The organism is Pseudomonas sp. EMN2 (genome assembly GCF_009650555.1).
Lineage (GTDB): Bacteria > Pseudomonadota > Gammaproteobacteria > Pseudomonadales > Pseudomonadaceae > Aquipseudomonas > Aquipseudomonas sichuanensis.
Map to the genome: position 1 here is coordinate 1 of NZ_VZZR01000103.1, position 40,543 is coordinate 40,543.

General features: G+C 67.7%; 27 protein-coding genes. 12 read left to right on the forward strand and 15 right to left on the reverse strand.

Annotated features, from left to right (window positions below; all coding sequences use genetic code 11):
• Positions 1–133: 133 nt before the first annotated feature.
• The gene (locus F6X61_RS24500; protein ID WP_153788924.1) at positions 134–1,003 is read right to left on the reverse strand and encodes a LysR substrate-binding domain-containing protein; all 870 of its coding nucleotides are present in this window, start codon (positions 1,001–1,003) and stop codon (positions 134–136) included.
• Positions 1,004–1,267: 264 nt separating this feature from the next.
• On the opposite strand from F6X61_RS24500, the gene F6X61_RS24505 reads away from it, so the two are divergent.
• The 5 genes from F6X61_RS24505 (at position 1,268) to F6X61_RS24525 (ending at position 7,489) form a co-directional block, all read left to right on the forward strand.
• Entirely contained in the window at positions 1,268–2,584 is a 1,317-nt protein-coding gene (locus tag F6X61_RS24505; protein WP_153788925.1) for an MFS transporter, read from the forward strand.
• A gap of 14 nt (positions 2,585–2,598) precedes the next feature.
• The gene (locus F6X61_RS24510) at positions 2,599–3,990 is read left to right on the forward strand and encodes an FAD-dependent oxidoreductase (RefSeq protein WP_153788926.1); all 1,392 of its coding nucleotides are present in this window, start codon (positions 2,599–2,601) and stop codon (positions 3,988–3,990) included.
• Between the two features lie 155 nt (positions 3,991–4,145).
• A complete protein-coding gene (locus tag F6X61_RS24515) occupies positions 4,146–4,856 on the forward strand; it encodes a YebC/PmpR family DNA-binding transcriptional regulator (protein ID WP_153788927.1) in 711 nt (236 codons plus the stop codon).
• Positions 4,857–4,946: 90 nt separating this feature from the next.
• Positions 4,947–5,891 (forward strand): LysR family transcriptional regulator, encoded by a 945-nt coding sequence (locus F6X61_RS24520; RefSeq protein ID WP_153788928.1) that lies wholly within the window; start codon positions 4,947–4,949, stop codon positions 5,889–5,891.
• A gap of 185 nt (positions 5,892–6,076) precedes the next feature.
• Positions 6,077–7,489, forward strand: a complete 1,413-nt coding sequence (locus F6X61_RS24525; protein WP_153788929.1) for a DOPA decarboxylase — start codon at positions 6,077–6,079, stop codon at positions 7,487–7,489.
• Positions 7,490–7,572: 83 nt separating this feature from the next.
• Here the strand turns inward: F6X61_RS24525 and F6X61_RS24530 are convergent, their stop codons facing one another.
• Together F6X61_RS24530 and F6X61_RS24535 are read right to left on the reverse strand one after the other, a co-directional pair.
• Positions 7,573–8,181 carry a hypothetical protein gene (locus F6X61_RS24530; protein ID WP_153788930.1) on the reverse strand — a complete coding sequence of 203 codons (609 nt, stop codon included), beginning with the start codon at positions 8,179–8,181 and terminating at the stop codon, positions 7,573–7,575.
• 101 nt (positions 8,182–8,282) lie between these two features.
• On the reverse strand, positions 8,283–9,191 hold the full coding sequence (locus F6X61_RS24535; RefSeq protein WP_125463671.1) for a LysR family transcriptional regulator: 909 nt from the start codon (positions 9,189–9,191) through the stop codon (positions 8,283–8,285).
• A 375-nt stretch (positions 9,192–9,566) separates the two neighbouring features.
• On the opposite strand from F6X61_RS24535, the gene katG reads away from it, so the two are divergent.
• Positions 9,567–11,795: a catalase/peroxidase HPI gene (gene katG / locus F6X61_RS24540; RefSeq protein ID WP_153788931.1), complete on the forward strand. Its 2,229-nt coding sequence runs from the start codon at positions 9,567–9,569 to the stop codon at positions 11,793–11,795.
• A gap of 126 nt (positions 11,796–11,921) precedes the next feature.
• On the opposite strand, the gene F6X61_RS24545 is transcribed toward katG, so the two are convergent.
• Entirely contained in the window at positions 11,922–13,259 is a 1,338-nt protein-coding gene (locus F6X61_RS24545; RefSeq protein WP_153788932.1) for an MFS transporter, read from the reverse strand.
• A 331-nt stretch (positions 13,260–13,590) separates the two neighbouring features.
• Here F6X61_RS24545 and F6X61_RS24550 point away from each other — a divergent pair, with 331 nt between their 5' ends.
• Positions 13,591–14,289, forward strand: a complete 699-nt coding sequence (locus F6X61_RS24550) for an EcsC family protein (RefSeq protein WP_153788933.1) — start codon at positions 13,591–13,593, stop codon at positions 14,287–14,289.
• 24 nt (positions 14,290–14,313) lie between these two features.
• On the opposite strand, the gene F6X61_RS24555 is transcribed toward F6X61_RS24550, so the two are convergent.
• On the reverse strand, positions 14,314–15,102 hold the full coding sequence (locus F6X61_RS24555) for a DNA/RNA non-specific endonuclease (RefSeq protein WP_178125884.1): 789 nt from the start codon (positions 15,100–15,102) through the stop codon (positions 14,314–14,316).
• A 135-nt stretch (positions 15,103–15,237) separates the two neighbouring features.
• Between F6X61_RS24555 and F6X61_RS24560 the strand changes: the two genes are divergently transcribed.
• Positions 15,238–15,585: a hypothetical protein gene (locus tag F6X61_RS24560; RefSeq protein ID WP_153788935.1), complete on the forward strand. Its 348-nt coding sequence runs from the start codon at positions 15,238–15,240 to the stop codon at positions 15,583–15,585.
• An 11-nt stretch (positions 15,586–15,596) separates the two neighbouring features.
• Here the strand turns inward: F6X61_RS24560 and F6X61_RS24565 are convergent, their stop codons facing one another.
• The 10 genes from F6X61_RS24565 to F6X61_RS24610 form a co-directional block, all read right to left on the reverse strand.
• On the reverse strand, positions 15,597–17,750 hold the full coding sequence (locus tag F6X61_RS24565) for a TonB-dependent siderophore receptor (protein ID WP_153788936.1): 2,154 nt from the start codon (positions 17,748–17,750) through the stop codon (positions 15,597–15,599).
• Positions 17,751–17,822: 72 nt separating this feature from the next.
• Entirely contained in the window at positions 17,823–18,230 is a 408-nt protein-coding gene (locus tag F6X61_RS24570; protein ID WP_153788937.1) for a DUF2946 domain-containing protein, read from the reverse strand.
• A 184-nt stretch (positions 18,231–18,414) separates the two neighbouring features.
• The gene (locus F6X61_RS24575) at positions 18,415–19,284 is read right to left on the reverse strand and encodes a metal ABC transporter solute-binding protein, Zn/Mn family (protein WP_153788938.1); all 870 of its coding nucleotides are present in this window, start codon (positions 19,282–19,284) and stop codon (positions 18,415–18,417) included.
• Positions 19,281–20,180, reverse strand: a complete 900-nt coding sequence (locus F6X61_RS24580; protein WP_153788939.1) for a metal ABC transporter permease — start codon at positions 20,178–20,180, stop codon at positions 19,281–19,283. The genes F6X61_RS24575 and F6X61_RS24580 overlap by 4 nt, the downstream gene beginning before the upstream one ends.
• Positions 20,177–20,923 carry a metal ABC transporter ATP-binding protein gene (locus F6X61_RS24585; RefSeq protein WP_153788940.1) on the reverse strand — a complete coding sequence of 249 codons (747 nt, stop codon included), beginning with the start codon at positions 20,921–20,923 and terminating at the stop codon, positions 20,177–20,179. The genes F6X61_RS24580 and F6X61_RS24585 overlap by 4 nt, the downstream gene beginning before the upstream one ends.
• Positions 20,920–21,831: a metal ABC transporter substrate-binding protein gene (locus F6X61_RS24590; protein WP_178125885.1), complete on the reverse strand. Its 912-nt coding sequence runs from the start codon at positions 21,829–21,831 to the stop codon at positions 20,920–20,922. The genes F6X61_RS24585 and F6X61_RS24590 overlap by 4 nt, the downstream gene beginning before the upstream one ends.
• A gap of 10 nt (positions 21,832–21,841) precedes the next feature.
• Positions 21,842–22,411: a DUF6162 family protein gene (locus F6X61_RS24595; RefSeq protein WP_153788942.1), complete on the reverse strand. Its 570-nt coding sequence runs from the start codon at positions 22,409–22,411 to the stop codon at positions 21,842–21,844.
• Positions 22,408–22,728: a hypothetical protein gene (locus tag F6X61_RS24600; protein WP_125858309.1), complete on the reverse strand. Its 321-nt coding sequence runs from the start codon at positions 22,726–22,728 to the stop codon at positions 22,408–22,410. The genes F6X61_RS24595 and F6X61_RS24600 overlap by 4 nt, the downstream gene beginning before the upstream one ends.
• The gene (locus tag F6X61_RS24605) at positions 22,725–23,264 is read right to left on the reverse strand and encodes a thiamine pyrophosphate-binding protein (protein ID WP_110995154.1); all 540 of its coding nucleotides are present in this window, start codon (positions 23,262–23,264) and stop codon (positions 22,725–22,727) included. The genes F6X61_RS24600 and F6X61_RS24605 overlap by 4 nt, the downstream gene beginning before the upstream one ends.
• Positions 23,261–24,466, reverse strand: a complete 1,206-nt coding sequence (locus F6X61_RS24610) for a PepSY domain-containing protein (RefSeq protein ID WP_153788943.1) — start codon at positions 24,464–24,466, stop codon at positions 23,261–23,263. Before F6X61_RS24610 ends, F6X61_RS24605 begins: the two co-directional genes overlap by 4 nt.
• 226 nt (positions 24,467–24,692) lie before the next feature.
• On the opposite strand from F6X61_RS24610, the gene F6X61_RS24615 reads away from it, so the two are divergent.
• The 4 genes from F6X61_RS24615 to F6X61_RS24630 all read left to right on the forward strand — a co-directional run.
• Positions 24,693–33,962 carry a non-ribosomal peptide synthetase gene (locus F6X61_RS24615; RefSeq protein ID WP_153788944.1) on the forward strand — a complete coding sequence of 3,090 codons (9,270 nt, stop codon included), beginning with the start codon at positions 24,693–24,695 and terminating at the stop codon, positions 33,960–33,962.
• 55 nt (positions 33,963–34,017) lie between these two features.
• Positions 34,018–35,094 carry a TauD/TfdA family dioxygenase gene (locus F6X61_RS24620; protein ID WP_110995179.1) on the forward strand — a complete coding sequence of 359 codons (1,077 nt, stop codon included), beginning with the start codon at positions 34,018–34,020 and terminating at the stop codon, positions 35,092–35,094.
• Positions 35,091–38,135 (forward strand): amino acid adenylation domain-containing protein, encoded by a 3,045-nt coding sequence (locus tag F6X61_RS24625; RefSeq protein WP_153788945.1) that lies wholly within the window; start codon positions 35,091–35,093, stop codon positions 38,133–38,135. The genes F6X61_RS24620 and F6X61_RS24625 overlap by 4 nt, the downstream gene beginning before the upstream one ends.
• On the forward strand, positions 38,132–40,543 hold a 2,412-nt coding region (locus tag F6X61_RS24630), incomplete at its 3' end, for a condensation domain-containing protein (protein WP_153788946.1). The genes F6X61_RS24625 and F6X61_RS24630, both read left to right, overlap by 4 nt.

Sequence of the window (40,543 nt, forward strand, 5' to 3'; positions counted from 1 at the left end):
GGCGGCTTTGCCTACTTTGGCCAAGACCAAAGTAGGCCGCCGTAAGGGCGGAAAGGTGACTATGCGTCGCCATCGCCAATGAATGCGCATACATCTATCAAAACCAACACCCTGGAAGCCGAAGCCAAAAACCTCACCCCCCCTCCCGCACCATCTCCAAAAACGTCGCCACCACCCGCCGCGTCCGCTGCTCGCTCAAACACACCAACGTCTCCGTCAAATGCCGCCGACAATCGACAATCGGCAACGCACAAACCCGCGCATCAGCCCCAAACTCCGCCGCCGAAACCACCCCAACCCCAATCCCCACCACCACCGCCTCCCGCGCCGCCTCACGCCCCTCCACCTGGATCGCCGAACGAATCCGCAACCCCGCCCGCTGCATTTCCTCCTCCAGCGTCTGCCGCGTCACCGATCCAGGTTCACGCAGCACCAATGGCGTGTCATCCAGGTCCGCCAGGCTGATCGCCCCCCGGCTGGCCCATGGGTGTTGATGCGACACGAACGCCACCATCGGGTCACGCCGCATCGGCACGCAAAACAGCCGCTCATCGTCGACATCACGCCCCAGCAAGGCCAGGTCAGCCTGGTAGCTGAACAGCCGGGCCAGCGACTCGTCGGTATTGCCCGTCTCGATCTTCACCTGGATACCCGGGTAGCGCTGGCAGAAGCGGGCGATCTGCGGCAGCACATGCACCGGCGCATCCACCGCCAGCGTCAGGCTGCCGGTGTGCAGGGCGCGCGAGTCCTGCAGCAACTCGACGGCCTCGGCCTCGCAGGCGAACAGACGCTGGGTCACCCCCAGCAGGCGCTCGCCCAGATCGGTCAGCTGCACCGAACGCTTGTTGCGCTGGAACAGCAGCACACCGTAACGCTCCTCCAGCTTACGTACCTGGTCGGAGACCGCCGGCTGGGTCAGGAACAGCTTCTGCGCCGCGCGGGTGAAACTGCCCTGTTCGGCGACCGCATGAAAGGCTTTGAGTTGAGCATGGGAAACCGACATCGAGCACTCCGCTTACAAGCTGGGCTTATGAGTGAAATACGATAAATCGATTTTATTTATCAGTCAGCAGCTGTTTCCATGTGTTTCAACCCGACGCCATCGCCACAAGCGGTGGCGTCGGGCCATGGCCTCGCGCCGGTCACGCCAGACCGCTGCCGCCATCTGACCAAGTGACGTCCCTCCGTCACGCAGTGCGCACCACAACAACAAGACAGGCGTTTCTTCACATTCTGCCGGCACACTCACGCAAGAGGTCAGAGTCAAATGAATCAATCCCTGGGCGCCATCAAGCGTTGGCGCATGCAGATCTTCGCGATCACCTGGCTGGCCTACGCCGCCTTCTACTTCACCCGCAAAGCCTTCTCGGTGGCCAAGCTCGGCATCGGCGAAGACCCGACCTTCATGCTCGACAAGGCCGCCATGGCCAACCTCGACGCCATCTACCTGGCCGCCTACGCCGTGGGCCAGTTCACCTGGGGCATGCTCGCCGACCGCTTCGGGCCGCGTGTGGTGGTGCTCGGCGGGCTGCTGATCTCGGCCGCCGCGGCGGTGGTGATGGGCAGCTACGCGACCTTCCCGATCTTCGCCACCTGCATGCTGATCCAGGGCCTGGCGCAGTCCACCGGCTGGGCCGGGCTGTGCAAGAACATCGGCAGCTTCTTCCCGGCCTCCCAGCGTGGGCGGGTGCTGGGGTTGTGGAGCTCGTGCTACGCCTTCGGCGGCCTGGTGGCTTCGCCGTTCGCCGGCTGGTGGGCCTACACCCTGGTCGGCACCTGGCATGCGGCGTTCTTCTCCAGCGCCGCGGTGGTGGCACTGGTGGCCGTGCTGTTCTTCATCTTCCAGCGCAACAAGCCCGAAGACGTCGGCCTGCCGGCGGTGGAGCCGGAGCCGCAGAGCATGGCGCCGGGGGGCAACCTGTGCAGCGTCTGGGCGCCGCTGCGCGAGATCCTGCGCAACCGCACGGTGCTCACCCTCGGCCTGGCCTACTTCATGTTGAAGCCGGCGCGCTACGCCATCCTGCTGTGGGGCCCGGTGATCGTCTTCGAGCAGATGCCCTCGGTGGGCAAGGTCGGCGCGGCGATCATCCCCACCGCCTTCGAGCTGGCCGGGTTGCTTGGCCCGATCATCATCGGCCTGGCCTCGGACAAGCTGTTCGGTGCCCGGCGCATGCCGGCCTGCGTGATCAGCCTGCTGCTGCTGACCATGGCCCTGGCCGGTTTCATGGCGGCCATGCATAGCGGCAGCGTGGTGCTGGTGGTGGCCTTGCTGTTCGTCATGGGCCTGACCCTGTATGGCCCCGACTCGATGATCAGCGGCGCGGCGGCCATCGACTTCGGTACGGCCAAGGCCGGCGCCACCGCAGCGGGCTTCGTCAACGGCTGCGGTTCGGTGGGCGCGGTGCTCGGCGGCCTGCTGCCGGGGTATTTCGACAGCGTCACGGTGTTCATCGTCTTCGCCGGCACCGCGCTGTTCTCCGCCCTGGTGTTGATCCCGCACTGGAACAGCCGCCCGGCCAGCGCCACTGCGGCCAATGACGTAGCCCCCAACACCAGCATGGCAATCAAACCACTGCGTACTTGAAGGAAAGCAAAGCGATGAGACCGTTCTGGCTGCAACAGGCGCTGGACCAGGAAGACGAGGCCCTCTGCCCACCCTTGCAGGGCGACGCACGTTGCGATGTGTGCATCGTCGGCGGCGGCTACACCGGGCTGTGGACCGCGTTGATGATCAAGGAGCAGGCGCCGCAGCTGGATGTGCTGCTGATCGAGGCGGATATCTGCGGTGCCGGGGCCAGCGGGCGCAACGGCGGTTGTGCGCTGTCCTGGTCGGCCAAGTACTTCACCCTGGAGCGTCTGTTCGGGGTGCAGGAGGCGGTGCGCCTGGTCAGCGAGTCGGAACGCAGCATCGCGGCCATCGGCGCGTTCTGCGCCGACAACGGCATCCGCTGCGATTTCCGCATGGACGGCACCCTGTACACCGCCACCAACCCGGCCCAGGTCGGTGGCACCGACGCGGTGATCGCGGCGCTGGAACGGCGCGGTATCAACTCGTTCCAGCGCCTCGAGCTTGCGCAGTTGCAGCGCCTGGCGGGCTCCGAGCGCCACCTGGAGGGCTGGTACTCACCGGCCGCCGCCACCGTGCAGCCCGGGCGACTGGTGCGCGGCCTGCGCCGGGTCGCCCTGCAGCGCGGCGTGCGCATCCACGAGGGCACGGCGATGACCGGGCTTGAGCACGGGGCTCCGGCGCAGGTGCGTACCCGCACCGGCACCATCCGTGCCGACCGCGTGGTCCTGGGCCTCAACGCCTGGATGGCGCGGGCCTTCCCGCAGTTCGAGCGCAGCGTGGCGATCGTTTCCAGTGACATGGTGATCACCGAGCCGTGCCCGGAACTGTTGCGCCAGATCGGCCTGGACAGCGGCGTCAGCGTGCTCGACTCGCGAATCTTCGTGCACTACTACCACAACACGTCCGATGGTCGGCTGATGCTCGGCAAGGGTGGCAATACCTTCGCCTATGGCGGGCGCATGTTGCCGGTGTTCGACCAGCCATCGCCTTACCAGCCGCTGTTGCGCGAGAGCCTGGCCGATTTCTTCCCGGCCCTGGCCGAGGTGCCGCTGGCGGCGAGCTGGAACGGGCCGTCGGATCGCTCGGTCACCGGCTTGCCGTTCTTTGGCCGGCTCGACGGGCAGGGCAACGTGTTCTATGGATTCGGCTATTCGGGCAGCGGGGTAGGGCCGTGCCACATGGGCGGGCAGATACTGTCGTCGCTGGCCCTGGGCCTGGACAACCCCTGGACCCGCTCGCCGCTGGTCAAAGGGCCGCTGGGGCAGTTCCCGCCGGAGCCGATTCGCTACCTGGGCTCGCTGATGGTGCGCAATGCCATCCGGCGCAAGGAGCACGCCGAGGATCGCGGCGCCAGGCCGCGGCGGCTGGATGTGCGGCTGGCCAAATTCGCCGCGGCGGCGGGCAAGGCCGACAAAGGCTAACCCAGGGCAGGGCCCTTCGCGGGCACTGTGGGAGCGGGTTTACCCGCGAAGAAGCTGATGCGATTTCTTGTCGATCCGCAGCGTTTGGGCGTATAAACTCTCCCCACTTTTGGCCGGTCGCTTCCTGAACCGGCCCTTGAAACAAGAGAGTTGAAATGGGCGCACAGTGGAAAGCCAAGCATAGAGAGACCGCGGCCAACGCCAAGGGCAAGATCATGGGCAAGCTGGCCAAGGAGATCCAGATCGCCGCCAAATCCGGCGCCGACCCGGACATGAACCCGCGCCTGCGCCTGGCCATCGTCCAGGCCAAGAAAGCCTCGATGACCCGTGAGACCCTGGAGCGCGCGATCAAGAAAGGCGCAGGCCTGGACGGCGAGGCCGTGCAGTACCATGCGGTCAGCTACGAAGGCTTCGCCCCGCACCAGGTGCCGTTGATCGTCGAGTGCCTGACCGACAACGTCAACCGTACCGTGGCGCAGATCCGCGTGCTGTTCCGCAAGGGCCAGCTGGGTGCCAGCGGCTCGGTGGCCTGGGACTTCAACCACGTAGGCCTGATCGAGGCCACCCCGGAAGGTGACGCCGATCCGGAAATGGCCGCCATCGAAGCCGGCGCCCAGGACTTCGAAGAGGGCGAGGAAGAAGGTTCGACCCTGTTCATCACCGACACCACCGACCTCGACGCCGTGCAAAAGGCCCTGCCTGAGCAAGGTTTCACCGTCACTTCGGCGAAGATCGGCTACACCCCGAAGAACCCGGTAAGCGCCGCCAGCCTGAGCGCCGAAGCGCTGGCCGAGGTAGAAGCCTTCCTCGAAGCGATCGACGAGAACGAAGACGTGCAGAACGTCTATGTCGGCCTGACTGACTGAGCCGGATGACGCCATCGCGGGGCAAGCCCGCTCCCACGGTTGATTCGTGGGAGCGGGCTTGCCCCGCGATTCTTTTCGGACAGCTAGCATATGCACCCCACCTTCGCCTCCCTGAGCCTCGCCCACCTGCGCACCCTCGACTGCCTCCTGCAGCTGAAAAACCTCAGCCACGCCGCCGAGCGCCTGGGCTGCAGCCAGCCCGCCCTAAGCCGCCAGCTGGCCCACCTGCGCGAAGCCTTCGACGACCCGCTGCTGGTGCGCCAGGGCCGTGGCTACGTGCTCAGCGAGCACGCCGAGGCGCTGGTGGAGCCGCTGCGCCAGGTGCTCGAAGAACTCAATGCCCTGCGCCAGCCGGCGGCCTTCGACCCGGCCCGCTGCGAGCGCCGCTTCTGCCTGGCAGCCTCGGACTACGTGGCCGAGCACATGCTGCCGCAGTTGGTGGCGGCGCTCGAGCTTGAGGCGCCGGGGGTGTCGCTGGAGTATCGCACCTGGCAGGCCGGGCAATACGCCTTGCTCGCCAGTGGCGAGATCGACCTGGCCACCACGCTGTTCGACGAGTCGCCGCCCAACCTTCACGGCCGACTGCTCGGCGAGGACCGCGCGGTGTGCCTGATGCGCCATGATCACCCGCTCACCCGGCAGGCCGCACTGAGCCAGGACGACTACCTGGCCTGCAAGCACGTGCGGGTCTCCGGCGGCGGCGACAAGGACAGCTTCATCGACCGCCACCTGCGCGCCCAGGGCCTGCAGCGGCGGATCAGCCTGGAAGTGCCGTTCTTCAGTGCCATGGTGCCGGTGATCGGCAATGGCCAGGCGCTGGCCACGGTGCCCGAGCACATCGCCCGCCAGCTGGCCCGCCTGCATGGGCTGGCCTGGCGACCGCTGGGCTTCGTCGAGCATACCCAGCGCTACTGGGTGGTGTGGCACCAGCGCCTGCAGGCCTCGGCCGAGCACCGCTGGCTGCGCAACCGGGTGTTCGAACTGTGGCGCCAGTCGCAGTTCGGCGTGCAGGGCGGGCATGCGCCTTTGCCATAGGAGCTATGCGCGAAGCGGGGTTATTCGGCTGGTGGCGAGCGCCTAGACTGGTTGCCACTGTGTTGCCTGTACCGGCGCCATCGCGGGGCAAGTCGCAACGGCGCACCGCCGCTCCCACGGTTGTGGGAGCGGGCTTGCCCCGCGATGAGGCCCATGGCCACACCACAGCCACCAGGAGACCGCGCGTGACCCCCGAACAATTCCGCCAACACGGCCACCAACTGATCGACCTGATCGCCGACTACCGCCAGACCGTCGCCGAACGCCCGGTGATGGCCCAGGTCGAGCCCGGCTACCTCAAAGCCGCCTTGCCAGCAAGCGCACCGCAGCAGGCTGAGCCCTTCGCCGCCATCCTCAAGGACGTCGACCAGCTGTTGATGCCCGGCCTGTCCCATTGGCAGCACCCGGACTTCTACGGCTACTTCCCCTCCAACGGCACCCTGTCGTCGGTGCTGGGTGACTTCCTCAGTACCGGCCTGGGCGTGCTCGGCCTGTCCTGGCAGTCCAGCCCGGCCCTGAGCGAGCTGGAAGAGACCACCCTGGACTGGCTGCGCCAGCTGCTGGGGCTATCCAGCCAGTGGAGCGGGGTGATCCAGGACACCGCCTCGACCAGCACCCTGGTGGCGTTGATCTGCGCCCGCGAGCGCGCCACCGACCATGCCCAGGTGCGCGGCGGCCTGCAGGCCCAGGCCAAACCGTTGATCGTCTACGTCAGCGCCCACGCCCACAGCTCGGTGGACAAGGCCGCGCTGCTGGCCGGTTTCGGCCGTGACAACATTCGCCTGATCGCCACCGACGAGCAGTTCGCCATGCGCCCTGAAGCGCTGCGCGACGCCATCGAACAGGACATAGCCGCCGGCAACCAGCCCTGCGCCGTGGTCGCCACCACCGGCACCACCACCACCACCGCGCTCGACCCGCTGCGCCCGCTCGGCGAGATCGCCCAGGCCCACGGACTGTGGCTGCACGTCGACTCGGCCATGGCCGGCTCGGCGATGATCCTCCCTGAATGCCGCTGGATGTGGGACGGTATCGAGCTGGCCGACTCGGTGGTGGTCAACGCGCACAAGTGGCTGGGCGTGGCCTTCGACTGCTCCATCTATTACGTGCGCGACCCGCAGCACCTGATCCGGGTGATGAGCACCAACCCCAGCTACCTGCAGTCGGCGGTCGATGGCGAGGTGAAGAACCTGCGCGACTGGGGTATCCCGTTGGGCCGCCGGTTCCGCGCGCTGAAGCTGTGGTTCATGCTGCGCAGCGAAGGCGTCGAGGCCCTGCAGCAACGCCTGCGCCGCGACCTGGACAATGCCCGCTGGCTGGCGGAACAGGTCGAGGCATCGGATGAGTGGGAACTGCTGGCGCCGGTGCAACTGCAGACACTGTGCATCCGCCACTGCCCGGCGGGGCTGGAGGGCGATGCACTGGATGCCCATACCCGAGGTTGGGCGGACCGGTTGAACGCATCGGGCGATGCCTATGTCACCCCGGCTACCCTGAACGGCCGCTGGATGGTGCGGGTGTCGGTGGGCGCGCTGCCGACCGAGCGCGAGCATGTGCAGCGGTTGTGGCAACGTTTACAGGCAATCGTCGCTGCCTGACCGTACGCTATCGCGGGGCAAGCCCGCTCCCACGGTCGCTTCGTGGGAGCGGGCTTGCCCCGCGATAGGGCCGCAGTGATCTATCACACCGCCCCGCGCATCAACACCTTGAGCGATGCATCGAACTGGCGCAGCGCATCGGCCTGCACCGTCTGTTCCTCATCCAGCTGACGCACCAGCTCGACCCCCTCGACCGGCTTGCGTGCCACCCCTTCGGCTCGGCCGATATAGGTCAGCTGACCATCGAAAAAGCGTGCCGCCACGCTGGCCTGGATGGCCTCGTCCCCCGCACTTGCCAGCTTGCTCCGGGCCTCCAGCAGCACGATCACATCCGGGCGATCGGCCAGCAGGGTATCGAGGTCTTCATAAAAGGTGACTTCGGCAAATTCCTGGGCCAAGGACTGCGCCAACCATGCATAAGCCTGGTTGCCGCCCAGGGTCGCCACCGGCGTGCTCCTGGCAGTGCCGGGGGCGGCCTGGTCGCGGTGGCGTTGCAGGTAGTCGAGCGTTGCGGCGGCGTTGCGCCCGAGCAGCACGGCCACATGCTGGCCGTGGCCGAGGGTGACGCTGGACAGCTCGGTGGCCGAATAGAAATGCCCGTAGGCTTGCGCGCCGGGCTGGTTGGCTGGGCTGGCACAACCGGTAAGGGTGGCGAGCAGGGCTAGCAGGGCTGCGATCATGCCGGTTTTCATGGGAGAGGCCTTGTCGATGTGCGAATGGGGCCATTCTCCCGGCGACCTGCCATCCGCGGAACTTGATGGCAGGCATGGTGGCTATCGACGACGTTGATGGTTCAGCCTGGGCGGCCCATGAACTGCAGGATCCGCTCACGCAGCCAGCGCTCGGCCGGGTCGTTGTCGTGGGCGCTGCTCCAGGCCATCGACAGTTCGGCCTCGCTGATCTCGAACGGCGCCGGGTCGGCGCGCAGCCTGCCGTCGTCGGCCAGGGCGCAGGCCGCGTAGTCTGGCACCGTGGCGATCATCTCGGTGTTGCGCAGCAGCGCGCGCAGGCTGCCGAACTGCGGTACTGCCAGCACTACCTTGCGGCAGCGGCCGATGCGCGCCAGGTCCAGGTCGATGTTGCCGCTCATGTCGCCGGAGAACGACACCATCACATGGGGGCGCGCGCAATATTCGTCCAGGGTCAGTGGGCCGGGGCGGTCGTCGGCGCGCAGCACCCGCACGCCGATATCGCGCAGTTTGCGGCGCTTGGCGTTGGCCGGCAGGTCGGTGGTGTAGCTGACCCCCACCGAAATCTCGCCCGAGGCGAGCAGGCCCGGCATCAGCAGGAAATTGGCCCGACGCACCACCACGCTGATCTGCGGCGCCTCCTCGCGCAGCGCTTCGAGCAACGCCGGGAACAGGCCGAACTCGGCATCGTCCGACAGCCCCAGGCGGAACACGTTGCAGCTGTTGGCCGGGTCGAACGCCTTGGCCCGGCTGATCGCCGCCGAGATCACGTCCATCGCCGGGCCCAGTTCATTGAAGATCTGCATGGCCCGTGGCGTGGGTTCCATGGCCCGGCCATTGCGAATCAGCAACTGATCATCGAACAGGTCGCGCAGGCGGGCGAGGGCGGCGCTGACGGTGGGCTGGGTGATGAACAGCTTTTCGCCGACACGGGTGAGGTTGCGTTCGATCATCAATGCCTCGAACACCACCAACAGGTTCATGTCGACGCGGCGCAGGTCGTTGCGATTCATTCGGAGGGCCTTGGGCGCGGGAAGATGGCAGATTCAAGCACAGTTCATGCCGCTTGGCTCGTGCCGATTGGCCCCGCCAGTGGCCCTGACAGAGCCACACTATCAGCCCTCAATAGCGCTTCTATTAGACCTCTGCCCAAGCTCGACTAGTCTTTCCCGTGGCCCCGCGAAAAGCCATCGCGGCGGGTGCCCGCGTGGCTGTCGGCAACCCCCTTGCCAGCGGCACTCAGGCACCCCGCGAGCCCATGTCGGCGCAGACCGACCACACCTGATGAGGGGTAGGCACGAGCCCTTGGCTCGGCTGATCGAACACCTGGCATTGCGTCTGGAAACGCGCCCGGAATCTGAAACGACCCGACCCAAAGGTAGAAGCAGATGTCGAACGAATCGAAATGCCCGTTCCATCAAACCGCTGGTGGTGGCACCAGCAACCGAGACTGGTGGCCTGACCAGCTCAACCTCAGGATCCTCCATCAACACTCGTCCAAGTCCAGCCCCGACCCGGACTTCGACTATGCCAAGGCGTTCAAGAGCCTCGACTTCCAGGCCCTGAAAAGGGACCTGACTGCCTTGATGACCGATTCCCAGGACTGGTGGCCAGCCGACTTCGGCCACTATGGCCCGCTGTTCATCCGTATGGCCTGGCACAGCGCCGGCACCTACCGCATCGGCGATGGCCGCGGTGGCGCCGGCTCCGGCCAGCAACGCTTCGCCCCGCTCAACAGCTGGCCGGACAACGTCAGCCTGGACAAGGCCCGGCGCCTGCTGTGGCCGATCAAGCAGAAGTACGGCAACAAGATCTCCTGGGCCGACCTGATCGTGCTCACCGGCAACGTTGCCCTGGAATCCATGGGCTTTAAAACCTTCGGCTTCTCCGGCGGGCGTGCCGATGTGTGGGAGCCGGACGAAGATGTGTACTGGGGCTCGGAAAAGGTCTGGCTGGGGGGCGATACCCGCTATGGCAAGGAACAGCTCAAGGCCCAGCCGCCAGGGCAGGGCGACCTGGTGGCCGAGCCGGCCAAGCATGGCGAGGAGCAGAATCGCGACCTGTCGGCCGAGCGCAACCTGGAGAACCCGCTGGCCGCCGTGCAGATGGGCCTGATCTACGTCAACCCGGAAGGCCCGGAAGGCGAGCCTGACCCTGTGAAGTCGGGCAAGGATATCCGCGAGACCTTCGGCCGCATGGCCATGAACGACGAAGAGACCGTGGCGCTGATCGCCGGCGGCCACGCCTTCGGCAAGACCCACGGCGCCGGCCCTGCCGACAACGTAGGGCCCGAGCCGGAAGCCGCCGGGCTGGAACTGCAAGGCCTGGGCTGGAGCAACAAGTTCGGCACCGGCAAGGGCGGCGACACCATCACCAGCGGCTTGGAAGTGACCTGGACCTCCACCCCGACCAAGTGGAGCAACGAATACCTGAACAACCTGTTCAACTTCGACTGGGAACTGACCAAGAGCCCAGCTGGCGCCCACCAATGGCGACCGAAGGATGGCAAGGGCGCCAACACGGTGCCGGATGCCCACGACCCCGGCAAAAAACGCGCCCCCTCGATGCTCACCTCCGACCTGGCGCTGCGCTTCGACCCGATCTACGAACCCATTGCCCGGCGCTTCAAGGACAACCCCGACCAGCTCGCCGATGCCTTCGCCCGCGCCTGGTACAAGCTGATCCACCGCGACATGGGCCCGCTGGCGCGTTACCTCGGCCCGGAAATGCCCAACGAAGAGCTACTGTGGCAAGACCCGCTGCCCAAGGCCGGCCCACAGCCCAGCGACGCCGATATCGCTGCGCTCAAGGCCAAGGTGCTGGCCTCGGGGCTGAGTGTCGGTGAACTGGTGTCCGCCGCCTGGGCCTCGGCCTCGACCTTCCGTGGCTCGGACAAGCGCGGCGGCGCCAACGGCGCGCGCCTGCGCCTGGCACCGCAGAAGGACTGGAAAGCCAACCAGGGCGTGGACAAGGTGCTGACGGCGCTGGAGAAGATTCGCAGCGAAGGCGGCAACAAGATCTCCCTGGCCGACCTGATCGTGCTGGCCGGCAACGCAGCCGTGGAAAAAGCCTCCGGCCTCAGCGTGCCGTTCCGCCCAGGGCGTGTGGATGCCTCCCAGGAGCAGACCGACGTCGAGTCGTTCGCCGTGCTCGAACCGCTGGCCGATGGCTTCCGCAACTTCAGCAAGGACCGCTACAGCGTCAAGGCCGAGAAACTGCTGCTGGACAAGGCCCAGCTGCTGACCCTCACCGCGCCCGAACTGACCGTGCTGATTGGCGGCCTGCGCGTGCTCGGCGCCAACCATGGCGGCAGCAAGGACGGGGTGTTCACCGACAAACCCGGGGTGTTGAGCAACGACTTCTTCCGCAACCTGCTGGACATGGGCGTGGAGTGGAAGCCGACCTCGGCCGACAACGAGCGCTTCGAGGGCCGTGATCGTAAGACCGGCGCGGTGAAGTGGACCGCCAGCCGGGTAGACCTGGTGTTCGGCTCCCACGCCCAGTTGCGCGCCTTGAGCGAGGTGTATGGCAGCAGCGATGGCAACGACAAGTTCGTCAGGGACTTTGTCGCGGCCTGGTCCAAGGTGATGGAGCTGGACCGTTTCGATCTGCGTTAAACGAAGCATTGGGGCCGCTGTACAGCCCATCGCGACATAAGGCCGTTCCTACAAAGAGCATGGAATTTCCTGTAGGAGCGGCCTTGCGCCGCGATGGGCTGCGCAGCAGCCCCTGTACCAGGCGCTTCAAGCCATCCGCTGCGAGCCCTCGCGGCTGTCGCCATCAGCCCCTTCAGCATGCAGCGAAATCCGCGAAGTCTCCGGCAACGCCAGCCCGCCAATCAACGCCAGCAAGGCAATCACCACCAGATAGAACGCTGGCGCCAACCGGCTGCCACTCTGCTCGATCAACCAGGTCGCCACCAGCGGCGCCGTACCGCCAAACAGGGTATAGGCGACGTTGTAGGTGATCGCCGAGGCGGTATAGCGGCTGCGGGTCGGGAAGCATTCGGACAGCAGCGCGGCGGTGACCACGCCGCTCATCAGCGCGCCGACCGCCAGCAGGATCACCCCCAGCAACGCCCCCGACATCGAGCCGGAACTGGCCAGCCAATAGGCCGGAAACACCGCCACCATCACCCACAGGCAGGTAACGCCGATGGTCCGGCGCCGGCCGATGCGGTCGGACAATGCCCCGGCCAGCGGGCAACCGACGGCGGCGAACAGCAAGGCGACGGTAGTCACCAGCAGCGCCTGGGCACGGCCGAGCTGACCGACGGTCTGCAGGTAAGTGGCGAAGTAGGTGGTGAACATGTAGAACGACAGCGCCGTCAGCGAGATGAACGCACCCAGGTTGCGGATGGTGCGGCCATGGTGGCGCAGGGTGTCGCCCAACGGCGAGTGACTGTGTTGCTTGCCCTCGGCCATGGCCTGGCGGAAGGCCGGGGTTTCCTCCATGCGCCAGCGCAGGTACAAGCCCACCAGCCCCAGCGGTGCGGCGATCAAGAACGGCACTCGCCAACCCCAGGCATTCATCGCCTCGGCCGACAGGCTGGCCTCCAGCCCATAGGCGATCACCGCCGCGCAGGCAAAGGCCGAGAAGGTCGAGACTGGCACGAAGCTGCCGTAGAACGCCCGCTTGTCCTGCGGCGCATGCTCCATCAGGTAGGCGCAGGCGCCTGCATATTCGCCCCCGGCGGAAAAGCCCTGCAGGCAGCGGGCAAGCGTGAGCAGGGCCGGTGCCAGCACACCGATGCTGGCGTAGGTAGGCAACAACCCGATCAACGTAGTGGAGCCGGCCATCAGCAGGATGGTCAACGACAGGATGCGCTTGCGCCCCAGCCGGTCGCCCAGGGCCCCGAACACAATGCCGCCCAGCGGGCGCAGGGCAAAGGCCACGGCGAACACGGCGAAGGTCTTGAGCAGGGCGACACTGGGGTCTTGGCTTGCGAAGAACTGGGTGGCGATCAGTGTGGCGAGAAACCCGTACACGGCAAAATCGAACCACTCGACGAAGTTGCCGATGGCCGAGGCGGCGATCACCCGGCGTAGGGTGGCGGGTGGGACCTCATGGGGGATGGACATCACTGTGCTCTCCGATGGTCTAGGCAGCCTGGGCGAGTGCGGCGCGATCCGGCGCGCCGTCGTTGTTGTCGGGCCAGTAGACAAGAGCAGGGTGGTGATCGCTTTTTCGAGGGCGACCCCGGGATATCCGTTTCGACCGCTCGCACCGGGAATGTTGGACATGCCTCGAGCAGGTGCTACCGCGCATGGATCCAGAACAGTGCTCGTCGAGGTAACCGACCAATGCTATCGGATAGTGGCTGTTTGATATTGAGTGTGGCAGTCTGCGGTACACTCAAGGGGCGTCAGCGATCGCGAACGCCAGTGACCATTGTTTGGAAGGGAGATTCAAATGGCAGAGCAAGCACAGGAAAGTGGTTCGTCATTGATGAAGGCAGTCGAGGCCATCGCAATCACGCCGCAGGATGCTCGGGAAATGGTTGAACAGTATCGAGAGCAGGTACTCAAGGCCAAGCCAAAGGCAACAGATGCTCAGGTGTTGGAGCGGGTGACCGACAAGATCATCAGCCGCTATTGCAAGCTTGCCGCCACGTCGGGTGCCGCAACGGCGATTCCGGGCGCGATTCCTGGTGTGGGTACGGCAGTTGGCATGTTGGGGGGGAGTGCGGTGGATATCCCGGTATGCATCAAGCTTCAAATTGACATGACTATGTGCTTGGGCATTGCCATCAATGGCAAAATGTCGAACGAAGATGCCAAACACATGGCGTTCATCATCGCCTTGTACGGCTCACTCGAACAGATGGGGTCTGCGGGCGCCACTCGCATGGCCAGCAAGGCAGGCGTACGAATGGTTCAGCAATACCTGACAGGCAGCACGTTGACCATCATCAAAGAGTTCTTCAAGAAGATCGGCATCACTTTCACTCAGAAGGCTGCGGCCAAGGCGATTCCTTTTGGCGTCGGGATCATCGTTGGCGGCACGGCCAACTACGCCTTGACCCGTTACGTCGGCAACACCGCTCGCGACACCTTCCTGATGCACCTGGAAATGGAAGATGAGGGGCCTGCCGATACGGCACAGGCTTAACGCTCAACCCCAATGCGGGGCCCGTCATTCCCGGTCGCACTTCGTTGTCACGGACCAGGTGCGTAACGGGCGCTGGTCCTTCAGCGTTTCAGGCACATCGATCGGCGCCTCCTCCGGCCCCAGCAGCGTCTCGATCTCATGCACGCTGCGCAGGTACGGATCCAGATCGTTGCCCAGCCCCGCCTGATGCGGGATCCACCAGGCGATCACCTGCGTGCGGCCCTGCTCGTCCTCGGTCAGCAGCACCTTCCAGAACGCTTCCGGCGTGGCGATGCCGTGGGAGGCCTGGAAGTAATCGTTGGCCAGCCCCTCGCCTTGATGATCGAACACCACCCCACCGATCACCTTCACCGGGTGCCGGTCGCGGTAGCACTCGGTGAGCAGCTCGGTCTGGTACCAGGTGCGGCTGTTGTGGCTGGCCAACTGCGGAACGATGTTGCTCATCCGATTGGAGGCGTCCATCGCCGCGCGGTCGTCGTCGAAATGGTTGTTCGCCGCCAGGTGGCCGCGGTGGAAGCCCTTGGGCGTCGAGTAGGCCTTGGTCGAGGTCTGGCCCTTGCAGCCGGGCGGCAGGTCGGGGTCGAGGCGGAAGTTGTCCTGACGCGCCAGGTGCCCGACATCCTTTTCCAGGGTGAGGGCAAAACGGTGGGGTTCGCCACGCTGGCAGTCGTACCAGAGCAGGTAGCGGCCATTGTCGAGCAGGGTGAGCGGGAGGGGCGACTGCGCCGGTTCAGGCGCGGGCGGCGAAGGCAGGCGAGGTGCGCAGGAGGTCAGCGAGAGGGCGAACAGCAGGAACGGCAGGCGGCGTATCACACGTCTTCCTTGGCGGTGTGGCAGGGCAGGTCGGCGTGCATGATACCGACCCGGCGCGAAGGCGTCCTGCTGCATTGCCTGCGGGCATGTCACTGGCCATAATCGCGCCCCCGTTCCAATGGATGTCATTTCGCCATGCAGGCGCTAAAACTCCTCAACTTTTTCAGCGTCGTCCTGTTGTGCCTGGCTGGGCTGGTGTTCTGCGTAGGCAATGTGGTGGCGCTGCTGTGGATGCCCAAGGCGGTCATGTTCATGGTGATGTGCCCCGCGGCCGTGGCTGGTGCCTTGTTGCCCGTCACCTTGCTGAGCGTGCTGCTGGCCTGGCGCACGGGCGTGATCAGCGCCAGCAACGCGCTGATCTGCTGCCTGCTACCCGTGCTGATCGGCTGCTTCTCGCTGTTCATGGGCGCCCTGGCATTCTTCGTGATTCCCTTCACCTTGCGCCGGCACATCGGTTACAGCCTGGCGGTCGCACGGGGCTAGCTAATGCGCCCTCAGAACCGCATATCCATCGCCACTTCAAACGTCCTCGGATCCCCCATGTAGTACTGGGTGTTGTACGCCTGCTTGGCATACACCTCATCCGTCAAGTTGCGCACCCGCGCGGTCAGCGTGGTGTGCGCATCCACCCGGTAGCGGGCAAAGGCCCCGTACAGGGTGTAGGCAGGCGCCTTCAGCGTGTTGGCATTGTCGGCATACACCGAGTCGACATAACGCGCATCCACCCCCGCCGACCAGTCCGGGGTAAAGCTGTAGGTCAGCCACAGGTTGCCGACGTTGGCCGGCACGTTCACCGGCGCATTGCCCTCGCGGGACACCGACTTGCCCGCCACCGCTTCGTTGAACTCGTCATAACGCGCATGCACGTAGGCATAGTTGGCCTCGGCCAACAGTTTCGGCGTGACCTGCAACCGCCCGGACAGCTCGATGCCCCGTGAGGTCTGCTGGCCGGCCTGCACCGTCTGGTTGGGGTTGTTCGAATCGGCCACGGCAAAATCCTTGCGCACGATCTGGTACACCGCCACCGTCGCCGCACCCCGGCCATCGAGGAAGTCGAACTTGCTGCCGGCTTCCCATTGCTCGCCCTTGGACAGGTCGAACAAGCCGACGTTGGAGTAGGTCGCCGCCGCCAGGGAGCCTGCCGGCAAATCGGCGGCGGTGCTGTATTGCACATAGACACTGGCCGCCGGGGTCAGCGTATAGGTCAGGCCGACACGCCCGGACAGCGGCTCCCAGCGGCGTTCGAAGAAGGCCGGCGCGGTGGGCGTGACGGCGCCGTAGTTGGTCACTTCCATGTCCAGGTAGTCGTAGCGCAGGGCGGTTAGCAAGGCCAAACGGTCGGTCAGTTGCAGGCGGTTCTCGGCGAACAGCGCGCGGTTGGTGGTCTCGTGCCGACGTTGCTTGCTCAGCCCGGTATTGACGCCGGGAATGGCGTAGAAGCTACCGGGATCGAAGTGGTCCGGGTCGACCGTGTCGCTCCAACTGCCCGATTTCGGGTACAGGCTCTGGCGCATCTTCGACCAGTCCAGCCCTGCCGACCACTGGCTGGCCAGGCCGAACAGGCTGTTGTCGTGGCGTAGCTCGATGCGGTTGCCCAGCACGCTCTGCTGGTGGCGCTGCAGGTAGGGGCTCGAGCGCGTCACATTGCCTGCGTTGTTGTAGCGGTAGCGCTCCAGGTTGCGGTAGTCGCGCTGGGCCTCGTACTGGTACAGGGTGTTGTGCAGGCTGGTGCTGTCGCTGACCTGGTAGTCGAGCATCGAACGCAGCCAGCGTACTCGCTGCTCGTAGCGGCCGTCGGCGACGTTGTAGTTCTCGAAACGCCGGTCCTTGTCGATCTTCATGGTGCTGCGCCCAGGCAGGATCGGCGAGCCCCAGTAAGGGCTGTCTTCAGTGTCCTCCTGGTACTCCACCGCCAGGGTGTGGGTCAGGTCAGGCGTAAGGTCGCTGAGCAGCGAAAAGGCCAGGCTGTCGGTCTGCCGTTCATTGCGGTCGATATAGCCGTTGCCCTGGCTGCGGCTGAAATCCAGGCGGGCGAAGTGGCGGGCGTCGGCCGGGTTGGCGGCCAGCGCCTGGTTGATGCCGAAGGCGTATTCGGCGGCGTCGTAGCTGCCGTAGCGGATACGCCCGTCGACGGTCTGCTGGTCGCGGCTGGCCAGCTTGCTGATGTAGTTGATCGAGCCGCCTACGGCACCGGCGCCATGCAGGAACGACGACGGCCCGCCGAGCAGTTCGACCCGGTCGATCACCCAGGCGTCCACCGGCCGGGTGGCGCTGCTGTAGCCCAGGTTGATGCCGTTGTAGAGCTGGGTCACCTGGTTCTGGGTGAAGCCGCGGTAGGTGACGAAGCCGCCGTAGCCGGGGTTGGCCGAGGCGTTCACGCCGGTCATGGCATTGATCACTTCCTGGGTGTCGCGGGCGTCGCGCTGCTCGATCACCCGGCGGTCCGAGACGCTTACCGAGGCCGGGGTTTCCCGCGCCGTCAGGCCCAGGCGCGAGCCCGTGGCGATCGGGGTGTCCAGTTGCACGCCGCTGGGCGCTTCACGCTCGCCATCGACGGTGGTGGCGGACAGTTCGACAGGCGCGCCTTGCGCCCAGGCACAGTGGCAGGTGGCGCTCAGCACGAGCACCAAAGAGGAGTTGCGGATCATGTTGTAAGGGTTCCACGCAAAGGTCTTGGCAGGCCCGACCCACAGGCGCGCGCACGGGCGCGCCTGCCAGGGTCAGGCGAAGTGTTCTGCTGCGGGGAACGGAGAAGGGGAGGCGCGGGGGTTGATGGCGTGGCGCAGGTAGCGCGGCGGCGGTTGCCCCCAGCTGCGGGTGACGATCGGCGCTGGCGCCTGGCCAAGCGCGGCGCTGAAGGTCCAGCCGGCGCTGCTGAGCGGCACGGCCATGGCGAACGAGGAGCACACCGGGCAGTCGAGCTGGGCCATGTGCTGGTCGCCACCGCCGCCGTCCAGGTCGATGGCCGGGCCATGGCCGCTGTCCATGCTGCAGTAGCCGCCTTCCAGGCCGGACAGGCGCAGGCCGGTCATTTGGCCATGGTGCAAACCACACAGCAACAGGCTGAACAGGACGCTGGCGTAGAGCGTCCATGCGGTCAGCGAGCGTGTCCGACGAGTGGTTTTCATGGCGGCGAATCTACCATTTGGAGGGTTTCACCGGGTTTCGGGTTGGTGTGGTGGATTGTCGCAGGCGGTGTCGTTTCCTGTACCGGCCCTATCGCCGGCAAGCCGGCTCCCACAGGTATGGCGCGACTCTTGGTTCAGCGCTGTACCTGTGGGAGCCGGCTTGCCGGCGATAGGGCCCTGAAACTCAGCTGCTGCCCAGCGCCTTCACCACCTGCTCGACACTGGCCTTGAGCCCGGCCACGGTGTCCTGCGGGTCGCTGTCGACCACCAGCAGCTTGGCGCCACCGGCCTGGATCGCCGCCACCACCTTGGCATCCGGTTGGCGGTGGTGCAGCACCAGCGCCACGTCTTGTTGCTTGAGGTTGCCGGTCAGCGCCTTGAGCGCAGCTTCGTCCCACTGCTCGTCGGCGTGCAGGGGCTGCTCGACCACATCCAGGTTGAGCCCGTTGGCCAGATACCCAAGCCGCTCGGACAGGCTGACGACGCTAAGGTTGTCGACCTCGGCCAACTGCGCCTGGCTGCTGGCGGTGAGTTCCAGCATCTGGCGCTTGAGCCCGGCCAGGTTGCCCTGGATCTTCGCCTTGTCCGCCGGCGACAAGCGCTCCAGGTCGTTGGCCACCACATCGGCCATGCGCCCCAGATTGGTCGGGTTGAGCCAGGGGTAGGCGGCGAAGGCCTGCTCGCCATTCACCGCGATGCCCGGCAGGGCACCGTCCACAGGGCGCGCGGCGTCGATTTCGACGATGCGGATATTGCTGCGCCGGGCCATGGGGTAGAGCGGGTCGTCCCGCCAGATCGAGCGCACGCCGATCACTGCGTCGGCCTGCTGCGCGGCCTTCTGCAGGCTGGCGCCGCCACGGCCCTCGAAGTACGAGGGCTGGCGGCTGGCCGGCAGGTTGTCCGGGACGGCGCTCTTGAGTTGCACCGAAGTGCCATCGAGCAGCGCGGCCGCCAGGCTGTGGGTCACCGGCAGGGTGGTCAGCACTTGCGCGGCGTTGGCCAGCAGCGGCAGGCCGCTCAAGGCCAGGGCCAGGGTGAGTTTTTTCAGGGTCATGCCGGGTTTCCTTGCAGGCGGGGGACGAGGGCACGGGCCAGGGCACAGAGGGCGAAGCACAGGCCGGCCACCAGGATGATCGCCGCGCCCGACGGCACCGGCAGGTCGAGCATGATCGGCAGCAGGATGCCCAGCAGGGTGCTGACGGTGGCGATCACTACCGAGATGAAGAAGAAGCCCTTGAGCGACTGGCTGACCAGCCGCGCGGCCGCCGCCGGGATCACCAGCAGGGCGCCCACCAGGATCGCCCCGATCACCTTCACCGAGGCCACGGTGACCAGCGTCACCAGCACCACGAACAGGTAGTCCAGGGTCTTCACCGCCACCCCGCGCACCGCCGCCAGCTGAGGGTTGAAGCTGGCCAGCATGATGCGGTTGTACAGCGGCAGCGCCAACGCCAGCACCAGCACCGCGACGATGCCCAGCACCAGCAGGTCGTGGGCGCTGACGGTGAGCACCGAACCGAACAGCACGTTTTCCAGGATATGCACGTTGATCTTGCCGGCCAGCATCAGCAGCAGGCTCGCGCCCAGCGCCAGCGACACCGAGAGGAACACCCCGATCAAGGTGTCCGGCGACAGCCCGGTGCGGTTGCGCAGGAAGTTGAGCAAAATGCCGAACAGCAGGCAATAGCCGAAGAGGCTGCCATAGGGGCCGGTGTAGGGCTCGCCAAGCAAGATGCCGATGGCAACACCCGTCAGTGCGGCGTGGCCGACCGCCTCGGAGAAGAAGGCAAAGCGCTTGACCACCACCAGGGTGCCCAGCCCGCCCAGCACCGGGCCGATCATCAGGCCCGCCAGCAGCGCGTTGACCACGAAACCGTAGGCCAGCGCCTCCGGCAGATAACCCGCGCCGGCCCATTCCTGGACCAGTTGGCGGAACGCTTCGAAACTCATGAACGGCTCTCGCTGCGAGGGTGGACGGAGAACAGGCTGAGCAGGCGCTCAGGCGTGAGCGCTTCAGCCGGCGGGGCGTCGAACAGTACCTGGCGGTTCAGCCCGGTGACCCGGTCGGCCAGGCGCAGCACTGCCTGCAGGTCGTGCTCGATCCACAGCACGGTGGTGCCGGCCTGGCGCCAGCCGTGCAGCAACTGCTCGAACACCTGGATACCGGCCTCATCGAGCGCTGACATCGGCTCGTCGAGCACCAGCAGTTGCGGCTCGGGGATCAGCCCCTGGGCCAGCAGCACCCGCTGGCGTTCTCCACCGGACAGCGCGCCCATGCGCCGCTTGCGCTTGTCGAGCATGCCGACCCTGGCCAACGCCGCGTCGATGGCCGGGCGCACCCGCCGCGACAAACCGAGGAACGCCGGGCGGCGCTGGCACATGGCGGCCATGAAGTCGTCGACGGTCATCGGCAGGCCGCGGTCGAATTCCAGCGCCTGGGGCACATAGCCGATCACTTCTTGCTCACCCGGCCAGTGCAGGGTCAGCTGGCCCTGGTGCGGCATCTGCCCGAGCAGGGTCTTGATCAGCGAGCTCTTGCCGCCGCCATTGGGCCCGACGATGGCGTGCACGCTGCCCGGGGCGACATTGAAGCACACGCCTTCAAGGATGCGCGTACGGCCCAGGGTCAGGTCGATGCCGTCGAAGTCGATGCGGGGGCCGCCAGCAGCGGTGAGGTGGGCGGCGGCGGTCACGCGCGGTTCTCCTGGATAGCGCGGACCACGGTGTCGAGGTTGCGCTTCATCTCCACTTCGTACTTTTCCTTGGTGTATTCGCCATAGGAGATGTGCGTGAGCGGGTACAGTCGCACGCCCGATTCACGCTGGATGGTCTCGACGTAGGCGGAAGGGAAGTCCATTTCCGAGAAGATCACCTTCACGTCCAGTGCCTTGAGCTGGTCGATGGTCTTCTTCAGCTGCGCCGGGCTCGGCTCGATACCGTGGGCAGGTTCCACCACGGCGGTCACTTCCAGGCCGAAGTCACGCACCAGGTAGTCGTAGGCAGCGTGGATGGTCGCCACGCGGAAGGTCGCATCCGGCGCTTGGGTCACCTGGGCCAGCGCCTCGGCGCGCAGGGCGCGCAGGCGCTTGGCATAGGCGCGGGCGTTCTGGGTGTAGAACTTGGCGTTGTCCGGGTCGAGCTTGCCCAGTTCGCGGGCGATGTTGTTGACCTGGGCGATGGTCGCACTGATCGACAGGAAGGTGTGCGGGTTGACCACCTTGCCGGCGCCACGGGCGGCGATACCGGTGGCCGCCAGCAGCGGCACGTTGGCGTTGGCCTCGATGGTCTTGATATCGGGCTTTTCGCTGGCGGCGATCATGCGGTCGGCGAAGTCGTCATGGCCCACGCCATTGAGCACCACCACATCCAGGCTGCCGATGCGCTTGATGTCTTCGGCGCGCGGCTCGTAGGCATGGGGGTTGAAGCCGGCCGGGATCAGCGGCACCACCTCGGCCTTGTCGCCGACGATATTGCTCACATAGCTGTAGTAGGGGTGCAGGGTGATACCGATGCGCAGCGGCTTGCCAGTGTCGGCGACGGCCAGGGCAGGCAGGGCACAGGCCAGGAGCAGCGCCAGGGTGCGGCGGGCGGAGCGGAACATGGGCAAATCCTTAATGGCGGTGTTGGCGGGTGACCCCGGCGTCGTAGTGGGTGATGATCTGCCGCCAGCCGGCGGCGATCAGCGTGGCGCTGTCCAGGGCGTCCGGGGCCATCGCGCTGCTGTCGCGGCGCAGCCACACATCGGGCTGGGCGTCGGCGGTCTGCGGCAGGATCAGCAGCAGGCTGCCGGCCACTTCCGGGGCCTGGCTGCGGCCCAGGTAGGCGCCGTTGTCCAGCAGCGCCCATTGCAGGCTGCCGCGGCTCTGGCTGCTGGCATCGGTGACGAAGGGCGGCAGGCCCGCTTCGGCAAGCTCGGCCACCGGCGGCGCGCTGCCGCTTTCCTCACGCAGCGCACGGATCTCCTCGACCGCCACCCACAGGTCGGTGTGCAGGCCCTGTTCGGCGGCGTTCAGGTCACGCCGGGCGTCGAGCTGGTGGGCGGCCACGGCCTGCTCATCCTCGCGTTCGCCGCGCAGTGCCACCACGCCGGCGGCCAGCAGCAGGATCAACGCGGCGGTCAGCAGCACATAGAGGGTTTCGTGCCCGGCACCCGCCGGGCGTACCACCTGGGCGCGGCTCATGGCGCACCGATGTCGGCGTGGTCCACTTCCACCACATGGCCGGGGCCGGCATCGAACAGCACGTAGAACTCGCCGTCGGGGCGCTTGAAGGTGAGGGTCGAGTCATCCCCCAGCTTGCTGGCCACCAGCACCTGTTCGTCGTAGCCGATCACGTCCAGGGTCACCCCCGGCGCGCCGCTGCCGTCGCTGAAACCGCCCTTGCAGGTGATCTGCCCGGCGTTTTCGGTGCAATCGCACATCGGGTTGTGCGCCAGCGCCGGGGTGGCGGCCAGCAGCAGGAAGGGCAGGGCGAGCCTGCGCAGCAACGGTGGTGTCATTTCTTGCCTCCTTGTTTCTCGAGCCAGGCCACGGTGGCCGGCGATGCCTTGGCCAGCGGCACCGAGGCCTGGTACATCTTGCCGTCCCAGCCTTCGATGGTGACCCACAGGTCGGCGTCGGCGCGGGTGCGCGGCGGGATCGGCAGGTTGGTGCTCATGCGGTGTTGCGAGCCGAAGAAGATGGTGCCGGCGGCGCGCAGGCTGCGCGGCTTGCCGACGCGCAGGTAGATCGCCTTGACGCCCTCGGTGCAGGTCTTGCACAGGGCGGCGTTGAACGCCTTGAAGTCACCGGCGGGGCCGTCGGCGCGCGGTGCTTCGTCACGCAGCTCCGCCAGGTCGAGGCTCCAGCGGTCGATCTGGATATCGCGGATGACGTTGGCGCCCAGTCCACTGTCGCCGCGCAGCAGGCTGGCGTCGGCGAAGTACTTGGGCATGAAGCCCAGCGGGATGAGGATCAGCAGGATGTTCAGGTGGAAGCGCCATTTCAGCCACCACTGCTTGAAGCCGCCCTGCGGCACGCTGTTCGCCTGGCTCATGGCTGCGCCTCCACAGGGGTTTCACGAGGTTGCCTGACCCGTGCCGGGCGCTCGCTGCGCTTGAGCGCGGCGGCGGTGGCCTGGGCGGTGCGCTTGGTCCAGATCAACAGGCCGCTGAGCACCATCAGGGTCAGCACCAGGCCGAAGAAGAACCAGATCAGCTTGATCGCCAGGCCGCCGAAGTCGCCGGTGTGCAGCGGGCGCATCGATTCGGTGACGAACTCCAGGGTCGAGCGGTCGCCCAGCAGGAACTGGGCGTCGACGTTGCGTGTGTACGGATTCACTTCGGCGGTCTGGAACATCAGCGGGTACCAGCCGCGGCCGCCCATGCTGTAGTGGCTGTAGGCGGTCAGCGGCAGGGAGATGAAGCTCACGTCCAGGCCCGGGATGCGCTCGGTGGCGATGCGCGCGGCCTCGTCCAGGTCGATGCGCGGCGCCGGCGTGCCATCGGGCGTCTGCGGCACCTGCTCGCGGGCGATCACCGGCACCACCGGTTCGGTGGAGATGGTCACGTGGTTGTCGCCGAGTATCGCCTGGATCAGGAACCAGGTGCCGGTGATGGAAATCACCGCGATGAACCAGATCGACCAGACCCCGGCCAGGCGGTGCACATCGCCCCAGAAGATCCGCGAGCCGTGGCCGGTGCGCACCGGCTTGAAGAAGCCGCGCCAGAACTTCTTGTACACCACCAGCCCCGTGACCAGCGAAGCCAGCATCGGCAGGCCGAGCAGCGATACCAGGTACCAGCCCCAGCTGTAGCCGTTGGTGAACGGCACCAGCCACCAGCCGTGCAGGGCGCGGGTGAAAGCCTCGAAGTCGAAGTTCGGCCGCTGGCCCTGGATCGCCCCGGAGTAGGGGTTGACGTAGAGCAGCGCGGTGGTGCCGTCAGGGCGGGTCACCGAGGCGTTCAGGGCAAAGTGCGAGCCGTCCGGCTGGCTGAGAAAGCGCACTGCCAGCTCCGGCTCGGCCTTGTGCATGGCCGTGAGCACCTGCTGGAAGCTCAGGCGCTCGGCGTCGGGCGCATCCAGCGGTTTGCTGGCGCGCACGTCCGGGTTGGCCAGCCAGACGATCTCCTGGCTGACCACGGCGAGCATGCCGGTGAAACACACGATCAGGACAAAGAACCAGATCGGCAGGGCGAGCCAGCTGTGCACCAGGAACCACAGCTTGGAGGCGGATTTCTTCTTCGGTTGTCGGGCCATCGGTCGGTCTTCTGCATAAAAAGTGCGGTCGAGGCTCGGCTCAACCGTGAAGGCTGCACTTAATAGGACGGATGAGAATGAGAAACCTGCCAAAGTAAATGAAAGTAAATGTTTCAAGGCGACCGGCGGCGGCCTGCGCCGTCCGTTAATTTTCCCCTCCGTTCATCCGTTTTCCATGCACGACCGAGCTGCCCCGCTCGTTGCCCCTCTTTACGGATGATCGCCAATGAATGCTCAAGATGCCCGCAACCTTGCCCGCCGATTCCTCGAGTTGCCGGCGCAAAAACGCAGGATCTTCTTGCAGGCGCTGGCCCGGGAACAGGTCGACTTCGCCCAGTTCGCCATCCCGGCCGGGGTGCAGGCCGCCGAGCGCGGCCTGCCCTCGTATGCCCAGCAGCGTATGTGGTTCCTCTGGCAGCTCGATCCCCAGGGCGCGGCCTACAACCTCCCGGGCGCCGTTGGCCTGGACGGGCCGCTGGACCGTGCTGCCCTGGCCCAGGCCCTGGAAGCGCTGGCCGAGCGCCATGAAACCCTGCGCAGCGCGTTGCGCCAGGAGGGTGAGCACGGGCTGCGCCAGGTCGCCGCGGCCCAGGCGGTGACCGTCGATTTCGAAGACCTCTGCGCGCTGGATGCCGGCGCCCGCGAACAGGCGGTGAAGGCGCGCGCGCAAGCCCAGGCCGAGTGCCCGTTCGACCTGGAGCAGGGCCCGCTGTGGCGGGTGCGCCTGCTCAAGCTGGACGCCGAGCGCCATGTGCTGCTGCTGACCTTGCACCACATCGTCTCCGATGGTTGGTCGATGAACGTGCTGATCGACGAGTTCATCCGCTGCTACGACGCCTTCAGCCAAGGCCAGCCCATGCCGCTGGCGCCGCTGCCGATCCAGTACGCCGACTACGCCCTGTGGCAGCGCGCCTGGCTGGAAGCCGGCGAGCAGGAGCGCCAGCTGGCCTACTGGCAACAGGTGCTGGGTGACGAGCACCCGGTGCTGGAGCTGCCCACCGACCACCCGCGCCCGGCCACCCCCAGCCATCGCGGCACCCGCTTCAACTTCGCGGTCGATGCCGAGCTGGCCCAGCAGCTGCGCGCCCTGGCCCAGCAACAACAGGCCAGCCTGTTCATGGTGCTGCTGGCTGCCTTCGATGCCTTGCTCTACCGCTACAGCGGCCAGGGCGAGCTGCGCGTGGGGGTGCCCATCGCCAACCGCAACCGTGCCGAAGTCGAAGGGCTGATCGGCTTTTTCGTCAACACCCAGGTACTCAACTGCCGCATCGACGAGCACCTCACGGTGGCCGGGCTGATTGCCCAGGTGCGCGACACCGCCCTCGGCGCCCAGGCGCATCAGGAGCTGCCGTTCGAGCGCCTGGTCGAGGCGCTCAAGCTTGAACGCAGCCTGGCGCTCAACCCACTGTTCCAGGTGATGTACAACCACCAGCCGCTGGTCACCGACCTCGGCGCGCTGCAGACCGCCTCGGGCATTCGTTTCGACCTGATCGAGTGGAAAGGGCGCACCACCCAGTTCGACCTGAGCCTGGATACCTGGGAGAAGGGCGGGCAGCTGCACGCCGCACTTACCTACGCCGACGAGCTGTTCGACGCGCCGACCATCGCGCGCATGGCCGGCCACTGGCTGAACCTGCTGCGTGCCATGGTCGCCGACACAAGCCAGCCTGTGGCGCGGCTGCCGATGCTCGGCGCCGACGAGCAGCAACAGCTGTTGCACGCCTGGAACCCGCCGGGTGACGGCTTTGACCAGGTGTCGCGGATCGATCAGAGCATCGCCCGCCAGGCCGCCGAACAGCCCGAGGCGCTGGCCCTCACCTTCGGCCTTGAGCAGTACAGCTATGGCCAGCTCGACCGCTGGGCCAACCGCCTGGCCCAGCGCCTGGTGGCAGCCGGTGTCGGCCCCGAGACCCGCGTCGGCGTGGCCCTGCCGCGTACTCCGCAACTGCTGGTGTCGCTGCTGGCGGTGTTCAAGGCCGGCGGCGCCTACGTGCCGCTGGACCCGGACTACCCGGCGGAGCGCGTGGCCTACATGCTCGACGACAGCGCCGCGCACCTGGTGCTCAGCGACCCTGAAGTGGCCCAGCGCCTGGCCCTGGCCGACTGCGCCGAAGTGCTGCTGGTGGACGCCGACGAGCAGAGCCTGGTCGCCTGGCCGGACGTGCCGCCGGCCAATAACGCCGTGGCGCAGAACCTCGCCTACGTGATCTACACCTCAGGCTCCACCGGCCGCCCCAAAGGCGTGGCCATCACCCACCGCAACGTCATGGCGCTGCTGCACTGGTCGCGTCAGGTGTACAGCCGCGAAGACATCCAGGGTGTGCTGGCCTCGACCTCGATCTGCTTCGACCTGTCGGTGTGGGAGCTGTTCGTGACCCTGGCCGCGGGCGGCTCCATCGTGCTGGCGCGCAACGCCCTGGAACTGCCGCAGCTGCCGGCGCGCGACCAGGTGCGCCTGGTCAACACCGTGCCCTCGGCCATTACCGCGCTGCTGCGCGACGGCCAGTTGCCCGCCGGCGTGCGCATCGTCAACCTCGCCGGCGAGCCACTGAAGCAGCGGGTGGTGGACGAGCTCTACCGCCAGCCGGGGCTGGCGCATGTGTACGACCTGTACGGCCCTTCGGAAGACACCACCTACTCGACCTGGACCCGCCGCCAGGCCGGTGGCCGTGCCAGCATCGGCCGGCCGCTGCCGCACACCGCCGCCTACCTGCTCGACGCCGCCCTGCAGCCGGTGCCGCAAGGTTGCGCCGCCGAGCTGTACCTGGCCGGCGCCGGCATTACCCGTGGCTACCTCGGGCGCCCGGGGCTGACCGCCGAACGCTTCGTGCCGGACCCGTTCGCCGCCGACGGCGGGCGCCTGTACCGCACCGGCGACCTGTTGCGCTACCGCGACCAGGGCGAGCTCGAGTACATCGGCCGCATCGACCATCAGGTCAAGGTGCGTGGTTTCCGTATCGAGCTGGGCGAGATCGAGGCGCGGCTGCAGGCGCAGGCGCAGGTCAGCGAAGTGGCGGTGTTGGCGCCGGAAGGCCCGAGCGGCCGCCAGTTGGTGGCCTATGTGGTGCCGGCCGATGCCGCGCTGCTCGACGACCCGGTGGCCCAGAGCACGCTGCGCGAGCAACTGCGCGCAGCGCTGGGCGAGCACTTGCCCGACTACATGGTGCCCGCGGCCATGCCGATGCTGGCCGCGCTGCCGCTGACCCCCAACGGCAAGCTCGACCGCAAGGCGCTGCCGGCGCCCGACGTGTTGCAGGCGCAGCGCGAGCATGTGGCGCCCGGCGATGCCCGCGAGCAGGCCCTGGCGCAGATCTGGCAAGCGTTGCTGGGCCTTGAGCAGGTCGGCGTGCTGGACAACTTCTTCGAACTGGGCGGTGACTCGATCGTCTCCATGCAGGTGGTCAGCCGTGCCCGCGAGGCCGGCCTGGCGCTCACCCCCAAGGACATCTTCCAGCACCAGACCATTCGCGGCCTGGCCCAGGTGGCCGGGCAGGCGAGCCAGGCAGTGGTGCGTGGGCCGGCCAGCGGCGAAGTGCCGCTGACGCCGATCCAGCACTGGTTCTTCGACCAGGCCATCCCTAACCGCCAGCACTGGAACCAGGCCCTGCTGCTCGATGCCCGCGCACCGCTGCAGGGCGAGCCGCTGGCCCAGGCCGTGCGCCAACTGGTTGAACACCACGACAGCCTGCGCCTGCGCTTCGAGCAGCACGGCGGCACCTGGCAACAGCGCTATGCCGAAACCGCCGGCGACGTGTTCCAGCGCTGTACGGCGGCCGATGCCGAAGCCGCGCTGGCACTGTGCGAGGCTGCGCAGCGCAGCCTGGACCTGGCCCACGGGCCATTGCTGCGGGTACTGCTGATCGAGCTGCCCGAGGGCCGCCAGCAACTGCTGCTGGTGCTGCACCACCTGGTGGTGGACGGGGTGTCCTGGCGGGTACTGCTCGAAGACCTCGAGCAGGCTTACCGCCAAGTGCTGGCCGGCCAGCCGCCACGCCTGCCGGCGCGCACCAGTGCATATCAGGATTGGGCGCTGCGCCTGCACGACGCCGTGCCGAGCTATCAGGCGCAGTTGCCCTGGTGGCGCGAGCACCTGGGGCGCGCGGCGGTCGCCGAACTGCCGTGCGACAACCGCGACGGTGCGCTGCACAACCGTCATGAACAGAAGATCGAATGCCGCTTCGACGCCGAGCTCACCCGCCAACTGCTGCAGGTCGCACCGGCGGCCTACCGCACCCAGGTCAACGACCTGCTGCTCACCGCCCTGGCCCGGGTGCTATGCCGCTGGACCGCCGCGCCGGGCGCGCTGATCGAGCTGGAAGGGCATGGCCGTGAAGACCTGTTCGCCGGGCTCGACCTGTCGCGCAGCGTCGGCTGGTTCACCAGCCTGCAACCGGTGCTGCTGGTGCCCGAGGCCGAGCTGGGCGCTTCGCTGGTGGCGGTCAAGGAGCAGTTGCGCGGCGTGCCCGACAAGGGCATCGGCCACGGCCTGCTGCGTCACCTCGGCGATGCCGACACCCGTGCCGAGCTGGCGGCCCTGCCGCGCCCGCGGGTGACCTTCAACTACCTTGGCCAGTTCGACCGTCAGTTCGATGAACAGGCGTTGCTGGTGCCCGCCACCCATGGCGCCGGCCAGGGCCAGGACCCGGACGCGCCGCTGGCCAACTGGCTCACCGTCGAAGGCCAGGTGTACGGCGGCGAGCTGGCGTTGCAGTGGGGCTTCAGCCAGCAGATGTTCGCGGCCGAACGCATTCAGGCCGTGGTCGATGGTTTCGCCGAGGAACTGCGCGCATTGATCGCCCACTGCGTCGAGGCCCCCGGCCAGGTGACCGCCTCGGACTTCCCGCTGGCCGGGCTCGATGGCGCGGCGCTGGCGCAACTGCCGGTGGCCGCACGCCAGCTCGAAGACCTCTACCCGCTGTCGCCGATGCAGCAGGGCATGCTGTTCCACAGCCTGTATGAGCAAGCCGGCAGCGACTACGTCAACCAGATGCGCGTGGATGTCGACGGCCTGCACCCCGCACGCCTGCGCGACGCCTGGCAGCAGGCGCTGGACGCCCATGCCATCCTGCGCACCGGCTTTGCCTGGCAAGGCGAGCAGGGCAAGCCCCTGCAAATAGTCATGCGCCAGGTCGAACTGCCCTGGCGCGAACTGGACTGGCGCGACCGCGCCGACCTGCCGCAGGCGCTCGCCGCCCTGGCGCAGGAGGATTGCGAGCACGGCTTCGACCTGGCCCAGGCCCCCTTGCTGCGCCTGACCCTGGTGCGCACCGGCGAGGCCCGGCACCACTTGATCCAGACCTGCCACCACCTGCTGCTGGACGGCTGGAGCAACTCGCGCCTGCTCGGCGAGGTCCTGCAACGCTACGCCGGGCAGCAAGTGGCGCCCCCGGTCGGGCTGTACCGTGATTACATCCAATGGCTCGGTCAGCAGGACATGGCGGCCAGCGAGGCATTCTGGCGTGACCAGCTCGCCGCGCTGGAAACCCCGACGCGCCTGGCCCACGCGCTGCCCACGCCGCAAGCGGCGGCACAGGCCAGCCACGGCGACTTCTACCAGACCGTCGATGCGGCCTTGGGCGAGCGCCTGAACGCCTTCGCCCGGCAGCAGAAAGTCACCGTCAACACCCTGGTCCAGGCGGCCTGGCTGTTGCTGCTGCAACGTTGCACCGGCCAGGACTGCGTGGCCTTCGGCGCCACCGTGGCCGGGCGCCCGGCGCAACTGCCGGGCATCGAGGCGCAGATCGGCCTGTTCATCAACACCTTGCCAGTGATCGCCCGGCCGGCCCTGCAGCAAACCCTGGGCGACTGGCTGCAACAGGTGCAGGCACTTAACCTGGCGCTGCGCGAACACGAGCACACGCCCCTGTTCGAGATCCAGCGCTGGTCGGGGCAGGGCAGCGATGCGCTGTTCGACACCTTGCTGGTGTTCGAGAACTACCCGCTGTCGGCGGCGCTGGCCGAGTCCGGCCAGGCCGGCGTGCGCTTTGGCGAAGTCGCCAACCTGGAGCGCACCAACTACCCGCTGACCCTGGCCGTGACCCTCGGCGAGCGTCTGCAGGTGCACTACAGCTATCTGTGCGCGGCGCTCGACGCCGCCACCGTGCAGGCCCTCGCGGCGCAGCTGGAATGCCTGCTCGGGCAGTTCGTCGAAGGCGCAGGCCAAGTGCTGGCGACCCTGGACAGCGTGCCCCCGGCCGAGCGCCAGGCGCTGCTGGCGATGCCCGCCGCCTTGCCGGCGCAGACCGCGCCGCAGTGGCTGCACCAGTTGATCGAAGCCCAGGCCCGCCGCACGCCAGAGGCCATCGCCCTGGTTGCCGAGGGGCGGACGCTGAGCTACGCCAGCCTCGACAGCCAGGCCAGCGACCTGGCCCAGCGGCTGGTCGCCGAGGGCGTCGGCCCAGAGGTGCTGGTGGGCATCTCGCTGCCCCGTGGCGAGCGGCTGATCATCGGCCTGCTGGCCATCCTCAAGGCCGGCGGCGCTTATGTGCCGCTGGACCCGGAATACCCCGCCGAGCGCCTGGGCTACATGCTCGAGGACAGCGGCGTGCAGCTGGTGTTGGGCGATGCCCGCAGTGCGGCGTTGCTGGCTGGCAGCGCCGCACGCCTGCTGCGGGTCGATGAGCTGGCGCTGGCTACCCATGGTGTCGAGGCCCCGTCGCCGACCCTCGCCGGCAATAACCTGCTGTGCCTGCTGTACACCTCCGGTTCCACCGGGCGGCCCAAGGGCGTGGCCTTGGAGCAGGGCGCCCTGTTGCGCCACCTGCTGACCATGCAGCGCTTCTACCGCATCGACAGCAGCGACCGCTTCCTGCATTTCGCCTCGTTGAACTTCGACTGGGGCACCGAGCAGTGGCTGCTGCCGCTGATCAGCGGTGCCCGCTGCGTGCTGCGCGGCGAAGGCCTGTGGAGTGCCGAAGAGGCGCTGGACGTGATCGAGCGCGAGCAGGCCAGCCTGGTCTATTTCCCCACCCAATACGCCTGCCAACTGGCGGCCTGGGCCGCGGCCCATGGCCGGGCGGCGTCGGTGCGCTCGTTCAACGTGGCGGGCGAGGCCTTCCCTCGCGAGGGCTTCGAGCAGATCCAGGGGCAACTGCGCCCGCAGCATATCGTCAACGGCTACGGGCCGACCGAAACGGTCATCACCCCCTTCCTCTGGGAGGCCGATGCCGCCACCCGCTTCACCAGCGCCTATGCGCCCATCGGCCGACCGGTGGCCGGGCGCAGCGCCTACCTGCTGGCCGAAGGCCTGGCCTTGCAGGCCGATGGCGTGGTCGGTGAGCTGTATATCGGTGGCGAGGCCCTGGCGCGCGGCTACCATGCGCAGCCATCGCTGACCGCCGAGCGCTTCGTCCCCGACCCGTTCGCCAGCACTCCCGGCGCGCGGCTGTACCGCAGCGGCGACCTGGTCCGGCGCCTGCCGGACGGGCAGATGGAATACATCGGCCGGGTCGACCATCAGGTGAAGATCCGCGGTTTCCGCGTCGAGACCGGTGAAATCGAGGCCTGTCTGCTGGCCCAGGCGGCTGTCGCCGAGGCGGCCGTGGTGGCCGTGCCGGGCCCGGTCGGCCAGCAGCTGGTGGCCTACGTGGTGCCGCGCCAGGCGCTGGCCGAAGCTGACCGCGAGGCCCAGGCCGCACTCTGCGAAGGCTTGCGCGCAGCGCTCGGCGCAGCGCTGCCGGACTACATGCAGCCGGCCCACTGGCAGGTGCTGGCCCGATTGCCACTGACCCCCAACGGCAAGCTCGACCGCAAGGCCTTGCCGGCGCCGGACGCCAGCCTGCTGGCACAGGCCTTCGAAGCGCCGCGCAGTCCCCTGCAAGGCGAGCTCGCCGCGTTGTGGAGTGAACTGCTGGGCGTCGAGCGCGTAGGCCTGCGCGACAACTTCTTCGACTTGGGCGGCCATTCGCTGCTGGCCACCCAGGTGATCAGCCGGGTGCGCCATGCCCGTGGCGTCGAGCTGCCCTTGCGCAGCCTGTTCGAAGCCCGCGACCTGGAGGCGTTTGCCGCCACGGTCGATGCCTGCATGACGGCCCCGGCTCAGCTGCCGGTGCCGCAGCTGCAAGCCCTGGACCCGGCGCAGCGCCAGCCGTTGTCGTTCGCCCAGCAGCGTCTGTGGTTCCTCTGGCAGCTGGAACCGCACAGCTCGATGTACAACATTCCGCGCGCCCTGCAGCTTGACGGCGAGCTGGACATCGACGCGGTGCGCACAGCCTTCGAGGGCTTGCTGCAGCGCCATTCGGTGTTGCGTACCACTTACGCCCAGGAGGGCGGCGACAGCTGGCAGCAAGTGCATGCGCACATGGCCTTGCCGCTGGCTGTCGTCGATCTGCGCGAGGCCCCGGCCGCCACCCGCGAGGTGGCGATCGCCCAAGCCCTGGCCGAGCAGGCGCAGGCGCCGTTCGACCTGGTCAACGGCCCGGTGCTGCGGGTGGCGGTGCTGCGCCTGGCCGAACAGCAGCACCTGTTGCTGGTGACCTTGCACCACATCGTCGCCGACCACTGGTCGTTCGGCATCCTGCTGCGTGAATTCGTCGCCCTCTACGACGCCGCCGTGCAGCGCGCCCCGGCCGCGCTGCCGACGCCGGGCCTGGCCTACCTGGACTTTGCCGTGTGGCAGCGCCAGTGGCTGGCGGCCGGGCAGATGCAGCGCCAGCTCGATTACTGGCAGCGCACCCTGGGCGACGACCATCGCCTCAGCCGCCTGCCCGGCAGCCCGCAGGCCGGCGTCAGCGCCGGCACCTGCCAGGTGCACGCCTTCGATTTCCCGCCAGCGCTGGCCGAGGCCCTGCGCGCCACCGCCAAGGCCCGTGGCCTGACCCTGTACATGCTGTTGCTGGCCGGCTTCTCGCTGGTGGTGGCGCAGCGTTGCGACAGCTCCCGCGTGCGCCTGGGCACCGACGTTGCCAACCGCAACCATGCGGGGGTTGAAGAAATGGTCGGCTTCTTCGTTAACCAGTTGGTACTGCAGCTGACGCTGGACGACAGCCTCAGTGGCGAACAGTGGATGGAGCGCTGCCGCGATGTGGTGGTGGGTGCTTCCGATCACCAGGACCTGCCGTTCGACCGCTTGGTCGAGGCCCTGCGCCTGCCGCGTCAGGCCGGCCGTTCACCGCTGTTCGCGATCAAGTTCATCTACCAGGAAGGCAGCCTGCCGATGCAGGCGCCGCAAGGCCTGCAGGTGACCCCGCAGGAAGCGGGGCAGGGCGCCACCGAGCTGGACCTGATCGCCGAGTTCGTCAACGCCGAGCAACTGACCGCCGCCTTCAAATGCGACGCCAGCCTGTACACGGCGGCCGACATGCAAGGGCTGTTCGTGCAGTTGCAAGGGGTGTTCGAGCGCTTGCTCGAAGCGCCCGAGGCGCCCCTGGCGCAGCTGCTGGCCCATGCCGCGCAGCTGCAGGCCAGTGCCGAACAGGCCGCGGCCGAGGCACGCCAGGCGCAGCTCAAGGCGCAGCACCCGATCCGTCGGCGCGCCCGTGGGGTCGAGCTGCAGTAGAGATTGTCATGCCGGTGGCCGCTGGGCCGCCGGCTTTACCGAACGGGAGATGGAAATGTCCAACAGCGAGGCGCAAGCCATTCCGGTATTGGCCAAGGGGCGGCGCAAGAGTTTGAGCATGGACCACGACAGCCTCGTGGCCTTTTCGCCAATGTTCGAAGGCCACAGCCTGCCGTTGCTGTGCACGCCCAAGGTGGCGGGCATCAACCTGGCCGAATGGGCCGGGCAGAACCGCGCGCTGATCGAAAGCAAGCTGGACCAGCACGCCACCATCCTGTTCCGCGGCTTCGCCGTGCAGGACATCGGCGAGTTCAACCAGTGCGTCGATGCGATCTCCGGCGGCGCCCTGGAGTACCTGTTCCGCGCCTCGCCGCGCACCCAGATCACCCGCAAGCACAATGTCTACAGCTCGACCGACTACCCGGCGGTGGAGAAGATCTTTCCGCACAACGAGCACTCCTATTCGCCGGTGTTCCCGCTGCACCTGTATTTCTACTGCGACCTGCCGTCGCCCACCGGCGGCGAAACCCCGTTCGGCGATACCCGGCTGATCCTGCCGCGCATCGACGCCGAGGTGCGCGATGCCTTCGTGCGCAAGGGCGGCGTGCTGTACGTGCGCAACTACGGCGACGGCATGGGCCTGCCCTGGCAGACCGTGTTCCAGACCGAGGACCGCGCCGAGGTCGAGGCCTACTGCGCCAAGATCGGCGTGGAGCCGGAGTGGAAGTCCGGCAACCGCCTGCGCACCCGCCAGAAAGGCCCGGCCATGGTCCGCCACCCGCGCACCGGCGAAACCGTGTGGTTCAACCACGCCACCTTCTTCAATGCCCTGACCCTGCCCGACAGCATCCGCGACAGCCTGCGCGCCGAGTTCGCCGACGACGAACTGCCGCAGAACACCTTCTACGGCGACGGCAGCCCGATCCCCGAGGATCACATCCGCCACCTGCAGCAGATCTACCGCGACGTCATGGTCGAGTTCCCCTGGCAGAAAGGCGACGTGGTGATCCTTGACAACATCCTCACCATCCACGCGCGCAACGGTTACACCGGCCCGCGAAAGATCCTCACGGCCATGGCCATTCCCCTGAAAAGCAGCGAAGTGGCACTGGGCCAAGGAGTTCAAGCATGACCGCAAGCAACGCAGAAATTTTCCAGACCTCGGCGCAACAGGCGCATCTGCTCCAGGCCAGCGGCGGCCAGGCGCTGGCCGCACGACTGTGGCTGGCGCTGGACGCCGAGCCCTCCCTGGAAGCGCTGCAGCAGGCCCTGGCCCAGCTGTGCGAGCGTCACGAAATCCTGCGCACCCGCTACGTGCAGGTGCCGGGTCTGAAACACCCGGCCCAGGAAATCCACGCTCAGGTGAACCTGCGCGTGCGTCATGCAGCCACAGCCGAGCAGGCCCGCCTGCAGGTGGCCGAAGACCTTGGCCAGGCCCCGCTGGCCGCCAGCCTCGAGGGCCGCAACCTGCTGCTGGGCGTGGCACTGGCCAGTGCCGACCCGGCCGCCCTGCGCCTGCTGGGCGATGAGCTGCAAGCCTTGCTGCGCGGTGAAGCGCTGGCCGAGTTCGATGCCCTGCAATACGCCGACTACGCCGCCTGGCAGGGCGACCTGGCCCAGGAAAGCATCGGCCAGCAAGGGCGTGCGTTCTGGCGCGGGTTGCTGGCCGAGCAGGCGCGCCCGCTTGCCTTGCCGTTCGAGCGCCGCGTGGCGCTGGCCGAGGCGCCGTGCGTCGAACAACTGGCCACGCCCGTGGCTGACGCGCTGGCCAAGGTGGCCGAAGCGGGGCGGATCACCACCGACGAAGCCCTGGCGGTTCTGTGGGCCGCGTTCCTGGTCGAACTGGGGCAGCCCGCCAGCGTGGTGCTGGGGCTGGAGGTCAGCGGGCGCAACGAACAGCTCGAACAGACCGTCGGCCACTTTGCCCGCCAGCTGCCGCTGGTGCTGGCGATCGACAGCAGCCGAGGCCTGCGCGAGCAACTGCCGGGGTTGCTCGGCCAGTTGCGCCAGGGCCTGTCCTGGCTCGACTGCCTGGACGAAACCGACCTGGGCGAAGCACTGCTGCCGGCCTTCGCCTGTGGCTATCGCGCCGAGGCCGCGCAGCTGGAGCAGGACTGGCCGCTGGGCCAGAAGCTGCTGCTGCGCGCCGAACAGCGCGGGCAAGGCCTGAGTCTGCGCCTGGTCAGCCCGGCTCGGGTATTCGATGCCGCCCAGTTGCAGGCGTGGCTGGCGCAGTTCGCCCGGTTCGCCGTGCAAGTGGCGGCTGACCTCGAGCAGCCGCTGAGTCGGCACAACGGTGTCGATAGCGCCCAGGCCGAGCAGCTGCTGCAACGCTTCGACCGCAGCGCCGAGCAGGTAGAGGTGCCTGGCGAAACCCTGCACGGGCTGTTCGAGCAGGCCGCCAAGGCCACCCCAGGGCATACCGCCCTGCAAGTCGGCGCACAGGCGCTGGACTATGCCAGCCTCGACCAGCGTGCCAACGGCCTGGCCCAGGCCCTGCGCGAGCGCGGTGTCGGCCCCGACAGCGTCGTGGCGGTGTACGGCGAGCGTTCGGTGGAAATCGTCGTGACCCTGCTGGCCATTCTCAAGGCCGGTGGCGCCTACCTGCCGCTGGACCCCAGCTACCCGGCCGAGCGCCTGGCGTTCATGTTGCACGACGCCCGCGCCCAGTGCCTGATCACCCTGCGCCCCCTGGCCGACGGCATCGAGGTGCCGGACGGCGTTGCCCGCCTGGCCCTCGAACAGGGCCTGCCGGCCGCCCAGGTACAGGCCCCGGCCGTGGCGGTCGAGCCCGGCAACCTGGCCTACGTGATCTACACCTCCGGCTCCACCGGCAAGCCCAAGGGCGTGATGATCAGCCACGCCAACGCCTGTGCCTCGACCCGCGCCCGTGGCGAGTTCTATCGCGCCCCGCTGCGGCGTTTCCTGATGCTGTCGTCGTTCTCGTTCGACAGCTCGGTGGCGGGGATCTTCTGGACCCTCGGCCAGGGCGGCACCCTGTACCTGCCCGAAGAGCAGACGCACAAAGACCCGGCGCGCCTGGCGCAGCTGATCGGCGAACAGGGCATCAGCCATTTCCTGGCCCTGCCATCGTTCTACGCACAGATCCTCGAGCACCTGCAGCAGCCCGCGCTGGCCTGCGTCATCGTCGCTGGCGAAGCCTGCCCGCTGGAGCTGCCGGCGCGGCATGCCGAACGCCTGCCGCAGACCTTGCTGGTCAACGAGTACGGCCCGTCGGAGAGCTCGGTGTGGTGCTCGGCGCACGTCGTTGAAGCCCTGCCTGCCCATGAGCGGGTGTCGATCGGTGGCGCCATTGCCGGCACCCGCCTGCGGGTGCTCGACGAGCAAGGCGAACTGGTCGGCTTCGGCCGTGAGGGCGAGCTGTACGTGGGTGGCCCTGGCCTGGCCCGTGGTTACCTGCAGCGCCCTGGCCTGACCGCCAGCCGCTTCGTGCCCGACCCGTTCGCTTTGGTGCCGGGCCAGCGCCTGTACCGCACCGGCGACCGGGTCAGCCCCGGCGTCGAAGGCACCCTGGACTACCTCGGGCGCCTGGACTTCCAGCTCAAGCTGCGCGGCTTCCGCGTGGAGCTGGGCGAAATCGAAGCGCGCCTCGCCCAGCAGCCCGAGGTGCGCGAAGCCGCCGTGGTGGTGCGCGAGACCGGCGCCGGCGCGCAACTGGCGGCCTTCGCCACCCTGCGTGACCCGGCCAGCGCCAGCGGCCTGGAAAGCCGCCTGCTGGAGCGCCTGCGCGAGCAGATGCCCGAGTATATGGTGCCGGCCTTCCTGCGCGTGCTCGACCGCCTGCCGCTGACCCCCAATGGCAAGCTCGACCGCACCGCGCTCGCCGCCCTGCAAGCCCAGGGCAGCGCCTACCAGGCGCCGCGCAACGAGCTGGAGCAGACCCTGGCGCAGATCTGGCAGGAGGCCTTGCAGCTGGAGCAGGTGGGCGTGCATGACAACTTCTTCGCCCTGGGCGGCCACTCGCTTCTGGCCACGCGTATTCGCTCCCAGGTGCAGGAACGCCTGAACCTGGACCTGCCGCTGCGGGTGTTCTTCGAAGGTGAAACCGTGGCCTTGCTGGCCGAGCAGGTCGAGCGACATCGCGGCTCGGGCGTCAGCGAGGACAAGGCCGATGCCCTTGAAGCGCTGTTCGATGCGGTGGAGGACGTATGACCGCGTTGTCCGACCGCATGCAGGTACTGGCCAAGCGCTTCGCCGCCTTGCCAGCCCAGGAACGCCAAGTGTTGCAAGGCCGCATGCGCGAGCAGGGCCTGGCCTTCGATCTGCTGCCCATTCCACCCCGGGACAACCTCGACGAACCGGTGCAGGCCTCGTTCTCCCAGCAGCGCCTGTGGTTGCTGTGGCAGCTCGACCCCCGGTCCACGGCCTACAACCAGCCGGCGCTGCTCAGCGTGCGCGGGGCGTTCGACGCCCAGCGCCTGGAGCGCAGCCTGCAGGCTCTGGTGCAGCGCCATGAGGCGCTGCGCACCAACTTCCGCCAGGACGAGCAACAGGTCCTGCAAGTGCTGCACAGCCACCGCGCATTCAGCCTGCAGCAGCAGGACCTGCGCGGTAGCAGCCAGGCGCAGCTGGAGCAGGTGGCCGAGGGGCTGACCGCGCAGCCGTTCGACCTCGAACACGACCTGCTGCTGCGTGCCAGCGTGCTGCACACCGGCGAGCAACAGTGGGTGCTGGTGTTCTGCACCCACCACATCGTCACCGACGCCTGGTCGATGCCGATCCTGATCGAAGAAGTGCTGCGCCATTACCAGCAGCAGACGCCGGTACCGGCCTTGCCGATCCAGTACGCCGACCATGCCCGCTGGCAGCGCCTGTGGCTGGAGGCCGGCGAGGCCGAGCGCCAGCTCGGCTACTGGCGCGAGCGTCTGGGCGTGGCCGAGGACAGCCTCGAACTGCCCGCCGATCATCCGCGTCCGGCGCGACGCAGTGGCCGTGGCGCGCGGCTGGCCATCGAACTGCCGGCGGGGCAGGGCGAGGCGGTCCGGCAACTGGCCGCGGCCAACGGTTGCACACCGTTCATGGTGCTGCTGGCGACCTTGCAGGTGCTGCTGATGCGCTACAGCGCCAGCGAAGTGATCCGCGTCGGCACGCCGATCGCCAACCGTACCCGCGCCGAGGTCGAGGGGCTGATCGGCTTCTTCGTCAACACCCAGGTGCTGCAGGTGGAGCTCGATGGCCGCCACAGCTTCGTCGAGGTGCTGGCCCAGGTGCGCCAGCGGGTGCTCGAGGCCCAGGCCAACCAGGACCTGCCGTTCGAGCACCTGGTCGACGCCCTGCAACCCCAGCGCAGCCTGGATCGCACTCCGCTGTTCCAGGTGCTGTTCAATCACCAGGTGGCGACCGGCCAGGGCAACCGCTGGCAATTGCCGGGCGTCGAGCTGGCGCCGCTGGAAATCACCCGCGAGTCCGCGCGCTTCGACCTGGCGCTGAACACCGAGGAGCAGGGCGAGCGCCTCAGCGCCTCGCTGCTGTATGCCACCGACCTGTTCGAGGCCCGCACCATCGAGCGCCTCGGCCAGCACTGGGCGCAACTGCTGGGCGCCGCGCTGGCCGAGCCTGCGCGGGCGATCGAAACCCTGCCGCTGGGGCCGGCTGCCCAGGCCAGCGAGGCCGATGCGACAGTACGCGGCCCGTGGCTGCACCAGCGCTTCGCGGCCCAGGCTGCCGCGCATCCAGAGCGCATTGCCCTGGTGGAAGGTGCGCGCTCGCTCACTTACGCCGCTCTCGACGGCAAAGCCAACCAACTGGCCCGCCGCCTGATCGACAGCGGCGTGGCCCCGCGCACGCAGGTGGCCCTGTGCGCCGAGCGCCGCCTGGAAACCCTGGTGGGCCTCTTGGCCGTGCTCAAGGCCGGCGCCTGCTACGTCGCCCTCGACCCGCAGTACCCGCGCCAACGGCTGGAGCAGATGCTCGCCGACAGTGGCGCCGGTCATCTCCTGGCGCCCAGCGACCAGGCCGAACGCTTCAGCGGCTTCAGCGACGTGACGCTGCACCTGCTGGATGACGCCTGCGACCCGCTCGACGCCCCGTGCGCCGCGCCGGCGCTGAACCCACTGGGCGGCGACCTGGCCTATGTGATCTTCACCTCCGGCTCCACTGGCAAGCCCAAGGCCGTTGGCGTCAGCCAGGCGGCGCTGGCCAACTACCTGGACGGCATCGAACAGCGCCTGCCGCTGGGCCAGGTGCAGAGCATGGCGCTGGTCTCCACCCTGGCCGCCGACCTTGGCCATACCGTGCTGTTCGGCGCCTTGGCCGCCGGCCGTACCCTGCACCTGATCGATCCCGATACCGCGGTCGATGGCCAGGCCTTCGCCGCCTACATGCAGCAGCATGGTGTCGATGCGCTGAAAATCGTGCCGTCGCACCTGGGCGCGCTGCTGGGCAGCGACAACCTCGGCGTGCTGCCGCGCCGTTGCCTGGTGCTGGGCGGCGAAGCCAGCCCGCCGGCCTTGCTGCAACGCATCCGCGCCCTGGCGCCGGACTGCGCCCTGGTCAACCACTATGGGCCGACCGAAACCACGGTGGGCGTGTTCACCTGCCTGCTCGACGACCTGGGCAGC

What these genes read in the sequence shown, in the direction of transcription:
- F6X61_RS24605 (WP_110995154.1), bottom strand. Translation starts at nt 23,264, where the DNA reads ATGAGCCAGGCGAACAGCGTGCCGCAGGGCGGCTTCAAGCAGTGGTGG.
- F6X61_RS24575 (WP_153788938.1), bottom strand. Translation starts at nt 19,284, where the DNA reads ATGACCCTGAAAAAACTCACCCTGGCCCTGGCCTTGAGCGGCCTGCCG.
- F6X61_RS24625 (WP_153788945.1), top strand. Translation starts at nt 35,091, where the DNA reads ATGACCGCAAGCAACGCAGAAATTTTCCAGACCTCGGCGCAACAGGCG.
- F6X61_RS24590 (WP_178125885.1), bottom strand. Translation starts at nt 21,831, where the DNA reads ATGTTCCGCTCCGCCCGCCGCACCCTGGCGCTGCTCCTGGCCTGTGCC.
- F6X61_RS24520 (WP_153788928.1), top strand. Translation starts at nt 4,947, where the DNA reads ATGCACCCCACCTTCGCCTCCCTGAGCCTCGCCCACCTGCGCACCCTC.
- F6X61_RS24570 (WP_153788937.1), bottom strand. Translation starts at nt 18,230, where the DNA reads ATGAAAACCACTCGTCGGACACGCTCGCTGACCGCATGGACGCTCTAC.
- F6X61_RS24610 (WP_153788943.1), bottom strand. Translation starts at nt 24,466, where the DNA reads ATGGCCCGACAACCGAAGAAGAAATCCGCCTCCAAGCTGTGGTTCCTG.
- F6X61_RS24565 (WP_153788936.1), bottom strand. Translation starts at nt 17,750, where the DNA reads ATGATCCGCAACTCCTCTTTGGTGCTCGTGCTGAGCGCCACCTGCCAC.
- F6X61_RS24550 (WP_153788933.1), top strand. Translation starts at nt 13,591, where the DNA reads ATGGCAGAGCAAGCACAGGAAAGTGGTTCGTCATTGATGAAGGCAGTC.
- F6X61_RS24530 (WP_153788930.1), bottom strand. Translation starts at nt 8,181, where the DNA reads ATGAAAACCGGCATGATCGCAGCCCTGCTAGCCCTGCTCGCCACCCTT.
- F6X61_RS24620 (WP_110995179.1), top strand. Translation starts at nt 34,018, where the DNA reads ATGTCCAACAGCGAGGCGCAAGCCATTCCGGTATTGGCCAAGGGGCGG.
- F6X61_RS24615 (WP_153788944.1), top strand. Translation starts at nt 24,693, where the DNA reads ATGAATGCTCAAGATGCCCGCAACCTTGCCCGCCGATTCCTCGAGTTG.
- F6X61_RS24595 (WP_153788942.1), bottom strand. Translation starts at nt 22,411, where the DNA reads ATGAGCCGCGCCCAGGTGGTACGCCCGGCGGGTGCCGGGCACGAAACC.
- F6X61_RS24535 (WP_125463671.1), bottom strand. Translation starts at nt 9,191, where the DNA reads ATGAATCGCAACGACCTGCGCCGCGTCGACATGAACCTGTTGGTGGTG.
- F6X61_RS24505 (WP_153788925.1), top strand. Translation starts at nt 1,268, where the DNA reads ATGAATCAATCCCTGGGCGCCATCAAGCGTTGGCGCATGCAGATCTTC.
- F6X61_RS24500 (WP_153788924.1), bottom strand. Translation starts at nt 1,003, where the DNA reads ATGTCGGTTTCCCATGCTCAACTCAAAGCCTTTCATGCGGTCGCCGAA.
- F6X61_RS24560 (WP_153788935.1), top strand. Translation starts at nt 15,238, where the DNA reads ATGCAGGCGCTAAAACTCCTCAACTTTTTCAGCGTCGTCCTGTTGTGC.
- F6X61_RS24545 (WP_153788932.1), bottom strand. Translation starts at nt 13,259, where the DNA reads ATGTCCATCCCCCATGAGGTCCCACCCGCCACCCTACGCCGGGTGATC.
- F6X61_RS24580 (WP_153788939.1), bottom strand. Translation starts at nt 20,180, where the DNA reads ATGAGTTTCGAAGCGTTCCGCCAACTGGTCCAGGAATGGGCCGGCGCG.
- katG (WP_153788931.1), top strand. Translation starts at nt 9,567, where the DNA reads ATGTCGAACGAATCGAAATGCCCGTTCCATCAAACCGCTGGTGGTGGC.
- F6X61_RS24600 (WP_125858309.1), bottom strand. Translation starts at nt 22,728, where the DNA reads ATGACACCACCGTTGCTGCGCAGGCTCGCCCTGCCCTTCCTGCTGCTG.
- F6X61_RS24510 (WP_153788926.1), top strand. Translation starts at nt 2,599, where the DNA reads ATGAGACCGTTCTGGCTGCAACAGGCGCTGGACCAGGAAGACGAGGCC.
- F6X61_RS24515 (WP_153788927.1), top strand. Translation starts at nt 4,146, where the DNA reads ATGGGCGCACAGTGGAAAGCCAAGCATAGAGAGACCGCGGCCAACGCC.